This is a genomic window from Streptomyces sp. H39-C1 (assembly GCF_027158125.1).
In the GTDB taxonomy this organism is placed as follows: domain Bacteria; phylum Actinomycetota; class Actinomycetes; order Streptomycetales; family Streptomycetaceae; genus Actinacidiphila; species Actinacidiphila fildesensis.
This window is the reverse complement of record NZ_JAPVLS010000026.1, coordinates 57,672-106,286: the sequence shown is the minus strand read 5'-3', so window position 1 is coordinate 106,286 and position 48,615 is coordinate 57,672. Positions and strand designations below refer to the sequence as shown.

The 48,615-nt window shown below is 71.5% G+C and carries 38 protein-coding genes, 3 pseudogenes and 2 riboswitches (1 of these 43 cut by a window edge); of the genes and pseudogenes, 29 read left to right on the top strand and 12 right to left on the bottom strand.

Features of this window, described 5'->3' with window-relative positions; all coding sequences use genetic code 11:
• Positions 1-44 precede the first annotated feature (44 nt).
• Positions 45-1,250, top strand: a complete 1,206-nt coding sequence (locus O3W51_RS19285) for a multidrug effflux MFS transporter (RefSeq protein ID WP_269287042.1) — start codon at positions 45-47, stop codon at positions 1,248-1,250.
• Positions 1,251-1,285: 35 nt separating this feature from the next.
• On the opposite strand, the pseudogene O3W51_RS19280 reads toward O3W51_RS19285, so the two are convergent.
• From O3W51_RS19280 to gcvT, 5 genes and pseudogenes are all read right to left on the bottom strand, one after another.
• A pseudogene (locus O3W51_RS19280) lies at positions 1,286-1,462 on the bottom strand (VapC toxin family PIN domain ribonuclease); the annotation flags it as partial.
• Positions 1,463-1,509: 47 nt separating this feature from the next.
• Positions 1,510-2,877: an L-serine ammonia-lyase gene (locus tag O3W51_RS19275; RefSeq protein WP_269287040.1), complete on the bottom strand. Its 1,368-nt coding sequence runs from the start codon at positions 2,875-2,877 to the stop codon at positions 1,510-1,512.
• A gap of 137 nt (positions 2,878-3,014) precedes the next feature.
• On the bottom strand, positions 3,015-4,283 hold the full coding sequence (gene glyA / locus O3W51_RS19270; protein WP_138354912.1) for a serine hydroxymethyltransferase: 1,269 nt from the start codon (positions 4,281-4,283) through the stop codon (positions 3,015-3,017).
• Between the two features lie 68 nt (positions 4,284-4,351).
• Positions 4,352-4,729: a glycine cleavage system protein GcvH gene (gene gcvH, locus O3W51_RS19265; RefSeq protein ID WP_138354913.1), complete on the bottom strand. Its 378-nt coding sequence runs from the start codon at positions 4,727-4,729 to the stop codon at positions 4,352-4,354.
• Between the two features lie 53 nt (positions 4,730-4,782).
• Positions 4,783-5,913, bottom strand: coding sequence for a glycine cleavage system aminomethyltransferase GcvT (gene gcvT, locus O3W51_RS19260; RefSeq protein ID WP_269287039.1), 1,131 nt, complete (start codon positions 5,911-5,913; stop codon positions 4,783-4,785).
• Positions 5,914-5,988: 75 nt separating this feature from the next.
• A riboswitch (glycine riboswitch) is annotated at positions 5,989-6,100 on the bottom strand.
• Positions 6,101-6,196, bottom strand: a riboswitch (glycine riboswitch).
• A gap of 170 nt (positions 6,197-6,366) precedes the next feature.
• Here gcvT and O3W51_RS19255 point away from each other — a divergent pair.
• From O3W51_RS19255 to O3W51_RS19245, 3 genes and pseudogenes are all read left to right on the top strand, one after another.
• Complete coding sequence (locus tag O3W51_RS19255) at positions 6,367-7,029, top strand: AAA family ATPase (protein ID WP_187145029.1); 663 nt, start codon at positions 6,367-6,369, stop codon at positions 7,027-7,029.
• A 151-nt stretch (positions 7,030-7,180) separates the two neighbouring features.
• Positions 7,181-7,894, top strand: a pseudogene (locus tag O3W51_RS19250) (enhanced serine sensitivity protein SseB); the annotation flags it as partial.
• 158 nt (positions 7,895-8,052) lie between these two features.
• Positions 8,053-8,814 (top strand): enhanced serine sensitivity protein SseB C-terminal domain-containing protein, encoded by a 762-nt coding sequence (locus O3W51_RS19245; RefSeq protein WP_138354947.1) that lies wholly within the window; start codon positions 8,053-8,055, stop codon positions 8,812-8,814.
• 18 nt (positions 8,815-8,832) lie between these two features.
• Here the strand turns inward: O3W51_RS19245 and O3W51_RS19240 are convergent, their stop codons facing one another.
• Both O3W51_RS19240 and O3W51_RS19235 read right to left on the bottom strand, forming a co-directional pair.
• Positions 8,833-10,362 (bottom strand): DUF885 family protein, encoded by a 1,530-nt coding sequence (locus O3W51_RS19240; protein WP_269287038.1) that lies wholly within the window; start codon positions 10,360-10,362, stop codon positions 8,833-8,835.
• 9 nt (positions 10,363-10,371) lie between these two features.
• A complete protein-coding gene (locus O3W51_RS19235; protein ID WP_138354917.1) occupies positions 10,372-10,587 on the bottom strand; it encodes a hypothetical protein in 216 nt (71 codons plus the stop codon).
• 79 nt (positions 10,588-10,666) lie between these two features.
• On the opposite strand from O3W51_RS19235, the gene O3W51_RS19230 reads away from it, so the two are divergent.
• The 7 genes from O3W51_RS19230 to O3W51_RS19200 all read left to right on the top strand — a co-directional run bounded on the left by O3W51_RS19230 (position 10,667) and on the right by O3W51_RS19200 (position 19,033).
• Positions 10,667-11,665: an ABC transporter permease gene (locus O3W51_RS19230; RefSeq protein WP_138354918.1), complete on the top strand. Its 999-nt coding sequence runs from the start codon at positions 10,667-10,669 to the stop codon at positions 11,663-11,665.
• Positions 11,666-11,729: 64 nt separating this feature from the next.
• Positions 11,730-13,484 carry an ABC transporter substrate-binding protein gene (locus O3W51_RS19225; protein ID WP_138354919.1) on the top strand — a complete coding sequence of 585 codons (1,755 nt, stop codon included), beginning with the start codon at positions 11,730-11,732 and terminating at the stop codon, positions 13,482-13,484.
• Positions 13,485-13,560: 76 nt separating this feature from the next.
• On the top strand, positions 13,561-14,571 hold the full coding sequence (locus O3W51_RS19220; RefSeq protein WP_269287037.1) for an ABC transporter permease: 1,011 nt from the start codon (positions 13,561-13,563) through the stop codon (positions 14,569-14,571).
• A gap of 101 nt (positions 14,572-14,672) precedes the next feature.
• The gene (locus O3W51_RS19215) at positions 14,673-15,716 is read left to right on the top strand and encodes an ABC transporter ATP-binding protein (protein WP_138354949.1); all 1,044 of its coding nucleotides are present in this window, start codon (positions 14,673-14,675) and stop codon (positions 15,714-15,716) included.
• A gap of 11 nt (positions 15,717-15,727) precedes the next feature.
• Complete coding sequence (locus tag O3W51_RS19210; protein ID WP_244809441.1) at positions 15,728-16,831, top strand: ABC transporter ATP-binding protein; 1,104 nt, start codon at positions 15,728-15,730, stop codon at positions 16,829-16,831.
• A 92-nt stretch (positions 16,832-16,923) separates the two neighbouring features.
• Complete coding sequence (locus tag O3W51_RS19205; RefSeq protein WP_269287036.1) at positions 16,924-18,342, top strand: M1 family metallopeptidase; 1,419 nt, start codon at positions 16,924-16,926, stop codon at positions 18,340-18,342.
• Positions 18,343-18,355: 13 nt separating this feature from the next.
• Positions 18,356-19,033 carry a trimeric intracellular cation channel family protein gene (locus O3W51_RS19200; RefSeq protein ID WP_138354922.1) on the top strand — a complete coding sequence of 226 codons (678 nt, stop codon included), beginning with the start codon at positions 18,356-18,358 and terminating at the stop codon, positions 19,031-19,033.
• Positions 19,034-19,054: 21 nt separating this feature from the next.
• Here the strand turns inward: O3W51_RS19200 and O3W51_RS19195 are convergent, their stop codons facing one another.
• The gene (locus O3W51_RS19195) at positions 19,055-19,798 is read right to left on the bottom strand and encodes an SDR family NAD(P)-dependent oxidoreductase (protein WP_269287035.1); all 744 of its coding nucleotides are present in this window, start codon (positions 19,796-19,798) and stop codon (positions 19,055-19,057) included.
• 148 nt (positions 19,799-19,946) lie between these two features.
• Between O3W51_RS19195 and O3W51_RS19190 the strand changes: the two genes are divergently transcribed.
• From O3W51_RS19190 to O3W51_RS19130, 13 genes and pseudogenes are all read left to right on the top strand, one after another.
• Positions 19,947-20,810 (top strand): thioesterase family protein, encoded by an 864-nt coding sequence (locus tag O3W51_RS19190; protein ID WP_138354924.1) that lies wholly within the window; start codon positions 19,947-19,949, stop codon positions 20,808-20,810.
• A 56-nt stretch (positions 20,811-20,866) separates the two neighbouring features.
• Entirely contained in the window at positions 20,867-22,033 is a 1,167-nt protein-coding gene (locus tag O3W51_RS19185) for a cysteine desulfurase family protein (protein ID WP_138354925.1), read from the top strand.
• Between the two features lie 356 nt (positions 22,034-22,389).
• Positions 22,390-23,556 carry a tRNA 2-thiouridine(34) synthase MnmA gene (gene mnmA / locus O3W51_RS19180; protein WP_138354926.1) on the top strand — a complete coding sequence of 389 codons (1,167 nt, stop codon included), beginning with the start codon at positions 22,390-22,392 and terminating at the stop codon, positions 23,554-23,556.
• A 32-nt stretch (positions 23,557-23,588) separates the two neighbouring features.
• Positions 23,589-24,119 (top strand): TIGR00730 family Rossman fold protein, encoded by a 531-nt coding sequence (locus tag O3W51_RS19175; protein ID WP_138354927.1) that lies wholly within the window; start codon positions 23,589-23,591, stop codon positions 24,117-24,119.
• Positions 24,116-24,805, top strand: coding sequence for an SDR family oxidoreductase (locus tag O3W51_RS19170; RefSeq protein ID WP_138354928.1), 690 nt, complete (start codon positions 24,116-24,118; stop codon positions 24,803-24,805). The genes O3W51_RS19175 and O3W51_RS19170 overlap by 4 nt, the downstream gene beginning before the upstream one ends.
• Positions 24,806-25,051: 246 nt before the next feature.
• Complete coding sequence (locus tag O3W51_RS19165; protein WP_269287033.1) at positions 25,052-26,062, top strand: methionine synthase; 1,011 nt, start codon at positions 25,052-25,054, stop codon at positions 26,060-26,062.
• A gap of 17 nt (positions 26,063-26,079) precedes the next feature.
• Positions 26,080-28,242: an NAD-dependent DNA ligase LigA gene (gene ligA / locus O3W51_RS19160; protein ID WP_269287032.1), complete on the top strand. Its 2,163-nt coding sequence runs from the start codon at positions 26,080-26,082 to the stop codon at positions 28,240-28,242.
• 219 nt (positions 28,243-28,461) lie between these two features.
• Positions 28,462-30,600: a putative bifunctional diguanylate cyclase/phosphodiesterase gene (locus O3W51_RS19155; RefSeq protein WP_138354931.1), complete on the top strand. Its 2,139-nt coding sequence runs from the start codon at positions 28,462-28,464 to the stop codon at positions 30,598-30,600.
• Positions 30,601-30,729: 129 nt separating this feature from the next.
• A complete protein-coding gene (gene gatC / locus O3W51_RS19150; RefSeq protein ID WP_138354932.1) occupies positions 30,730-31,026 on the top strand; it encodes an Asp-tRNA(Asn)/Glu-tRNA(Gln) amidotransferase subunit GatC in 297 nt (98 codons plus the stop codon).
• A gap of 5 nt (positions 31,027-31,031) precedes the next feature.
• Entirely contained in the window at positions 31,032-32,525 is a 1,494-nt protein-coding gene (gene gatA / locus O3W51_RS19145) for an Asp-tRNA(Asn)/Glu-tRNA(Gln) amidotransferase subunit GatA (RefSeq protein ID WP_138354933.1), read from the top strand.
• Positions 32,522-32,761 carry a hypothetical protein gene (locus tag O3W51_RS19140; protein ID WP_138354934.1) on the top strand — a complete coding sequence of 80 codons (240 nt, stop codon included), beginning with the start codon at positions 32,522-32,524 and terminating at the stop codon, positions 32,759-32,761. The genes gatA and O3W51_RS19140 overlap by 4 nt, the downstream gene beginning before the upstream one ends.
• 11 nt (positions 32,762-32,772) lie before the next feature.
• A complete protein-coding gene (gene gatB / locus O3W51_RS19135) occupies positions 32,773-34,281 on the top strand; it encodes an Asp-tRNA(Asn)/Glu-tRNA(Gln) amidotransferase subunit GatB (RefSeq protein ID WP_138354935.1) in 1,509 nt (502 codons plus the stop codon).
• A gap of 189 nt (positions 34,282-34,470) precedes the next feature.
• A pseudogene (locus tag O3W51_RS19130) lies at positions 34,471-36,695 on the top strand (MMPL family transporter).
• On the opposite strand, the gene O3W51_RS19125 reads toward O3W51_RS19130, so the two are convergent.
• Positions 36,685-38,607: a serine/threonine-protein kinase gene (locus O3W51_RS19125; protein ID WP_269287031.1), complete on the bottom strand. Its 1,923-nt coding sequence runs from the start codon at positions 38,605-38,607 to the stop codon at positions 36,685-36,687. The pseudogene O3W51_RS19130 and the gene O3W51_RS19125 overlap by 11 nt on opposite strands.
• 181 nt (positions 38,608-38,788) lie before the next feature.
• Here O3W51_RS19125 and O3W51_RS19120 point away from each other — a divergent pair, with 181 nt between their 5' ends.
• The 3 genes from O3W51_RS19120 to O3W51_RS19110 all read left to right on the top strand — a co-directional run bounded on the left by O3W51_RS19120 (position 38,789) and on the right by O3W51_RS19110 (position 42,937).
• The gene (locus O3W51_RS19120; protein WP_138354938.1) at positions 38,789-39,397 is read left to right on the top strand and encodes a hypothetical protein; all 609 of its coding nucleotides are present in this window, start codon (positions 38,789-38,791) and stop codon (positions 39,395-39,397) included.
• Between the two features lie 203 nt (positions 39,398-39,600).
• Positions 39,601-39,804 carry a hypothetical protein gene (locus O3W51_RS19115; protein WP_138354939.1) on the top strand — a complete coding sequence of 68 codons (204 nt, stop codon included), beginning with the start codon at positions 39,601-39,603 and terminating at the stop codon, positions 39,802-39,804.
• A gap of 37 nt (positions 39,805-39,841) precedes the next feature.
• A complete protein-coding gene (locus O3W51_RS19110) occupies positions 39,842-42,937 on the top strand; it encodes a helix-turn-helix transcriptional regulator (protein WP_138354940.1) in 3,096 nt (1,031 codons plus the stop codon).
• Here the strand turns inward: O3W51_RS19110 and O3W51_RS19105 are convergent.
• The 3 genes from O3W51_RS19105 to O3W51_RS19095 all read right to left on the bottom strand — a co-directional run bounded on the left by O3W51_RS19105 (position 42,918) and on the right by O3W51_RS19095 (position 45,585).
• Positions 42,918-43,079, bottom strand: a complete 162-nt coding sequence (locus O3W51_RS19105; protein WP_187145031.1) for a DUF6191 domain-containing protein — start codon at positions 43,077-43,079, stop codon at positions 42,918-42,920. The genes O3W51_RS19110 and O3W51_RS19105 overlap by 20 nt on opposite strands.
• A gap of 17 nt (positions 43,080-43,096) precedes the next feature.
• Entirely contained in the window at positions 43,097-44,293 is a 1,197-nt protein-coding gene (locus O3W51_RS19100; RefSeq protein ID WP_269287030.1) for a PQQ-dependent sugar dehydrogenase, read from the bottom strand.
• A gap of 248 nt (positions 44,294-44,541) precedes the next feature.
• On the bottom strand, positions 44,542-45,585 hold the full coding sequence (locus O3W51_RS19095) for an aldo/keto reductase (RefSeq protein WP_269287029.1): 1,044 nt from the start codon (positions 45,583-45,585) through the stop codon (positions 44,542-44,544).
• A gap of 87 nt (positions 45,586-45,672) precedes the next feature.
• Here O3W51_RS19095 and O3W51_RS19090 point away from each other — a divergent pair, with 87 nt between their 5' ends.
• Together O3W51_RS19090 and O3W51_RS19085 are read left to right on the top strand one after the other, a co-directional pair.
• Positions 45,673-46,626 (top strand): 2-hydroxyacid dehydrogenase, encoded by a 954-nt coding sequence (locus O3W51_RS19090; RefSeq protein ID WP_138358730.1) that lies wholly within the window; start codon positions 45,673-45,675, stop codon positions 46,624-46,626.
• A 267-nt stretch (positions 46,627-46,893) separates the two neighbouring features.
• Positions 46,894-48,615: the 5' portion of a putative bifunctional diguanylate cyclase/phosphodiesterase gene (locus O3W51_RS19085; protein WP_244809871.1), read on the top strand. 1,119 nt of this gene lie beyond the right edge of the window; only the first 1,722 of its 2,841 coding nucleotides appear in the window; the start codon lies at positions 46,894-46,896; the stop codon falls past the right edge of the window.

The window sequence follows — 48,615 nt, the reverse complement described above, 5'->3', positions numbered from 1 at the left end:
GCCCCCACCCGCCCGCCCCCCCCGTCCCCCCGGAAGGGAACAGCGTGACGAAGACCGCACAAGTCCGTGCCGAGGCACCTCCGTTCACTCTCGTGGCGACCCTGGCCGGGCTGTCCGCGCTCGGCCCGCTGTCGATCGACATGTACCTCCCCGCGCTGCCCGAGCTCGGCAGGGACCTCGGCGGCGGCGCATCCCTGATCCAGCTCACCCTCACCGCCTGCCTCGTCGGGCTCGCGCTCGGCCAGGCGGTGGCAGGCCCCGCCAGCGACCTGCTGGGACGGCGCCGGCTGCTGCTCGGCGGCGTCATCGGCTACACCGTGGCGTCGCTGCTGTGCGTCATCGCGCCGAACGTCTGGTTCCTGATCGCGTTCCGGCTGCTCCAGGGCGCCTCGGGCGGCACCGCGATCGTGATCGCCCGCGCCGTGGTCCGGGACCGCAACGAAGGGGCCGCGGCGGCCCGCTTCTTCGCCAGCCTCGTCCAGGTCAGCGCGCTCGCGCCGATCGTGGCGCCCCTGGCCGGCGGGGCGCTGCTCCAGATCATGCCCTGGCGCGGGCTGTTCGCCGTCATCACCGGGCTCGGCGCGGTGCTGGTCGTCGTCGTGTACCGCGGCATGCCCGAGACGCTGGCCCCCGAGGACCGGCGCGGCGACGGGCCCAAGGCCGTGCTCGTGACGTTCGGCAAGCTGGCCGCCGACCGGGCCTTCGCCGGCTACATGCTCACCGGCGGGCTGGCCTTCGCCGCGATGTTCACGTACATCTCCGGATCGCCGTTCGTGATCCAGGAGGTCTACGACCTGCCCCAGCTGGCGTTCGCCGGCATCTTCGCGGCGAACGGCGCGGGCATCGTCATCGCCGGCCGCGTCGGCGCCCGGCTGCTGGACCGGCACGGCTCCCGCCGGCTGCTCGGCATCGGTCTGACCATCGCCGCCGTCGGCAGTCTGACCGTGGTGAGCTCCCTGGCGGCCGGGCTCTGGACGCTGCTGCCCGGCCTCTTCCTGGTGGTCGCGCCGATCGGGCTCATCCTGCCGAACTCGATGGCCCTCGCACTGTCCGGCCGCCCCCCGCGGATGGCGGGCACCGCCTCCGCCCTCATGGGGCTGGCCCAGTTCGCCCTCGGCGGCCTCGCCGCCCCGATGGCCGGCCTCGGCGGTTCCGACACCTCGGTCCCGATGGCCCTGGTCATCGCCGGCCTGAGCCTGTCCGCCCTCGCCGCCTTCCGGCTGACCCCGCGGCCGCCGGTGACGGCCTGAACCCCTGGCCCGGTGAGCCTCGCCGACCGTTGCCAGAGATCGTCCGGCAACAAGCGGAACGCGTGGTGCGGAGTCAAGGGCCGCACTGCGCGGAAATCACGGCGGTCCAGGGTGAGTACGGCATCGCTGCGGTACTCGGCGGCCAGAGCCACGTTCACCGCGTCCGCGAGGTCCAGGTCCAGGTCGGCGTAGCGCCGTTGGACGGCTTGCGCCGTGCGCTAACGCATGTACTTTTCGTCCGATACGGAGTGTGAGCGGGTCAGCACTCGATGACGTTGACCGCGAGGCCGCCGCGGGCGGTCTCCTTGTACTTCACCTTCATGTCGGCGCCGGTCTCCTTCATGGTCTTGATGACCTTGTCGAGAGACACGTGGTGCCGGCCGTCGCCGCGCATGGCCATTTTGGCGGCCGTGATGGCCTTCACCGCGGCCATGCCGTTGCGCTCGATGCACGGGATCTGGACGAGGCCGCCGACCGGGTCGCAGGTGAGGCCGAGGTTGTGCTCCATGCCGATCTCGGCCGCGTTCTCGACCTGCTCGGGGGAGCCGCCCAGCACCTCGGCGAGGGCGCCGGCCGCCATCGAGCAGGCGGAGCCGACCTCGCCCTGGCAGCCGACCTCGGCGCCGGAGATGGAGGCGTTCTCCTTGAAGAGCATGCCGATCGCGCCGGCGGCGAGCAGGAAGCGGACGACGCCCTCCTCGTCCGCGCCGGGCACGAAGTTCATGTAGTAGTGCAGAACGGCCGGGATGATGCCGGCCGCGCCGTTGGTGGGCGCGGTGACGACGCGGCCGCCCGCGGCGTTCTCCTCGTTCACGGCCATCGCGTAGAGGGTGACCCACTCCATCGCGAGAGCGGCCGGGTTGCCCTCGGCGCGCAGCTGGCGGGCCGAGTTGGCGGCGCGGCGGCGGACCTTGAGGCCGCCGGGGAGTATGCCCTCGCGGGACATGCCGCGCGAGACGCACGCCTGCATGACGCCCCAGATCTCCAGCAGCCCGGTACGGATCTCGGCCTCGCTGCGCCAGGCCTTCTCGTTCTCCAGCATCAGGGCGGCGATCGACAGGCCGGTGTCGCGGGAGAGCCGCAGCAGTTCGTCGCCGGTGCGGAAGGGGTGGCGCAGCACGGTGTCGTCGAGCTTGATCCGGTCCTGGCCGACCGCGTCCTCGTCGACGACGAAGCCGCCGCCGACCGAGTAGTACGTCTTCTCCAGGAGGGGCGCGGCGTCCGCGTCGTAGGCGAAGAGCGTCATGCCGTTGGCGTGGTACGGCAGCGAGCGGCGGCGGTGCAGGATCAGCTGGGACGAGGCGTCGAAGGGGATCTCGTGGGCGCCGAGCAGGTTGAGGCGGCCGCTGGTGCGGATCCGCTCCACCTCGGCGTCGGCGGTCTCGACGTCGACCGTGCGGGGCGAGTGGCCCTCCAGGCCCAGCAGGACCGCCTTCGGGGTGCCGTGGCCGTGGCCGGTGGCGCCCAGCGAGCCGAAGAGCTCGGCGCGGACGGCGGAGGTGTGGGCGAGCAGGCCCTCGTTCTTGAGCCGGTGGGCGAAGATCCCGGCGGCACGCATGGGTCCGACGGTGTGCGAGCTGGACGGGCCGATACCGATCGAGAACAGGTCGAAGACCGAGATGGCCACGAGAAACTCCTTGGTTGCGCAGACGCCGTTGTCTGCCGGGTGGTGCGCGGGACAGGTGGTGCGGGAGGCATGGTGCGGGGCACCGGCTCACCTTCCAGTGTGCGCGGTGCCCCGACCTGACGCGTACGACGGTCCGATTACAGTCCGGGGTACAGCGGGTGCTTCGCCGCCAGTGCGGAGACGCGGGCGGACAGGCTCTTGGCCAGGTCCTCGTCGAAGTCCGGCTTCAGGACCTCGGCGATGATGTCGGCGACCTCGGTGAAGTCCTCGGTGCCGAAGCCGCGGGTGGCCAGCGCCGGGGTGCCGATCCGCAGCCCCGAGGTGACCATCGGGGGACGCGGGTCGTTCGGGATGGCGTTGCGGTTGACCGTGATGCCGACCTGGTGGAGCCGGTCCTCGGCCTGCTGCCCGTCGAGCTCGCTGCTGCGCAGGTCGACCAGGACCAGGTGCACGTCGGTGCCGCCGGACAGCACCGAGACGCCGACCTCGGTCAGGTCCGGCTGGACCAGCCGGTCGGCGAGGATCTTGGCGCCTTCGAGGGTACGGACCTGGCGGTCCTTGAACTCGTCGGTGGCCGCGGCCTTGAAGGCCACCGCCTTGGCCGCGATCACGTGCTCCAGCGGGCCGCCCTGCTGGCCGGGGAAGACCGCGGAGTTGATCTTCTTGGCGTACTCGGCCTTGGAGAGGATCACGCCACCGCGCGGGCCGCCCAGGGTCTTGTGGGTCGTGGTGGTGACCACGTCCGCGTACGGCACGGGCGAGGGGTGCAGCCCGGCCGCGACGAGGCCCGCGAAGTGGGCCATGTCGACCATCAGGAGGGCGCCGACCTCGTCCGCGATCCGGCGGAACTCGGCGAAGTCGAGCTGGCGGGGGTAGGCCGACCAGCCCGCGATGATCAGCTGCGGACGGTGCTCCCTGGCGAGGCGCTCGACCTCCTCCATGTCCACGAGGCTGGTCTTCTCGTCGACGTGGTAGGCCGCGACCTTGTAGAGCTTGCCGGAGAAGTTGATCTTCATGCCGTGGGTGAGGTGCCCACCGTGCGCCAGATCCAGGCCGAGGATGGTGTCGCCCGGCTTGATCAGGGCGAACATCGCGGCGGCGTTGGCCTGGGCGCCGGAGTGCGGCTGCACGTTCGCGGCCTCGGCGCCGAACAGCGCCTTGACCCGCTCGATGGCGAGCGTCTCGATGACGTCGACGTGCTCGCAGCCGCCGTAGTAGCGGCGGCCGGGGTAGCCCTCGGCGTACTTGTTGGTGAGGACCGAGCCCTGGGCCTCCAGGACGGCGACCGGCGCGAAGTTCTCCGACGCGATCATTTCGAGGGTGGACTGCTGACGGTGCAGCTCGGCGTCGACGGCGGCGGCGACGTCCGGGTCGAACTCATGAAGGGAGCTGTTCAGGAGCGACATGGGATCTTCCTGGTCGAGGTCGGTTTCGAGCTCCGGACCCGGGGGCCCGGATCGAGGTCCGGGAGGGATCAGCCGCCGGTGAAGGCGGAGTACTCCTCGGCGGAGAGCAGGTCCGAGGGCTCCTCCGTCGTCTTCACCTTGAACAGCCAGCCGCCCTCGAAGGGGGCCGAGTTGACGAGGGAGGGATCGTCGACGACGTCCTGGTTGACGTCCGTGACCTCGCCGGTTACCGGGGAGTACAGGTCGCTGACCGACTTGGTCGACTCCAGTTCGCCGCAGGTCTCGCCGGCGGTGACGACGGCTCCGACCTCCGGGAGCTGGACGAAGACGACGTCGCCGAGCGCGTCGGCGGCGTGTGAGGTGATGCCCACGGCGGACACTCCGGCCTCAGAGGCGGAGAGCCACTCGTGCTCCTTGCTGTAGCGCAGCTGCTGGGGGTTGCTCATAACGGAATTCTCCCGGATGTGAAGGGGTGCTCGCGCAGGGGTGGGCGGGTCGGTCAGCGCTGGCGCTTGTAGAAGGGCAGCGCAACCACCTTGTGCGGCTCTTGAGCGCCACGGATGTCGACGGCCACGCCCTCGGTGCCGGGCGTGGCGTGGGCCGCGTCGACGTAGGCGATGGCGATCGGCTGTCCGAGGGTCGGGGAGGGCGCACCGGAGGTGACCTCGCCGATCACGGCGCCGCCGGCGGCGGTGACCGCGAACCCGGCGCGCGGGACCCGGCGGCCCTCGGCGACCAGGCCGACCAGCTTGCGCGGCGGCTGCGCGGCGGCCCGCTCGGCGGCGGCGGTGAGCGCGGTGCGCCCGACGAAGTCGCCCGGCTTGTCGAACTTCACGACACGGCCGAGCCCGGCGTCGAACGGCGTGGTGGCGGTGGTCAGCTCATGCCCGTAGAGCGGCATGCCGGCCTCCAGGCGCAGCGTGTCGCGGCAGGACAGGCCGCACGGGATGAGGCCGACGCCGGCACCCGCCTCGGTGATCGCCTTCCACAGCGCCTCGGCGTGCTCGGGCGCCACGAAGAGCTCGAAGCCGTCCTCGCCGGTGTAGCCGGTACGGGCGATCAGCGCGGGGACGCCCGCGACGGTGCCGGGCAGGCCCGCGTAGTACTTGAGCCCGTCCAGGTCGGCGTCGGTCAGGCCCTTCATGATGCCGGGGGACTCGGGGCCCTGGACGGCGATCAGCGCGTACGCGTCGCGGTCGTCGCGGACCGTGGCGTCGAACGCCGCGGCGCGCTCGGTGACGGCGTCCAGGACGACCTGGGCGTTGCCGGCGTTCGCGACGACCATGTACTCGTCCTCGCCGAGGCGGTAGACGATCAGGTCGTCCACGATCCCGCCGTCCTCGGCGCAGATCATCGTGTAGCGGGCCCGGCCGACCGCGAGGGCCGAGATGTGGCCGACGAGCGCGTAGTCCAGCGCTTCGCCCGCCTGGGGACCGGTGACGGTGATCTCGCCCATGTGCGAGAGGTCGAACAGCCCGGCGCGCGTGCGGACGGCGGTGTGCTCGTCGCGCTCGCTGGCGTAGCGCAGCGGCATGTCCCAGCCGGCGAAGTCGGTCATCGTCGCGCCGAGCGCACGATGCAGGGCGTCGAGCGCGGTACGGCGCGGGGCGTCGGTGGGCGGCTGGCTCATCAGTCGGGCTCCCGGTGCAGGCGTGGCGAGACTCTCATGGCAATGACAAAGAATGACGAAACCCCGAAGGAAGGGGCCTCCCCATCTGTCATCGGAACCTGAGAGGTTCACCGCGGCCTGGTGGGGCCCCGGCTTGCACCTTGGGTGGGTCGGACCGTGAACGGGCCCGACCGCTTTTCAGATGTGCCTCGCCCGCGCGGTGACTGTGCCTGAGAGATTCAAGGGAGGACTTGCTCCTTCGGCGCCCTGCTCATGATGGCAGGGACTCTCCCGCGCGGCCTCGAACGGCCAGTATGCAAGTTGTGGCGCTCATCATTGCATGCGGCGGAAGCCACCGGGCCTCTGGGGAAACCCTTTGCTTGCCATTACCCTCTCTTTACTGACAGTGGCCGGGTTCCACCGGGGCCCGGTCGAGGCCGAGGCCGGCAGGCCGGCCTCGGGGAGGCGGGGGCTGTGCAGGGGGACGAGCGGTGGGCCGGGACGACGCTGCGCTACCCGGCGGGGGACGTGCTGGTCGTGTCGGGACTGCCGGGCAGCGGCAAGAGCACGCTCATGCGGCGCGCGGTCGACGAACGGGACGGCGCAGGGGATCCCGGAGGAGCGGTCCGCCGGATCGACTCGCAGGACGTACGGCTGCACTGGGAGGCGCTGATGCCGGCCCTGCTCCCGTACGCGGCGTACCGCCCGCTGGTACGGCTCGACCACTACGCGAGGCTGCGCCGGGCGCTGCGCACCGGCGCCAGCCTCGTCGTCCACGACTGCGGCTCGCTGGCCTGGGTACGGCGCTGGCTGGCCCGGGACGCCCGGCGCCGCGGCCGGGGGCTGCACCTGCTGGTGCTGGACGTCCCGGAGGACGCCGCCCGCGCCGGCCAGCTCGCGCGCGGGCGGATGGTGTCCGGGTACGCCATGGCCCGGCACCGCAGGGCCGCCCGGCGGCTGGTGGCGCTGGCCGGGCCCGGCGGACGGCCCGACGGCTGTGTCTCCGCGCTGCTTCTGGACCGGCCCGCGGCGGGTGCGGTGCGGCGGATAGTCTTCGGCGGCGGCCGGGCCGGATCCGAGGCGTCACCGGTGGCCGTTACCGCGGATCAGGGCAGTTGCCAACCGGGTTACCGCTAGGGTTCCGGCAGGGCGGCAGACGTCGGGAACGGCGGTCGCCGGCCGCACGCAGCAGACACTCAGGCCCTATCCCGCGAGGCACAGCGCAGGGAACACGCAGCTTCCGCCGCCCCCGGCCACCGCTGGAGGCGCCCCCGGCCCGGCCGACGCATGGCCGGCCAACGAACTCGAAGCCGTCCTCGCAGCGAGCGTCGGCACTCCGGGTGTGAACGCCCGGCTCCTCGAAGTGCTCGGCCGCTCCCAGCTGTGGGTTCCGCTGCCCAACGGCGGCGGGCCCGGCAGCCGGGACCTGGACCTGCCGTCCTTCGAGATCGACGGCACCCTGTACATACCGGTGTTCAGTTCCGAGCACCAGTTCCTGCGGGCCGCCCAGGGGATGGCCTGCACCGTCGCACCGGCCCGCGAGTTCGCCCGCGGGCTGCCCCCGGAGGTCGGCATCGCCGTCAATCCGGGCGGGACGGCCGGGATCCCGCTGCCGCCCCCCGCCGTCCAGGACCTCTGCCGGTCCGACCGCGACCCGCGGTCGGCGACCGGCGGCCGGGTCCGGCTGTGGGAGCCCGAGCCGGACGACGAGCCGGTCGACTTCCTCGCCGCCGCCGCGGGCGAGTTCGCGGTCACCCCGGTGGTGCTCTCCGCGCGGCGCGCGGTGGCCAGCGTCGAGGGCGCGCCCCCGCAGCTGTTCGTCGGCGTCGAGCTGGACCGCTGGCAGGACGAGGACCGGGCCGCCGCGATGGACGCGCTGGGCCGCGCACTCGGCGCCGTACCGCTGCCGCTGCCGGTGCAGCTGGTATTGCTGGACATCGCCCAGGACCCCGTCGGCGACTGGATGCTGGAGCGGGTCCGGCCCTTCTTCGGACGGGACTGAGCCCGTGCGCTGTCTGCGGGGGCGCACAACCTGGTTTGATGGCGGGCGGTGCACAGGCGTGCGCCGGACCCGGTGACACCGGTGACGGAGAGAAGGGGCGGACCCACGTGATCGCGGGCGCGCAAGGCGGTGCGGCGGCAGCCGGCCACGTCGAGCAGATGCTTCGACAGGTGGCGCCCGGACGATTCGACGCCTACGAGGATCTGCTCGTGTCGCTGGCCGGCGGCCAGGTCTGGATGCTGCTGTGGCACGGCTCACCCGGATCACCGGACGCCCAGTACGGGAACATGGAGATCGACGGCTACGGCTACGCGCCGGCCGTCACCTCCCCCCAGGAGCTCGCCACCAGCGGCTGGAACCGGGCCCATGAGATCGTCCAGGGCCGCGACATCGCGACCGCCCTGTTCCCCGAGCGCTGGGGACTGTGGCTGAATCCGCACGCCCCCGGCGGCGGCGTCGGCATCCCCTGGCTCGACCTGCGCCGGATCGCCACCGGCCTCGAACGGCTGCCCGCCGGACCGCTGCAGATCGGCGAGCCCGCCCTGCAGATCCCGCAGTTCTACGCCCTGCTCTCGCAGCACGCCCACCGGACGCCGGCCGTACGGTCGCTGCGCCGCGCCTGGGTGCAGCCCGCGCTGGGCGAGCCGTATCTCGCCATCGGCCTGGACATGTACGACTCCTCGCCACAGGCGGTGGAAGCGGTACGCCTGATGATGCAGCAGTCGATCAGCGGAGTGCCGGACGGGCTGGCCGTCTCCACGGTCGCCATGGCGGACGAGTACGACCCCGTCGCCATGTGGATGCGGATGAACGGCCAGCCCTTCTTCGACCGTGAGGCGCACGCCGCCTCGGGCCCGGCCCCCGCGGCCGCCTGGGGCTGGCCGCAGCAGGGCTGGCCGCAGGGCCAGGCGCCCCGCTAGGGGCCGGTCGAGGGTTCGCTACGCGCCGCTGAGCGCCGCGCCGATGAGGCCGAGCGGCGGGCTGCCGAGGTCCAGCAGCGCGCCGTGGAAGCGTTCCAGCGAGAAACCGGACCCCCAGTCGCGGCGGGCCCGCTCGCGTAGTCGCATGATCTCCAGCTTGCCCCAGGTGTAGCGCCCGTAGGCGGCGTCGAAGGTGCCGCGGCGGGCCTCGGAGGCGGCGCCGGCGCGGGCCAGGTGGGCATCGCGCATGAAGAGCTCGGTGGCCTCGTCGACCGTCATCGCGCCGGTGTGCAGACCGATGGCGCAGGACAGCCGGGTGACGCGTACCAGCGCCTCCAGGGCCACCCCGATGGCGAACCGCGGGTCGCGGGCCCGGAAGCCCTCTTCGAGGCAGACCTCCTCGACGTAGTGCGCCCAGCCCTCGCAGAAGGACAGCGAGTGCAGGACCCGCCGGACGGGCGTGGGCGCGCGGCGCAGTGAGCGCCCGTGCGCGAAGTGGCCGGGGGCGACCTCGTGCACGGTGATCGAGGGGAGGCTGGTGCGGCTGAAGACGGTCAGCCACTCCTCACGCTCGGAATCCGGCCAGTCCGGCTCCGGCGGGGTGACGTGGTACCAGGAGGCGGCGTCGGGTTCGCAGGGCGCGGCCCAGGACATCATCGCCATCGCCCAGCGGCGGGAGGGCGGTGCGGGGCCGACCAGGCAGTCGCCGTCGAGATGCGGCACCAGCCGCTTGGCCCGGGTGAACTCGATGACCTCCTCGGTCAGCCGGGCGGCCTCCGGGATGACGCCGTCGGCCGCCGGGTGGTCGGCGAGGAGCTCCGCGATCAGTTCGTCGACGTCGCGGTCCGGGTCGAGCGCGCGACAGGACTCGGTCAGCAGCTCCGTCAGCCGGTCCCGTTCGCGGGCCGCCTCGTCCGCCAGCGCCGTCAGGTCGACGGGCAGGCCCTCCTGACTGCCCATCAGGGCGGCCAGTGCGGCGCCGCCGAGCCGAGGGTCGGGATCGCCCGTCTTCGCCGCCCGGGCCACATGCGCCACCAGCCGCTCGTGCGCGGGGAGCGCCGCGGCGGCCTCGGGGCCCTGGTCCGGGTGGAGTCCCGCGGCCAGCCCGCGTACGGCGCCGAGGAGCGCGCCCGCGACCGGGGCGCTCACCCGGTCGAGCGAGCTGATCGCGGCGTCCACCGCCTCCGGCCACTGCGCCAGGTGCTTGAGCCGGGCGGCGGCGCGCTCCTGCCGGGGGGCGTACTCGCGGTCGTAGGAGGCCAGTTCCAGGTTGGACAGATGGGGGTACGGGTCGCGGCGGTGCAGCTCCAGCTCGCCGTACTGCACCTTCAGCGCGTTCTCGAAGACGGACAGGTGCGCGTCGTCATGGCGCTCGCGCGCGCCGTGCGGGGCCGGGCGCCCGCGCCGCGCGTGCGCGAGGGCGGACAGTCCGCGCCGGACGCCGGCGGGTGACAAATCCTGCACCCGCCCGTCGTACTCGTGCAGACCGGCCATTTCCCGGACAGTGGGGATCATCAGGTCGCACACCGCATGCAGCCGATCATTCATGTGCCGACGTTACATCCGGCGCGAGCCCCATAACGGACGATGATTCACCAGATCACAGTTGCGCATCCATTCGTTGTGAGGTCTGGCGGGTGATCGCGGACTGGATGAAGACTCTCGCCGCAAGGGGCTCGCGGCCCCGGCGAACACCTGCTCCGCCTGCACCAACAGCACCGCCTGCACCGCCTGTTTTCCCTGCAATTGAGCATGGCACAGCACCAGCAGCACGACTGATGAGTGAAGAGTAAAGCCGCTACAGCGGCGGGCGCGCGCCGGTTATCCGCCGGCGAGAGGGGTCAGTTTCACCATGACCGCACCGATCGAGACCACTGCCGCACAGGCCGGGGCGCAGCCCGAAGCCATTCTCAGTGGGGTCAAGAAGAGTCAGATCGAGGGACGTTCCCTCGGCCAGATCGCCTGGCTGCGCTTCCGGCGCGACAAGGTGGCCGTGGCCGGCGGCATCGTCGTGATCCTCCTGGTGCTGCTGGCCGTGCTGGCGAAGCCGATCGAGTCGATCTTCGGCCTGGACCCCAACGCGTTCCATCAGGACCTCGTGGACCCGGTGCTTCTCGCGCCCAAGGGCGCCTGGGGCGGCATGAGTTGGGAACATCCGCTCGGGGTCGATCCACAGTTCGGCCGCGATCTGCTGGCCCGGGTGATCGAGGGATCATGGGTGTCGCTGCTCGTGGCGACCGGCGCGACGATCCTGTCCAACGTCATCGGTACGGTGCTCGGCGTCATCGCCGGCTACTACGGCGGCTGGGTCGACAGCGTGATCAGCCGCATGATGGACACCTTCCTGGCCTTTCCGCTGCTGCTCTTCGCGATCTCCATTTCGGCTTCGCTGCAGGACGGCGCGTTCGGACTGGACGGACTTCCGCTCCGCATCTGCGTACTGATCTTCGTCATCGGATTCTTCAACTGGCCCTACATGGGTCGAATTGTGCGCGGGCAGACCCTCAGCCTGCGTGAACGTGAGTTCGTGGAAGCCGCCCGCAGCCTGGGTGCCCGCGGTCCGTTCATTCTTTTCCGTGAGCTGCTCCCCAACCTTGTGGCGCCGATCCTCGTGTATTCGACGCTGCTGATTCCGACCAACATCATTTTCGAGGCCGCACTGAGCTTCCTCGGGGTCGGAATCGCCCCGCCGCAATCGTCCTGGGGCGGCATGCTCACCAGCGCGATCGATCTCTACGAGGCCGATCCGCAATACATGATCGTGCCCGGCCTGGCGATCTTCGTCACGGTCCTGGCATTCAACCTGCTGGGCGACGGGCTGCGCGACGCCCTCGATCCCCGCAGCAAGTGACCCCGCGGCGCGACCTTCCGCGCGCGGCTGTGTATCTCCACCGAACGAGGGGGCTTTCCTCGGCATGAACAGCAGAAAAGCGACAGCGGTGCTGGCGCTTGCCACGGCTCTGGCCTTGGGAGCGTCCGCTTGCAGCAGCAGCGACAAGACCACCGACAAGGGAACGGGGACGAGCGCGGGTACCGACGCCGCCCTCACCCAGGTCGTCAACAAGAGTGACAAGGCCGGTGGGACGGTCTCGTACGAGCACTCCGACGTGCCCGACTCGCTCGACCCGGGGAACACCTACTACGGCTGGGTGCAGAACTTCTCCCGGCTGTACGGCCGCACGCTGGTCACCTTCAAGCCCGCCGCGGGCGCCGAGGGCCTGCAGATCGTCCCGGACCTCGCCACCGGTCTCGGCAAGGCCAGCGCCGACGCCAAGACCTGGACCTACACGATCCGCAAGGACGTGAAGTACGAGGACGGCACCCTCGTCACCTCCAAGGACGTCAAGTACGCGATCGAGCGCAGCAACTTCGCGCCCGAGGCGCTGTCCAACGGCCCGACGTACTTCAAGGCGTACCTGGTCGGCGGCGACGCGTACAAGGGTCCGTACAAGGACAAGAGCCCCGGCGGGCTCGCGTCCATCGAGACCCCGGACGACTCGACGATCGTCTTCCACCTGAGCAAGCCCTTCGCGGACTTCGACTACCTGGCGACGTTCTCGCAGACCGCACCCGTGCCGCAGGCCAAGGACACCGGCGCCCAGTACGTGAAGCACATCATGTCGACGGGCCCGTACAAGTTCGAGTCCTACGACGACGGCAAGAGCGCCGTCCTGGTGCGCAACCCGATGTGGTCGAAGGCGATCGACCCGCTGCGTCCCGCGCTCCCGGACAAGATCACGATGAAGTTCAAGGTGAACGGCGTCACGATCGACAAGGACCTGCTGGCCGGCACCATCACGGTCGACGCGGCCGGCGCGGGTGTGCAGCCCGCGAGCCAGCCGTCGGTGCTGAGCGCGGCGAACAAGAAGAACACGGACAACTCGTACGCGGGAGCCACGTCCTACGTGGCGCTGAACGTGAACGTGAAGCCGTTCGACAACCCGGACTGCCGTAAGGCGGTCCAGTGGGCGATCGACAAGACCTCGGTGCAGACCGCCGCGGGCGGCAATGTGAAGGGCGACGTCGCCACCACGCTGCTGCCGCCGTCGGTCAACGGCTACAGCAAGTTCGACCTGTACCCGACCCCGGGCAACAAGGGCGACACCACGAAGGCCAAGGCCGCGTTGACCGCCTGCGGCCAGCCCGGCGGCTTCACCACCAACCTGTCGGCGCGTTCCGACCGGGCCTCCGAGATGGCGGCGGCGACGGCGATCCAGAACTCGCTGAAGGCTGTCGGCATCACGGTCAACATCAAGAGCTTCCCGGCCGGTAAGTACTTCTCCAACTTCGCGGGTGTCCCGGACTACGTCCACTCGCACGGCCTCGGCATGATGATGATGGCCTGGGGCGCCGACTGGCCGACCGGCTACGGCTTCCTCGACCAGATCATCGACGGCAGCGCCATCAAGCCCTCGGGCGGCAACAACCTGATGGAGCTGAACGACCCGACGATCAACAAGGCCCTGTCGGACGCCATCGCGAACACGGACAGCGCCGCCCGCACCAAGGCGTGGGGCGACATCGACAAGCTGACCATGGAGAACGCGTCCGTGGTGCCGCTGCTGTACCGCAAGAACCTGCTCTACCGGCCGCCGTCCGCGACCAATGTCACGGTCACGCAGGCCTTCCTGGGCATGTACGACTACCTGCTGATCAGCTCCTCCAAGTAATCGGAAGGCAGGTGAAGGCATCGGTGTCCGCCGGGCCGGGTGACCCCCGGCCCGGCGGGCCCGGCGCCGCACGGCTGTGACTGCGTACATCATTCGACGCGTGATCGCCGCTTTGCTGCTGCTGCTGGTCGTCAGCGCGGTCACATTCGCGATCTTCTTCCTTCTGCCGCGCCTCGGCGGGCAAACCACCACCCAGTTGGCCACCCAGTACGTCGGCAAGGACGCCAACCCCGAGAGCATCGCGGCGGTCAAGAAGAACCTCGGCTTCGACCTGCCGCTCTACGAGCAGTACTGGCACTTCATCAAGGCCATCGCCGTCGGGGCGAACTACAAGTTCGGCCCGGACGCGTCGGTCTGCCACGCGCCTTGCTTCGGCTACTCCTTCAAGAGCCACATCGAGGTGTGGCCCGAGCTGAAGTCCCGTATTCCGGTCACGTTGTCACTGGCCATCGGTGCCGCCGTGATCTGGGTGATCTCCGGGGTGGCCATCGGTGTGCTGTCGGCGCTCAAGCGCGGCTCGGTCTTCGACCGGCTGTCGATGGGTGTCGCGCTGGCCGGCGTCTCGCTGCCGACCTTCTTCACCGGAATGCTCGCGCTGGGCTTCTTCCAGTACAACTGGCACATCTGGGACAACGTCCAGTTCGTGCCCATCTCCGACGATCCGTTCCAGTGGGCCTGGAACCTGGTCCTGCCCTGGTGCAGCCTGGCCTTCCTCTACTCCGCCCTCTACGCGCGGCTCACCCGCGCCGGGATGCTGGAGACGATGGGCGAGGACTACATCCGCACCGCGCGGGCCAAGGGGCTGCGGGAGAGCAGGGTCGTCGCCAAACACGGGCTGCGGGCCGCGCTCACCCCGATCGTCACGATCTTCGGCATGGACTTCGGTCTGCTGATCGGCGGCGCCGTCATCACCGAGAACGTCTTCTCCTTCAAGGGGATCGGCGCCTACGCTGTCGACGGGATCAGGGACAACGACCTGCCCATCGTGCTCGGCGTGACCATGGTCGCGGCCTTCTTCATCATCATGTGCAGTCTCCTGGTGGACCTGCTGTACGCCGCTATCGACCCCAGGGTGAGGTACTCGTGAGCACCGCCGGCAGCGATCCGCTGCGGAAGGACAGCGACCGCGACCCGTTGCGCAAGGAGGACGGGCCGGCTCCGAGTGCGGGGGCCACGGTCGGCGAGCCGGTGCTCACCGCCCGGCCGGACACCGCGGAGGCCTTCCTGGCGGTACGCGATCTGAAGATCCACTTCAATACCGACGACGGCCTCGTCCGGTCGGTCGACGGGATCAGCTTCGATCTCCAGCGCGGCCGGACGCTCGGCATCGTCGGGGAGTCCGGCTCCGGCAAGTCCGTGACCTCGCTGGGCATCATGGGCCTGCACCGCACCGCCAAGGCCAGGATCTCCGGCGAGGTGTGGCTGGACGGCGAGGAGCTGATCGGCGCAGACCCCGACCGGGTACGGCGGCTGCGCGGCATGAAGATGGCGATGATCTTCCAGGACCCGCTCTCGGCGATGCACCCCTACTACACGGTGGGCGCGCAGATCGTCGAGGCCTGCCGGGTGCACCAGGACGTCAGCAAGCAGGTCGCCCGCAAGCGGGCGATCGAGATGCTGGACCGGGTCGGCATCCCCGAGCCGCACCAGCGGGTCGCCGACTATCCGCACCAGTTCTCCGGCGGTATGCGCCAGCGCGCGATGATCGCGATGGCGCTGGTCAACAACCCGGAACTGCTGATCGCCGACGAGCCGACGACCGCCCTGGACGTCACCGTGCAGGCGCAGATCCTGGACCTGATCCGGGACCTGCAGAAGGAGTTCGGCTCCGCGGTCATCATGATCACGCACGACCTGGGCGTGGTGGCGGAGCTCGCCGACGACCTGCTGGTGATGTACGCCGGCCGGTGCGTCGAGCGCGGTACGGCCGAGAAGGTCTTCACCGAACCGCAGCACCCGTACACCTGGGGCCTGCTGGGCTCCATGCCGCGCATGGACCGCGAGCGGACCGAACGGCTCAACCCGGTCAAGGGCGCCCCGCCCAGCCTGATCAACGTGCCGTCCGGCTGCGCCTTCCACCCGCGCTGCCCGTACGTCGGGCTCAACGGCGGTTCCAGCGAGACGATCGTGCCGGAGCTGCGGGAGACCGCGGCCGGGCACTGGTCGGCCTGCCACCTCGGCGAGCAGGACCGGGACCGGATCTGGACCGAAGAGATTGCGCCCAAGCTGTGAAGGACCAGGCCGTGCCTCAAGAAGACGTGAAGATCCCCCAGCAGTCCACCGCGGGGGCGGAGCCCCTGCTCAGGGTCACCGGCCTGGTCAAGCACTTCCCGATCACCAAGGGAATGCTGCGCCGGCAGGTCGGCGCGGTGCAGGCGGTCGACGGGATCGACCTGCAGGTGGCGGCGGGCCAGACGCTCGGCGTGGTGGGGGAGTCGGGCTGCGGCAAGTCCACCATGGGCCGGCTGATCACCCGGCTGCTCGAACCCACCGGCGGGAAGATCGAGTTCCAGGGCCGTGACATCACCCATCTGAGCGTGGGGGAGATGCGACCGCTGCGCCGCGATGTGCAGATGATCTTCCAGGACCCCTACTCCTCGCTCAATCCGCGGCACACCATCGGCACCATCGTCGGAGCGCCGTTCAAGCTCCAGAAGGTGGCGACGGAGTCGGGTGTGAAGAAGGAGGTGCAGAACCTCCTGGAGCTGGTCGGCCTCAACCCCGAGCACTACAACCGCTATCCGCACGAGTTCTCCGGCGGGCAGCGGCAGCGCATCGGGATCGCGCGGGCGCTCGCGCTCAAGCCGAAGCTGGTCGTCGCGGACGAGCCGGTCTCGGCGCTGGACGTCTCCATCCAGGCGCAGGTGGTCAACCTGCTGGACGACCTGCAGAGCGAGCTCGGGCTGACGTACGTGATCATCGCGCACGACCTGTCCGTCATCCGGCACGTCTCGGACCGGATCGCGGTGATGTACCTCGGCAAGGTCGTCGAGGTGGCGGACCGCGAGGCGCTCTACGGGCAGCCGATGCATCCGTACACCAACGCGCTGCTGTCGGCGGTGCCGGTGCCGGACCCGAAGCGGCGTACCGCGCGGCAGCGGATCCTGCTGACCGGCGATGTGCCGTCGCCGATCAACCCGCCGTCCGGCTGCCGCTTCCACACCCGGTGCTGGAAGGCGACCGAGGTGTGCTCCACGCAGGAGCCGCCGCTGATCGCGCTCGCCACGGGACACGAGGTGGCGTGCCACCACCCGGAGAACGCTCCGGCGAAGGCCCAGGAGAAGAACGCCCAGGGGAAGGGCGCGGAGAACGGCCCGGCGATCGGTAATCAGCCAACTGACCTTTAGTGCATGACCACTTAGCGAAAAGTCATGGTCATGACGAGGGGGGAGGGTGCAGAGTCGGCGCGTCACTGTTCGCGTCCGAAGGGCAGACCCCCATGGCACCCTCCCGTCCGGCCCGACTCCTCGGCACCGCACTCGCTGTCATCAGCGTCTCGGCCTGTCTGATCTCCGGCGCCCCCGCGTCGGCAGCCGCCTCGCACAGCCCCAAGCCCGGCGCCCCCGGCATCGGGGACCCGTACTTCCCCCAACTCGGCAACGGCGGCTACGACGTCGCGCACTACGGGCTCGACGTCTCCTACGACCCGGCCAGTGACCGGCTCGACGGCCGGGCGGCCGTCACCGCCCGCGCCAACCAGAACCTCTCCTCCTTCGACCTCGACCTGCAGCAGCTCACCGTCACCTCGGTCAGCGTGGACGGCAAGCCGGCGCGCTTCACCCGCAGCGGCGACGAGATCGTCATCACCCCGCGGCACGCGCTGCGCAAGGGGCAGGAGTTCACCACCACCGTCGTCTACGGCGGAGTTCCGGAGCCGCTGAGCGGCCCCATCGTCTTCGGTTCCAACTACGGGTGGATGAAGACCACCGACGGTGTCTTCGTCGCCTGTGAGCCGAACGCCGCCTCGACCTGGTTCCCCGGCAGCGACCATCCGGCCGACAAGGCCACCTTCGACATCCGGATCAGCGCCCCCAAGGGCCTCAAGGGCGTCTCGAACGGCGTGCTCACCTCCCAGTACGACAAGGGCTCGCGCACCGTCTCCACCTGGCGTGAGTCCCGGCCGATGGCCACCTACCTCGCGACCGCCACCATCGGGAAGTTCGACGTCAAGACCGGAACCACGCCGGGCGGCATACCGATCTACGTCGCCACCGACCCGGTCCTCGCCAACGGCCCGGTGGACGTCTACGCCGTCACCGCCGAGGCCACCGACTACTGGTCCCAGGTCTTCGGCCGCTACCCCTTCGAGGAGACCGGCGCGATCGTCGACGACATGCCGGAGGCCGGGTTCTCGCTGGAGGTGCAGTCCAAGCCCGCCTACTCCGCGGTCCGCAGCGAGTCCACGATCGTCCATGAACTGGCCCACCAGTGGTTCGGCGACTCGGTGAGCGTCGAGCAGTGGAAGGACATCTGGCTCAACGAGGGCTTCGCGACCTATGCCCAGTGGCTGTGGACCGAGCACCGGGGCACCCGCTCCGCCCACGACGCGTTCCTCGCCGCGTACAACGGCCGCCCCGCCACGGCCGCCTTCTGGCAGATCGACGTCGCCGACCCGCAGCGCGACACGATGTTCGCCGACGCCGTCTACACCCGCGGCGCGATGACGCTCCAGATGCTCCGCGAGAAGATCGGCGACGCCGCCTTCTTCAAGCTGCTCAAGACCTGGACCGCGCAGCACCGCTACGGCAACGCGAACACGGCCCAGTTCACCGCGCTCGCCGAGAAGGTGTCCGGACAGCAGCTGGACTATCTGTTCGGTACCTGGCTCTCCACGAAGGGCAAGCCGGCCCTGTCGTAGGAGACCATATGGCGTGATCTCGGAACTCTTCTCCCCCTCCGTCCAGCACACGCTCGATATCGTCGGCATCTTCGTCTTCGCGATCTCGGGCGCGCTGGCCGCCGTCCGCAAGAACTACGACGTGTTCGGCATGGCCGTGCTCGCCGAGGTGACCGCGCTGGGCGGGGGGATCTTCCGGGACCTGATGATCGGGGCGGTGCCGCCCGCCGCCTTCAGCGACCTCGGCTACTTCAGCACCCCGCTCTTCGCCACGGTGCTGGTGTTCTTCCTGCACCCCGAGGTCGAGCGGATCAACACCACCGTGAACGTCTTCGACGCCGCCGGCCTCGGCCTCTTCTGCGTGGCCGGCACCGTCAAGGCGCACGACTACGGCCTCGGCCTGGTGCCGTCCGCCGCCCTGGGGCTCGCCACGGCGGCGGGCGGCGGCGTGCTGCGCGACCTGCTCGCCAACGAGGTGCCGTCGCTGCTCCGCTGGGACCGCGACCTGTACGCGGTCCCCGCCATGGTCGGCTCGATCATGGCGGCGCTGCTGATCAAGTTCGACGCGCTCACCGGGTTCACCAGCGGCGCCGCGGTCGTCAGTGCCTTCCTGCTGCGGCTGTGCGCCATGTACTTCGGCTGGCGCGCGCCCCGCGCCTGGCACCGCAGGAGCAGGGCGACGAGCGAGGAGGAGGCGCGGCAGGCGATGTAGGGCGCCCGCCCGGGCTCCGGGCTACCGTCCCAGCGCCGCACCGCCGTTGATGTGCAGGATCTGGCCGGTGACGTACGCCGCCTCGGGGGAGGCCAGATACCGGATGGCCGCCGCGATCTCGCTGGGCGCGCCGGGCCGGCCGGTCAGGGTCTGGGAGACCCGCGACGCGACGAAGCCGGGCGTCGCACGGTCGCCGAAGAACTCGGTGTCGCCGACGAAGCCCGGCGCGACCGCGTTGGCCGTCACCCCGTCGGTGCCCAGCCGCTGCGCCAGCTCGAACGTGTAGGCGTGCAGGGCCGCCTTGGCGCCGCCGTAGGAGCCGGGGCCGCGGAGCGCGGCGATCGAGGACAGATGCACGATGCGCCCGCCGGGCCGCCGGATCTGCGGCAGCAGCGCCTCGGTCAGCAGCACCGCGGTGAGCACGTTGGCCTCGAAGTTCCTCCGGTAGCCGGCCGCGATCCCCTCCAGCGTCCCGTCCGAGGACGAGGCGACGTTGCCGCCCGCGTTGGTGACGATCACGTCGACCGGGCCGTCTCCTTCGACGAACCGCGCCGCGTCCCGTACCTGCTCCGGGTCGCTGAGGTCGGCGGCGGTCCAGCTGACCAGCCCGTCGCCGTGCGTGGCGTTGAGCTTGTCCGCCGTCTCCCGCAGCAGCTCGGCGCGCCGGCCGATGATGACGACCCGGTCGCCGTCGGCCGCGAACGCCTCCGCGGTCGCGAGCCCGATGCCTGTGCCCCCGCCGGACACCACTACCCGTCGTCCCACTGTGTACTCCGTCAGGTATATGAACTCGAGTCATGTCCTTGGTTGGAAACTAGGGAGCGGGCTCATCTGTGTCAAGGGTGTTCCGGTCGGTCGAATGAGGTCCAAGGAGCTGGACAAGACGGTGCTACTGGCGGGTAACATTCACGCCATGGCATATGCGGCAGCTCAGGCGACCATCGGGGACAGCGAATTCGACCGGGACACGGCGGTCGTCCCGCGACCCGGTGAACCCGGTGTCTACGACGCCGACCTCTCGGCGGGCTGGACCATCATCCAGGCCGTCAACGGCGGCTATCTGCTCGGCGTGATCGGCCGCGCCCTCCAGCAGGCGCTGCCGCACCCCGACCCCTTCACCGTCACCGCGCACTACCTCACCGCCTCCCAGCCAGGCCCCGCGACGATCCGCACCGAGACCGTCCGCGCCGGCCGCACCCTGTCCACCGGCCAGGCGTCGCTCTTCCAGACCGACGCGGAGGGCCGCGAGGTCGAGCGGATGCGGGTCATGGCGGCCTACGGCGACCTCGACGCACTGCCGGACGACGTGCGCACCGCCGCCGCCGTTCCGCCGATACCGCCCTACGAGGAGTGCTTCGGCGCCGACGCGGCGCCCGCGGGCGGCGGCGCCATCGCCGGCTCGACCGCCATCATCCAGCGCCTCGACCTGCGGCTCGACCCCGCCACCGCCGGCTGGGCGATCGGCGCCCCCTCCGGCAAGGGCGACATGCGCGGCTGGCTCGGCCTGGCCGACGGCCGCGACCACGACCCGCTCTCGCTGCTGCTCACGGTCGACGCCCTGCCGCCGACCGCCTTCGACCTCGGCATCAAGGGCTGGGTCCCGACCGTCGAGCTGACGGCGCACATCCGCTGCCGCCCCGCGCCCGGTCCGCTGCGCGTCTCCATCACCACCCGCAACCTGGCCGGCGGCTTCCTCGAGGAGGACGCCCAGGTCTGGGACAGCGCGGACCGCCTGGTCGCGCAGTCCCGTCAGCTCGCGCGGGCCCTTCTGTCCTGACCGTCGCCCGGGTCGGTCCCGACAGCCGGCCGGGCGACCGTAGAATCGGCGTCATCATGGCCTACCTCGACCACGCCGCCACCACGCCGATGCTGCCGGAAGCGGTGCGGACGATGACCGCGCACCTCACGGTCACCGGCAACGCCTCCTCGCTGCACGCACCCGGGCGGCGGGCCCGGAGAACCGTCGAGGAGTCCCGGGAATCGCTCGCCGAGGCACTCGGCGCCCGCCCCAGTGAGATCGTCTTCACCGGCGGCGGAACCGAGTCCGACAACCTCGCCGTCAAGGGCCTGTACTGGGCCCGCCGGGCCGAGGACCCGCGCCGGGTCCGGGTGCTGGCCAGCCCCGTCGAGCACCACGCCGTCCTGGACGCCGTCGACTGGCTCGTGGAGCACGAGGGCGCGCGCGTCGAGTGGCTGCCGGTCGACGCGTACGGCCGGGTGCATCCCGACGCGCTGCGCGAGGCGATCGAACGCGACCCCGGGACGGTCGCCCTCGCGACCGTGATGTGGGCCAACAACGAGGTCGGCACGATCATGCCGGTCCGCGAGCTGGCCGCGGTCGCCCGCGAGCACGGCGTCCCGCTGCACGCGGACGCGGTCCAGGCGTTCGGCCAGGTCGAGGTCGACTTCGCGGCCTCCGGACTCGACGCCATGACCGTGACCGGCCACAAGATCGGCGGCCCCTACGGCGTCGGCGCGCTCGTCCTGCGCCGCGAGCACACGCCCGTCCCGCTGCTGCACGGCGGCGGCCAGGAGCGCAGCCGCTCCGGCACCCTCGACGTCCCGGCCATCGCCGCCTTCGCGACGGCCGGGACGCTGGCCGCCGAGCGGCGTGAGCAGTTCGCCCGCGAGGTCGGCGCCCTGCGCGACGAGCTGGTGGCGAAGGTGCTCGCCGCCGTCCCGGAGGCCGTACTCAACGGCGACCCGGCCCCGGAGGGCCGGCTGCCGGCCAACGCGCACTTCACGTTCCCCGGCTGCGAGGGCGACTCACTGCTGCTCCTCCTCGACGCCCAGGGCATCGCCTGCTCCACCGGCTCCGCCTGCACGGCCGGCGTCGCGCAGCCCAGCCACGTCCTGATCGCGATGGGCCAGCCCGCCGACCGCGCCCGCGGCTCCCTCCGCTTCTCCCTCGGCCACACCACCACCCAGCCCGAGATCGACGCCCTGGCCGCGGCGATCGGCCCGGTGGTGGAACGCGCCCGCAAGGCCGGCCTCAGCTGACGTCCTGCGGACGGCTTCGGGAGGAAAGCGGCCGGGCTGATCCCGGCACGTTCAGCCGGCCCGGCGGAGCGGTTCCGGCTGGGCGCAGCCGCATCAGTCCCTGGGTCCAGTGACGTCAGCCTCTGCGGGCACCCCCGGACGAAGTCCGGGGGAGGACACCGATCGGCTCGGGGACGGCCCCAGCCACAACCAGCCCGCCCGGCGTTTGAGGGCGCCCTCCGCAGGCGCAGGAGACCCGCCGGGCTTCGGGTCGGACCCAGCCACGAAAGCCCGCCCGGCGTCTGAGGGCGCCCTTCCGGCCCGCGCCGGTAATCCCGTCGAACCGCGCCGGAGCCGCAACGTACTCTGGAGGGGTTATGACTGACTCCCCCCGCGACGCTCGTCGCCTGCGCGTCCTGGCCGCCATGAGCGGCGGCGTCGACTCCGCGGTCGCCGCGGCCCGCGCCGCCGAGGCCGGCCACGACGTCACCGGTGTCCATCTGGCCCTCTCGGCGAACCCGAAGTCCTTCAGGACCGGCGCCCGCGGCTGCTGCACGGTCGAGGACTCCCGTGACGCCCGGCGCGCGGCCGACGTCATCGGCATCCCGTTCTACGTGTGGGACCTGGCGGACCGCTTCCGTGAGGACGTCGTCGACGACTTCGTCGCGGAGTACGCGGCCGGCCGCACGCCCAACCCGTGCCTGCGCTGCAACGAGAAGATCAAGTTCGCGGCGCTGCTGGACAAGGCGATCGCGCTGGGCTTCGACGCCGTCTGCACCGGCCATTACGCGACCGTCGTGATCAACGACGACGGCACCCGTGAGCTGCACCGCGCCTCGGACGCCGCGAAGGACCAGAGCTATGTGCTCGGCGTGCTCGACGAGCGCCAGCTCGCGCACGCGATGTTCCCGCTCGGGGACACCCTCACCACCAAGGACGAGATCCGCGCCGAGGCCGAGCGCCGCGACCTGGCCGTCGCGAAGAAGCCGGACAGCCACGACATCTGCTTCATCGCCGACGGCGACACCCAGGGCTTCCTCGCGAAGCACCTCGGCAGCGCAGAGGGCGAGATCCTGGACGAGGACGGCACCAGTCTCGGCACCCACAGCGGAGCGTTCGGCTTCACCATCGGGCAGCGCAAAGGGCTGCGCATCGGCACCCCCGCCGACGACGGCAAGCCGCGCTACGTGCTCGACATCTCGCCGGTGAACAACACCGTCACCGTCGGCCCGGTCGAGGCGCTGGACGTCACCGCACTGACCGCCATCAAGCCCCGCTGGTGCGGCACCCCGCCCACCGGCCGTGCCACGTACACCGCGCAGCTGCGCGCCCACGGCGAGGACGTTCCCGTCACCGCCGAACTGGTCGACGGCGAACTGCTGGTGGAGTTCGACGGCGAGCCGGTGCGCGGCATCGCGCCGGGGCAGGCCGTGGTGCTCTACGACGGCACCCGCGTCGTGGGCTCCGCGACCATCGCCACCACGCAGCGGGCCCGCGCGGGCGTCGGTGCGGGTGCCGGTGCCGGCTCCGGTGGTCAGGCTTAGGACCCGCCGCGCCGCCTCGTAGGGTGGCGGGCATGAACATCTGTGTCTTCATGTCCGCCGCCGATCTCGACGAGCGCTACACCGTCCCGGCCCGCGAGTTCGCCGGGCTGATCGGCCGTGGCGGCCACACCCTCGTGTGGGGAGGCTCGGAGTCGGGCCTCATGAAGGTGGTGGCGGACGGCGTGCAGGAAGCGGGCGGCCGGCTGGTCGGCGTGTCCGTGGAGTTCCTGCACACCAAGGCGCGCAAGAACGCCGACGAGATGCTGATCACCGCGGACCTCGCGGAGCGCAAGGCGCAGCTGCTGCTGCGGTCGGACGCGATCGTCATCATGGTCGGCGGTACGGGCACCCTGGACGAGGCGACCGAGATCCTCGAGCTGAAGAAGCACGGCCTGCACACCAAGCCGGTCGTGCTGCTGAACGCGGCGGGGTTCTACGACGGCCTGAAACTGCAGTTCCAGCGGATGGACGCCGAAGGCTTCCTGCCGCTGCCCCTGAGCGACCTGGTCTTCTTCGCCGAGGACGGCGCCGAGGCCATGGCATACCTGGAGGAGAACGCGTGAGCACGCATCTGATCACCGGCGCCGGTTCCGGCATCGGCGCCGCTGTCGCCCGGCGGCTGCTGGACCGCGGCGACGAGGTGCTGCTCCTGGCGCGCGACGCCGGCCGGGCCAAGGAGCTGGCGTCGCGCTTCGCCGGCGCCCGCACCCTCGTCGGCGACCTGGCGGAACCGGCCCGGCTGTCGTGGGCCTTCGCCCACCAGCCGATGCCGGACCGGCTCGACTCGCTGCTGCACATCGCGGGCATCGTCGAGCTCGGCGGCATCGGCGAGCTCACCGCGAAGGTCTGGCAGCAGACCCTCGCCGTCAACCTGATCGCGCCGGCCGAGCTGACGCGGCTGCTCCTGCCGCAGCTGCGGATGTCGCAGGGCCACGTGGTCTTCGTGAACTCCGGGGCAGGGCTCAACGCCCATGCGAACTGGGGGGTGTACGCGGCGAGCAAGCACGGCCTGAAGGCGGTGGCGGACTCGCTGCGGCAGGAGGAGCACGGGAACGGGGTGCGGGTGACGAGCGTGTACCCGGGCCGGACGGCGACCCCGATGCAGGAGAAGGTGCACCATCAGGAGGGGGCGGAGTACGACGCTTCGCGCTGGATCGACCCGGAGTCGGTGGCGACGGCGATGCTGGCGGCGATCGATCTGCCGCGGGATGCGGAGATCAACGATCTGACGATCCGGCCGGGTCGCTGAGGCGGGTTGGTCGGTCGGGGGCCGGGCCCTCCGGGGTGGGGCTTCGAAATCGACTATTTACGAGCCTGGCGGCTCACAAATAGCTCGGCAGCATTTCGAAACCCCACCCCTGCGGGCCCGGCCCCCTCACGTTCGTGCCTCGGACGTGCCGGTCTCTTCGGGGTGCGGGCCCGGCCCCCTCACGTCACCGCACTGCTGCGGGTTGGGGTGGGAGTCCGCGACCTGTGGGTCTCGTACGCTTCGTGCGTGAGTACGGATGCGAAGTTCACGCTGCCCGCTGGTGCCGCTACCGGTGTCGGGTCGATGCCCGGAGGTGATGCGCGGGAGGCCGCGCGGACCGCTACTGGGGCGGTGGAGGCGCTGCCGTTCCTGCCGGAGCTGCCTGCGAGGGGGCCCGGGGCGGACATGATCGGGCGTTCGCTCGGGATGCTGGTCGATCTGTACGCCCGGGTGGAGCCCAGCGGATGGCGGTTCGGGGACCGGCCGGGGCGGGACAGCCGCCGGGCGGTGGCCTGGCTGGGGGAGGACCTGGATGCCCTGGAGGAGTTCACCCAGGGGTTCCAGGGTCCGCTGAAGGTGCAGGCCGTCGGGCCGTGGACGCTGTCCGCGTCGGTGGAGCGGCCCAACGGCGAGGCCGCGCTCGGCGACCCCGGCGCCGTCCGGGACCTGGCCGGGTCGCTCACCGAGGGGCTGCGGCTGCATCTGGCCGACCTGCGCCGGCGGGTGCCCGGTGCCGAGCTGGTGCTGCAGCTGGACGAGCCGTCGCTGACCGCCGTGCTGCGCGGGCACGTGCGGACGGCGAGCGGGTACCGGACGTACCGGGTGGTGGACCGGCAGGTGGCCGAGGACATGATCCGCGGCCTGGTCGAGGCCGTGGACGTGCCGGTGGTCGTCCACTCGTGCGCGCCGGACGTCCCGTTCCGGATGCTGCGGCGGGCCGGTGTCTCGGGCATCTCGTTCGATTTCGCGTTGCTGACGGAGAGTGACTGGGACGCGTTCGGTGAGGCGGTCGAGGGCGGTACGGCGCTGTTCGCCGGTGTCGTGCCGGGCAGGGACACCGGATTGTCGGACCCTGCCGGTAGCGTGAGTGGTGTTCGGGCGCTGTGGCGCAGGCTGGGGCTGGATCCGGGGGCGTTGGGCACCTCCCTGGCGGTCACCCCTTCCTGCGGTCTGGCGGGGGCCTCGCCGGCCTATGCCCGTGCCGCGCTGGTGCACTGTGCCAAGGCGGCACGATCGCTCGTCGACAACCCTGAGTGAGGAAGGACAGGACCGCCGTGGAGATTCCTGCCGAAGTGCGCGAACAGCACGCTCAGTTGGCCGAGCAGGTCGAGGAGCACCGCTTCCGCTACTACGTCAACGACGCGCCGGTCGTCAGCGACGCCGAGTTCGACCGGCTGCTGCGGCAGCTGGAGGCGATCGAGGACGAGCACCCCGGCCTGCGCACTCCGGACTCGCCCACGCAGAAGGTCGCGGGGGCGTACCAGACGGATTTCACCTCGGTCGTGCACCGCGAGCGGCTGCAGTCGCTGGACAACGCGTTCGACGACGAGGAGCTGTCCGGCTGGGCGGACCGGGTCGCCGCCGAGCTCGAGGGCATCCCGTACCACTTCCTGTGCGAGTTGAAGGTGGACGGCCTCGCCGTCAACCTCACCTATGAGTACGGGCGGCTGACCCGCGCCGCGACCCGCGGCGACGGCCGCACCGGCGAGGACATCACGCCGAACGTCCGCACCATCTCCGACATCCCGGACCGGCTCTCCGGGAGCCGGATCCCGGAGCTCGTCGAGATCCGCGGCGAGGTGTACTTCCCCGGCGAGGAGTTCGAGGCGCTCAACGCCCGGCTGGTGGAGGCCGGTGACAAGCCGTTCGCCAATCCGCGCAACGCCGCGGCCGGCAGCCTGCGGCAGAAGGACCCGCGGGTCACGGCCTCCCGGCCGCTGCACATGGTGGTGCACGGCATCGGCGCCCGCGAGGGCTTCGACATCGACTGCCAGTCGCACGCCTACGAGCTGCTGCACGAATGGGGTCTGCCCACCGCGACGCACAACAAGGTCGTCGGCTCCCTCGACGAGGTGCGGGAGTTCATCGCCTACTTCGGCGAGCACCGGCACGACGCGGTGGAGCACGAGATCGACGGCGTCGTCGTCAAGGTGGACGAGATCCCGCTGCAGGGCCGGCTCGGGTCGACGTCCCGGGCGCCGCGCTGGGCGATCGCGTGGAAGTACGCGCCCGAGGAGGTCAACACCAAGCTCCTGGACATCCGGGTGGGCGTGGGCCGCACCGGCAGGGTCACTCCCTACGCGGTCGTCGAGCCGGTCACCGTCGCCGGCTCCGAGGTCGAGTTCGCGACCCTGCACAACCAGGAGGTCGTCAAGGCCAAGGGCGTCTTCATCGGCGACACCGTGGTGCTGCGCAAGGCCGGTGACGTCATCCCGGAGATCCTCGGCCCGGTGGTCGATCTGCGGGACGGCAGCGAGCGCGAGTTCGTGATGCCGGCCGAGTGCCCGGACTGCGGTACGGCGCTGCAGCCGATGAAGGAGGGGGACATCGATCTGCGGTGCCCCAACGCCCGGTACTGCCCGGCGCAGTTGCGCGAGCGGATCTTCTACCTGGTGGGCCGCAAGTGCCTCGACATCGAGAACTTCGGGTACGTGGCGTCCACCGCGCTCACCCAGCCGCTGGAGCCCTCCGAGCCGCCGCTCAAGGACGAGGGCGATCTGTTCGACATGAACATCGAGCAGTTGCTGCCGATCCGGTCGTACGTCCTCGACCAGGACACCGGGCTGCCCAAGCGGGACGCCAAGACCGGCGACGAGAAGATCGTCACCTTCTTCGCCAACCAGCAGGGCGAGCCGAAGAAGAACGCGCTGGCCATGCTGGAGAACATCGCCGCGGCCAAGGACCGGCCGCTGGCGCGGATCATCACCGGGCTGTCGATCCGGCATGTCGGGCCCGTCGCCGCTGAGGCGCTGGCCAGGGAGTTCCGGGACCTCGACCGGATCAGGGACGCCGAGGAGGCCGAGCTGGCCGCGGTGGACGGGGTCGGCGGGACCATCGCCGCCTCGGTCAAGCAGTGGTTCGCCGAGGACTGGCATCTGGAGATCATCGAGAAGTGGCGTGCCGCCGGGGTGAAGTTCACCGAGGAGGGCTCGGACGAGGGCCCGCGGCCGCTCGAAGGACTCACCGCCGTCGTGACCGGCACGCTCACCGGCCACACTCGGGACGGGGCGAAGGAGGCGCTGACCTCGCTCGGGGCGAAGGTCACCGGATCGGTCTCCAAGAAGACGGACTTCGTGGTGGTGGGGGACAACCCCGGCTCGAAGTACGACAAGGCCGTCCAGCTGAAGGTGCCCATCCTCGACGAGCCGGGCTTCGCGGTGCTGCTGTCCGAGGGTCCGGAAGCCGCCCGGGAGGCGGCGGTCAACCCGGCCGAATAACCCGGCGCCAATCACCCGTTCGGCCTATATCCGAACGTTCCGGGTGCGGGGATCCCATTCGGGCAACCACGGTCGATCGGTGCCCGAGGCAGCCTTCTGCGGCCTACTGTTGAGAGGCGCGCCGGAAGGGCATGAACCTTCCAGCAGCCTTTGCGGGTATCCGCTGCGGGCACGGCGCGGTGGACCCGGGTGTCGCACCAGGCTGTGAGAGGGACAGGAATGGAACCGACGGAGGGCGCCGGACCGGCGCAGCGGCTGCGTTGGCCGGCCGCGCCGGTACTGCCCCCGGCGGTTTTACGCATCGCGGTGGTGGCGGTCGCGGGACTCGCACTGGCGGCCGGCGTCCTGGGCGCCGTCCATGAGGGCCGGGCGCTCTTCCCCGGCGGCACCGTCGGCTGGGCGTTCGCCGTCCTGACCGGCATCATCGTCGGCCATCTGGTGGCGATGGGCCGCGACCGGTGGTGGGGCGGCACCGGCTCCGGCGCGGCCCTCACCCTGGCGATGCTGCTGCTCTACGGCTGGGTGCCGTCGGTGCTGGTCAGCCTGGCCGTCGTGGTGCTGGTCGGCGCCGCCCGCCGGCACCGCTGGCGGCAGGCGCTGCTGCACGGCGCCGTGGACATACTCGGCGTCGGCACGGCCTCGCTGACCCTGGCCTGCTTCGGTGTGCACCCCTCGGTGGCCACGCCCTGGCACCCCGAGGACTGGGGTCTGGCGGCCGGTCCGGCGATCGTCGTCACCGCTCTGGCCTATCTGACCGCCACGCGTGCGCTGCTCTGGTACGCGGTCGCCCCGCGCGGCGGCGGTCTGCCGACGGTGGCCCGCACCGCGCTGATGCGCCAGGGGATGGTGGGCGTCGCCCTGCTGGGGCTCTCCCCGCTGATCCTGGTCGTCGGCTGCGACATGCCGGTCCTGCTGCCGCTGTTCGCCGTCCCGCTCATCGCCCTGGACTCGACGCTGTGGATCGCGCACGCCCGCGCCGAGGAGCAGCTGCGCGACCCGCTGACCGGGCTGCCCAACCGCCAGTGGCTGCTGGAACGCGCCTGGACCGCACTGGACGACGCGGAGCGCAACGGCGAACGCACCGCCCTGATCCTCATCGACCTCGACAAGTTCCGGTCGGTCAACGACACCCTCGGGCACCTGGCCGGCGACCGGCTGCTGCTCCAGGTCGCCGACCGGCTGCGGCTCGCGCTGCCCCGCGGCGCCGAGGCGGCCCGGCTGGGCGGCGACGAGTTCGCCGTCCTGCTGCCCTGCTGCGACTCCCCGACCCGCGCCCAGCGCATCGCCCGCGCCCTGGTGGCGGCCCTCGGCTCACCGCTGAGTCTCGACGGGCTGACCCTGGTGCTGGAGGCCAGCGCCGGTGTGGCGGTCTTCCCCGACCACGCGGTGGACGCCGAAGGGCTGCTGCGCCGCGCGGACGTGGCGATGTACCAGGCCAAGCGCGACCGCAGCGGCGTCGAGGTCTACGAGGCGACCCGGGACGGCAACACCCCGGACCGGCTGGGCCTGTTGGGCGATCTGCGCCGGGCGCTGGACTCGGGCGACGTCGAACTGCACTACCAGCCGAAGGTCTGCTTCGACGGGAAGATCGCCGGCCTGGAGGCGCTGGTGCGCTGGGAGCACCCGCAGCGCGGCCGGGTCAATCCCGAGGAGTTCATCGCCATGGCGGAGACCTCCGGGCTGATGCCCCAGCTGACCGAGTACGTGCTGGAGACGGCGCTGGGCCAGGTCGCCCGCTGGCGCAAGATGGGCCTGGACGTACCGGTCGCGGTGAACGTCTCGCCGCGCGATGTGCACAGCCCCGGCTTCGCGGGCGCGGTCGCCGCGCGGCTCGCCCGGCACGGCGTCCCGCCCGGCTCACTGCAACTGGAGATAACCGAACACGTCCTGCTGGAGGATCCGCAGCGGGCCGCCGACACCATGGCCGGGCTGACCGGGCACGGCGTGAAGATGTCGCTCGACGACTTCGGCACCGGCTACTCCTCCCTGGTCCACCTGCGCAAACTGCCGGTCAGCGAGCTGAAGATCGACCGCTCGTTCGTGGCCCGGCTGGTCCTCGACAACGAGGACGCCGAAATCGTCCGCTGCACCGTCGACCTCGCACACTCGCTCGGCCTGCTCGTCGTCGCCGAGGGCGTGGAGGACGACGAGACCTGGGAGCGGCTGCGGGACCTGGGCTGCGACGCCGTACAGGGCTGGCTGGTCGCCGCCGCGATGCCGCCCGACGAGGCGACCGCCTGGCTGCGCGCCCGCGGTGAGCACGGCTGGCGGCGCCCCAACGCGCTGGAGCGCGAGCCGGAGCCGGAGCACGCACCGGTGGCGGACGCGGACCAGCCGTCCGGGCAGGCCGTGCCGTAGTACGGGCCGGTTCCCGCCACGCTGTGGGCCGCACCGGCGGCCCGCGGCCTTAACCGTTTCGTCGCCAGGGGGTCCGCCCCCATAGGATTGGGCGCGAAACCATCGAACTCACCCCCAGAGGATCGCTGCATGCCTGGCATCACACGCGAGGAGGTCGCCCACCTCGGCCGGCTGTCGCGTCTTGAGCTGAAGGACGAAGAGCTCGACCACTTCGCCGAGCAGCTCGACGTGATCATCGGCGCGGTCGCCCGCGTATCCGAGGTGGCCGGCGAGGACGTACCCCCGACCTCCCACGCGCTGCCGCTGACCAATGTCATGCGCCCGGACGAGGTCCGGCCGTCGCTGACCGCGGCCGAGGCGCTCTCCGGCGCCCCGGCGCAGGAGCAGCAGCGCTTCAAGGTGCCGCAGATCCTGGGGGAGGACTAATCACCATGACTGACCTGACCAGGCTCACCGCGGCCGAGACCGCCGACGTCGTCGCCACCGGCAAGGCCTCCGCCGTCGAGGTCGCCCAGGCGCACCTCGACCGCATCGGCGCCGTCGACGAGAAGGTGCACGCCTTCCTGCACGTCGACACCGAGGGCGCGCTCGACGCCGCCCGCGCCGTCGACGAGCGGCGCGCCAAGGGCGAGAAGCTCGGCCCGCTGGCCGGCGTCCCGCTCGCGCTGAAGGACATCTTCACCACGAAGGGGATCCCGACCACCGTCGGCTCCAAGATCCTCGACGGCTGGATCCCGCCGTACGACGCGACGGTGACCAAGCGCCTCAAGGACGCGGGCATCGTCATCCTCGGCAAGACCAACATGGATGAATTCGCCATGGGGTCCTCGACCGAGAACAGCGCCTACGGCCCGACCGGCAACCCGTGGGACCTCACCCGGATCCCCGGCGGCTCCGGCGGCGGCTCGTCCGCGGCGCTCGCCAGCTACCAGGCGCCGCTCGCGATCGGCACCGACACCGGTGGCTCGATCCGCCAGCCCGCGGCCGTCACCGGCACGGTCGGCGTCAAGCCGACCTACGGCGGCGTCTCCCGCTACGGCATGGTCGCCTTCTCGTCCTCCCTCGACCAGGGCGGGCCCTGCGCCCGTACGGTCCTGGACGCGGCGCTGCTGCACGAGGCGATCGCCGGCCATGACCCGCTGGACTCGACGTCCATCGACGCACCGGTCCCGGCCGTCGTCGAGGCGGCCCGCAACGGCAACGTCAAGGGCATGCGGATCGGCGTCGTCAAGGAGTTCGGCGGCGAGGGCTACCAGGCCGGCGTCATGCAGCGGTTCAACGAGTCCGTGGAGCTGCTGCGCGAGCTGGGCGCCGAGATCGTGGAGATCTCCTGCCCCTCGTTCAAGCTGGCGCTGCCCGCGTACTACCTGATCGCGCCGTCCGAGGCCTCGTCCAACCTGGCCCGCTTCGACGCCATGCGCTACGGCCTGCGGGTCGGCGACGACGGCACGAAGTCCGCCGAGGAGGTCACCGCGCTCACCCGCGAGGCCGGCTTCGGCGACGAGGTCAAGCGCCGCATCATCCTCGGCACGTACGCGCTCAGCTCCGGCTACTACGACGCGTACTACGGCTCGGCGCAGAAGGTCCGCACGCTGATCTCGCGCGACTTCGAGGCCGCCTTCGGCACCGTGGACGTGCTGGTCTCGCCGACCACCCCGACCACTGCGTTCCCCATCGGCGAGCGCGTGGACGACCCCATGGCGATGTACCTCGCCGACCTGTGCACCATCCCGTCCAACCTGGCCGGCAACGCGGCGATGTCCGTGCCGTGCGGCCTGGCTCCCGAGGACGGGCTCCCGGTCGGGCTGCAGATCATCGCCCCGGCCATGGCCGACGACCGGCTCTACCGGGTCGGTGCCGCGGTCGAGGCCGCGTTCACCGGACGATGGGGTCACCCGCTGCTTGAGGAGGCACCCGCGCTGTGAGCACCCTGAAGAAGGCCAAGGGCTTCAAGAAGAGCAAGCTCGGCCTGTACATCTCGATCGGCACCACGCTCTTCGGCGCCGTGAGCACCATCAAGCAGGCACGCAACGCTCAGGGCGAGCACGACCGGTTGATGCTGGCCGACGCCGTGATCAGCGCCGCCGCCATCGCCACCGGCCTGGCACTGCTCGTCCGCGAGCTGCGCAGCCTCGCCGACGACGACGTCCTGGCGGACTGAGAGGTAGTGGAATGACCGTCATGGACCTGGAGTCCTACGAGGACGCCCTGTCGGTGTACGACCCGGTGATGGGCCTTGAGGTCCACGTCGAGCTCGGCACGAAGACCAAGATGTTCTGCGGCTGCTCGACCACCCTCGGCGCCGAGCCCAACTCCCAGACCTGCCCGACCTGTCTGGGCCTGCCCGGCTCGCTCCCGGTCGTGAACGCGATCGGCATCGAGTCGGCCATCAAGATCGGTCTCGCGCTGAACTGCGAGATCGCGACCTGGTGCCGCTTCGCGCGGAAGAACTACTTCTACCCGGACATGCCGAAGAACTTCCAGACCTCGCAGTACGACGAGCCGATCGCCTTCAACGGCTATCTGGACGTCGCACTGGAGGACGGCGAGATCTTCCGGGTCGAGATCGAGCGCGCCCACATGGAGGAGGACACCGGCAAGTCCCTCCACGTCGGCGGCGCGACGGGCCGTATCCACGGCGCCTCGCACTCGCTGCTCGACTACAACCGGGCCGGTATCCCGCTCATCGAGATCGTCACCAAGCCGATCGAGGGCGCGGGGGCGCGGGCTCCCGAGGTCGCCAAGGCGTACGTCGCCGAGCTGCGCGAGCTCATCAAGGCGCTGGACGTCTCCGAGGCCCGGATGGAGCAGGGCCAGATGCGCTGCGACGTGAACCTGTCGCTGCGCCCGCACGGCCGTGAGAAGTTCGGCACCCGCTCGGAGACGAAGAACGTCAACTCGCTCCGTTCGGTCGAGCGCGCGGCGCGCTACGAGATCATGCGGCACGCGGCGGTGCTCAACTCCGGCGGCACGATCGTGCAGGAGACCCGGCACTTCCACGAGGAGGACGGCTCCACGACGGCCGGCCGCATCAAGGACAACGCCGAGGACTACCGGTACTTCCCGGAGCCCGACCTCGTCCCGATCGCCCCGGCCCGTGACTGGGTCGAGGAGCTGCGCGCCGGACTTCCGGAGCTGCCGCGGGTGCGGCGGGACCGGCTGAAGACCGAGTGGGGCATCTCCGACCACGAGATGCAGTCGGCGCTCAACGCGGGCGCGATCGATCTGATCACCGCGACGATCGACGCGGGCGCCCCGGCCGACCAGGCCCGTAAGTGGTGGATGGGCGAGCTGGCCCGTGCCTCGAACGAGACCGGCAAGGAGCTGGCCGATCTCGGTATCTCGCCGGCGCAGGTCGCGCGCGTGACGGCGCTGGTCGCCGAGGGCTCGCTCAACGACAAGCTGGCCCGCCAGGTCATCGAGGGTGTCCTCGCCGGCGAGGGCGGTCCTGACGAGGTCGTGGAGAAGCGCGGTCTCAAGGTCGTCTCGGACGAGGGCGCGCTCGGCGCGGCCGTGGACGAGGCGATCGCGGCCAACGCCGCCGTCGCCGACAAGATCCGCGCCGGCAACCTCGCGGCCGCCGGCGCCCTGATCGGCGCGGTCATGAAGCTGACCCGCGGCCAGGCCGACGCCAAGCGCGTTCGGGAGCTCGTCCTGGAGAAGCTCGGGGTTCAGGGCTGACCCGAGCAGTCGAAGACGCGTTCGAACGGTGAAAAGGCGGTCCCCGGTGGGGGCCGCCTTTTCCCTGTGAGGAAGCGCACGAAACCACCAAAGGATCATTTTTCGCTGCAAGAGTGACAGCCGCACCTGAAGTGTTCTTTGAGGGCTATTCCCTGAAAGATCCACCCGAGATACCCAGGGAAGCAGGGAATGGCCGCACTCGCCCGGTGGTGTCTCCGCCGTCGTCTCACCGTCGTTCTGCTGTGGATCGTCGCGCTCGCCGGCCTCGCCGCCGGTGCCGCCCTCGCCGGTTCCGCCTACTCGAACGACTACGGGATACCGGGCACCGAGTCCGGCCGGGCGACCGCCCTGCTGGAGCAGGCCTTCCCGCACCAGGCCGGCGACTCGGACACCATCGTCTGGCACACCGACGGCACCGGCAGCGTCCGCGCCGACGGCGTCGAGCAGCGGATGACCAGGACCCTCGACCGGATCGCGAAACTCCCCGGCGTCGCCTCGGTGACCAACCCGTACAGCCCCGAGGGCGCCGGACGCATCAGCCATGACGGCCGGACCGCCTACGCCGACGTCACCTTCGGCAGCGCCGCCGACGACATCGGCGCCGGCCAGGCCAAGGCCGTCGTGGACACCGCGAAGGCCGCCGAGGGCGGCGGACTGCGGGTCGAGCTGGGCGGCACCGCCGTCGCGGCCACACCGAGAGCGGCAGCGCCCACCTCAGCGAACTGATCGGGATCGGCGTCGCCGCCGTGGTGCTGCTGCTGGCCTTCGGCTCCTTCGCCGCCATGTGCCTGCCGATCGCGACCGCGCTGATGGGCGTCGGCACCGCTTACATGGGCATCGAGCTGCTCGGCCATGTGATGACCGTGGCCGACTTCGCACCGATGCTCGGCATGCTCATCGGCCTCGGCGTGGGCATCGACTACGCGCTGTTCATCGTCACCCGGCACCGCAGAGGTCTCAAACGCGGCCTGTCGGTGCGCGACGCGGCCGAGCAGGCCGTCAGCACCACCGGCCGCGCGGTGGTCTTCGCGGGCGGCACGGTCTGTGTGGCGCTGCTCGGCATGCTCATCCTGCAGCTCAGCTTCCTCAACGGGGTCGCCGTCGCGGCGGCGCTCACCGTCATGCTGACGGTGGCCGCCTCGATCACCCTGCTGCCCGCCCTGCTCTCCATGATCGGCATGAAGGCGCTCAGCCGCCGGGAGCGGCGCCGGCTGACCGAGCACGGCCCGCAGCCCGAGGTGCCCACCGGGCTCGCCGCCCGCTGGTCCGCCTTCGTGGAGCGGCACCCCAAGCTGCTCGGCAGCCTGGCCGCGGCCGTGATGCTCGTCCTCGCGCTGCCCACCCTCTCGCTGCACCTCGGCACCTCCGACCAGGGCAACAATCCGGCCGCCAGCACCACCCGGCAGGCCTACGAGCTGCTCGCGGACGGCTTCGGCCCCGGCACCAACGGGCCGCTGACCCTCGTCGCGGACCTCCAGGGCGCCGATGCCCGGCTCGCCCTCGACCAGCTGCCGCAGACCCTGCGCGACACCCCGGGCGTCGCGTCGGTGACCTCCGCGACCGTCAGCGGCGACACCGGCGTGATCACCGTCGTCCCGGACACCGCACCGCAGTCCCGGGACACCTCCGAGCTGGTGAACCGGCTGCGCGACGACGTGCTGCCGCAGGCCGAGGACGGCTCCTCGCTCCAGGTGTACGTGGGCGGCCCCACCGCGAGCTACGACGACTTCGCGTCCGTCATCATCGGCAAGCTGCCGCTGTTCATCGGGGCGGTCGTCGGCCTCGGCTGTCTGCTGCTGCTCCTGGCGTTCCGGTCCATCGGCATCCCGCTGAAGGCGGCGGCGATGAACGTCGCCGCGGTCGCGTCGTCCTTCGGGATCGTCGTCGCGATCTTCCAGTGGGGCTGGGGGAGCGAGTTCCTGGGCCTGGGTGCGGCCGGCCCGATCGAGCCGTTCCTCCCGGTGATCATGGTCTCGGTGCTCTTCGGACTGTCGATGGACTACCAGGTGTTCCTGGTGAGCCGGATGTACGAGGAGTGGCTGGAGACCAAGGACAACCGGCGCGCGGTACGCGTCGGGCTCGCCGAGACCAGCCGGGTGATCAACTCGGCCGCGGTCATCATGATCGCGGTCTTCCTGGCCTTCGTGCTCAGCGGCGACCGGGTCATCGCGATGTTCGGCATCGGCCTGGCAGCGGCCGTCGCGTTGGACGCGTTCATCCTGCGCACCCTGCTGGTGCCGGCGCTCATGCATATGCTCGGCGGCGCCAACTGGTGGCTGCCGGGGTGGCTGGACCGCCGGCTGCCCAGAATCAGCATCGAACCGCCGGCGGCCCCGGCCCCCGCCCTGGCCCCCGCTCCCGTCCAGCTGCCCGGACCCCGGACAGCCGAACGGGAGCCGACGCCTACTTCTTGAGCATCGGGTTGCCGAGCGCGGCCGTGCCCTGGTCCTCGCAGTACTGAGCGGCCGTCTTCCGGTCGTACTCGATCCGCAGGCGCAGCGCGCCCTTCACATCGACGGTGATCTTCTCCGTCGTGCCGAGCACGAGCTTCTTGAGGGCCAGCCGCTTGCCGTCCGCGGTGATGGTCAGCCCGACCGCCGCGTTCTTCGAGGTGTCGAGCAGCCCGGCGTCGACGGTGAAGGTCGTCCACGCCCGGTTGAGGTTGAACTCCTCGAAACCGGTCTCACAGGCCGTCGTCACCTTGGCGTCCGTGTACTCCTTGGTGTTGACGGTCGCCGGGATCTCGTCGAACGCGTCGTTCCCGGAGGCGTCCACCCAGTTCATGGCCGTCAGGGAGACGTTGTCGCCCTCGGTGATCGAGGTCGGCTTGCCCGAGCCGGAGTCCGAACCGGACGGTTCGGGGGAGGATGCCTCGTCGGACGGCGACGCACTCGTCGGGTCCGCCGTCGTCGTGGGCGGCGAACTGATCTGCTGCTGCGCGGAGGTGCTGGTCTTGGGGTCGGCCGCGTCGTCCTTCTTGTCGTCGCCCATGAACTTGACGGCGACCAGCGCCCCGGACGCCATCAGGACGACCGCGAGGACCGCGGCCAGGATCAGCGGGCCCTTCTTGCCGCGCGTGGGCGGCAGCGGGGTCGCCGCCGTCGCCGGACCGGGGCCGGGACCCGGGCCCTGCGGCGGGGGCTGCTGGTGGAAAGCGGCCACCGGCGGCTGCACCTGCTCCGGTACCTGCGTCGGTGTCGGCGCCTGCGCTCCGAGCACCACCGTGGGCCTGGTGTCCGTCACCGGGTCCCCCTCTGGCGGCGCCGGGATGTACGAGGGCGGCGGCGTGTGCACCGGCGGTGCGTGGACCGGCACGGGGACGGGGGCCGGCCGGTCCGGGAGCGGCGGTACGGCCGGCGCCTGGCCGGGCGGCGGCGGGGCGGCGTCCGCGACCGGGACCGCGTCCTTGGGTCCCGAGGTGCGCGGAGTGCGCGTCGTCGAGATCACCGCCGGGCGCAGCTCACGCACCCACGCGGAGAGCGACTCCGGCCGGTTCGCCGGATCCGTGGCGAAGACCGCCGCGATCCGTGCCGCCCGCTCCGGCTCAAGACCGGCCAGCTCGGGCAGCGCCAGCAGCGCGGCCCTGACCTGCTCCGGCATGGTGGCCGGCGACTCCCCGCTGAGCAGGAAGTACGCGAGGGCGCCGAAGGCGTAGCGGTCGGTGGCCGCGCTGCGCTTGCCCTCGAAGACCTCCGGCGCGGCGAACCCGGGGGTGAACCACACCTCGGCCGTCTGGTGGTCCGCGGTCAGCTTGCTCAGACCGAAGTCGACCAGCGTGGCCTGGCCGTTGGCGTCGATCATGACGTTGCCGGGGGAGAGGTCGCCGTGCACGACCGAGCGGCCGGAAGGAGTGGCGGAGCCCGTGTGCAGCCAGTCCAGGACGTCGGCGAGCTGCTCCAGGCAGCGCACGGCCTCGCGGCGTTCGGCGGGGGTGTCCAGGGCGCGCTCGGCGCGCCAGTCACGCAGGTCGAGGCCCTCCACATGGTTCATGACCAGGTACAGGGCGCGGCCCGCCGCCTCCGGGGCGGCCTCACCCGTACGGTGCGCGGACGGACCCTCGAAGTGCTCGCGGATGCCGACCACACCGAGGCGGTTGACGAACCGCAACAGCTCGGCCTGCTCACGCCATTTGGAGCTGATCCGGTCGAACTGTTCCTGCGACAGCGTCGTTTTCGAATCGAGCACCTTGACGACGACAGGTTCGGTGCCACCGCCGAGTTCGATCTCGGCGAGGTAGAGCACGGCCTCGCCTCCGCGGCCGATGGATCGCAGCAGGCGGTAACGGTCGGGTGCGCCGTCAGGGCCGATGTACAGACCGGTGTCCACTTGGTGTTTCTTCCCTCCCCCTATATCCCTGGAGTCCCGCGGAAAACATTGCGGCCAGGGGGAGTTCAGGTTGCCGCGCACGACTCGGGCAGGTCAAGCGCAGTTGCCGGGCCGTAACACGGGGATCGCACTCAGCGAGCTCTCAGGCTCCTCTCAGAAACGGAACCTACGGTTTCGTCCCATGGACACCACGAAGACCGACGCACTGGACAAGGCCGTCACCGACCCGGAGACCAAGGACAGCACGGAGAGCACGGACTCCACGGCCACCGCGGCGGACGACCGGGACGCGGCCGTCCCGGCGCAGGGCAGCACCGAACCGGACGCACGCGACGAGGACGGCTTCGACGAGGACGACCTCGACGACGAGCCGGCCGGAACGCAGGGCGCGACCGGTGTGCTGGCCGCCGCGGGCTCGGTCGTCGCGGTCGGGCTGGGCATCTCGTCGCTCACCGGCACCTGGATCGGCGACCTCATGAAGGACCGCGAGCAGCTGATCGGCCAGATCAAGACCTCGGGCGGCTCGGTGCACGCCCAGCTCGCCGCCGGCTACGGCACCCCCTGGCACACCGTGGCGCTCTTCAACGGCATCTTCGCCCTGGTCGCCATCCTGGTCGCCGCCGTCGTCCTGTTCCGTCCGGGCCGGCCCGCCGCGGCCGGGAACCACTGGAGCCAGGCGCTCGCGTGGGGCGGTCTGATCCTCGGCGTCCTCGGCCTGCTGATCGCCGGCGTCATGTGGTTCGACGTCTTCACCGACCTGCCGGTGGTCGCCGCCACGCCTCAGCAGTGAACGCCTCAGCAGAGAACTCCTCAGTGGTGAACCCCTCAGCTGTGAACCCCTCAGCAGTGAACTAAGGCCCCCCGTGCTGGTAAGGCACCGGGCCTAAGTACCCCCGGCGACCGGAGTTCGGGCAGCTGCCCGATGTGGCGCACCCCCCTTGGGGACGAGGCTTGTCCCAGCGGAACAAGCCGCACAGCCAAGGGGAACACACCATGTACGAGCTCGAACTCCACAAGGTCCGCGCCACCGAACTCCAGCGCCGGGCGCGGGACGAGAACCAGGCCCGCGCGGTCATCGCCGTCCGCCGGAGCGAGCGCCAGGCGCAGCGCGCGGCACGCCGCGAGGGGCGGGTGAACACGGACGCCGGCCGGGTGGGCCGCGCACTGCGCGGCGTACGGCACCACGCGGCGTCGTGAAGTGATATCCGGTACTGCGCTGTCGGACTGCCGTGCGATGCTCAGCAATGTGCAGACCCAGTCCGTCAGCCCCGTCTTCGTCGGCCGCGACAGCGAAATGACCCGCCTCGCCGATGCGCTCGCCCGCGCCCGAGCGGGCGAGCCGCAGGGCCTGGTCGTCAGCGGTGAGGCCGGCGTCGGCAAGACCCGCCTCACCGAGGAATTCCTCGCGGCCGCCGCCCTGTCGGGCGCGGTCACCGCCGTCGGCGGCTGTGTGGAGATCGGTGCGGACGGCCTGCCCTTCGCACCGGTGTCCACCGCCCTGCGCTCGCTGTACCGGCAGCTCGGGGACGAACTGACGGCCGCGGCCGGCAACCAGGCCGGCGAGCTGTCACGACTGCTGCCCGAGCTGGGCGAGCACCGCGAGATGACGCGCGAGGGGCGCGATTCGCAGGACGACGACGGCCGGGTACGGCTCTTCGAGCTCACCGCCCGGCTGCTGGAGCGGCTGGCCGCGGACCGCACCGTCGTCCTTGTCCTGGAGGACCTGCACTGGGGCGACCGCTCCACCCGCGAGCTGCTCGCCTACCTCTTCCGGTCGCTGCACCGCGGCCGGCTCGTGATCGTGGCCACCTACCGGTCCGACGACATCCACCGCAGGCACCCGCTGCGGCCCTTCCTCGCCGAGCTGGACCGGCTGCGCACCGTCGACCGGATCGAGCTGTCCCGGTTCAGCCGCGCGGAGGTCCGCTGCCAGATCACCGGCATCCTGGCCGCCGAGCCCGAGGGCGGCATGGTGGACCGGGTCTTCGAGCGCTCCGACGGCAACCCGTTCTTCGTGGAGGAACTGGCCGTCAGCATCCAGCAGGGCTGCAGCTCCGGGCTGAGCGACTCGCTGCGCGACCTGTTGCTGGTGCGGCTCGAAACGCTGTCCGAGGATGCCCAGCGCGCCGCGCGGATCGTCGCCGAGGGCGGCACCACCGTGGAGTACCCGCTGCTCGCCGCCGTCGCGGGGCTCTCCGAGGACGACCTCATCGAGGCGCTGCGCGCCTGCGTCGGCGCCAACATCCTGCTGCCCTCCGAGGACGGCGACGGCTACCGCTTCCGGCACTCCCTGGTCCGCGAGGCGGTCAGCGACGATCTGCTGCCCGGTGAGCGCAGCCGGATCAACCGCCGGTACGCCCAGGCCCTGGAGGCCGGCCCCGGCCTGGTCCGCACGGACGAGCGGGCCGCCCGGCTGGCCAGCTACTGGTACTACGCGCACGACCCGGCCAAGGCGCTGCCCGCCGTGCTGCGCGCCTCCGTGGAGGCCCGGCACCGGCACGCCTACGCCGAGCAGCACCGGCTGCTGGAGCGGGCCCTGGAGCTGTGGGAGGACACCCCCGAGGAGATCCGCGGCGAGCTGCGCCCCGCGGACTACGCCGAGGTCTATCCGCCGTGCGGCTGCCACCCCGACACCCCGCTGAGCTTCCTCGACCTGCTGGCCGAGATCACCGTGTCCGCCCGGCTCAGCGGTGAGCCCGAGCGCGCCTTCGCCGTGGCCAAGCGCGCGCTCCGGCTGATCGACGACACGACGGACGCGCTGCGCGCCGCCTGGTTCCGGGCCCAGCGCTCGCGACTGGTCCAGGACCTGGGCCGCGGCGACGGCTGGGAGGACGTGGGCCGCGCCCAGGAGCTCCTGCGCGGCCTGCCGCCGTCCGCCGTGCACGCCGACGTCCTCGCCTTCGCCGCCGCCTGGATGATGATCCACAAGTCCGGTGAGGAGGCCATCGCCACGGCGGAGCGGGCCGTGGACCTGGCCCGCCTGGTCGGCGCCCGCGAGACGGAACTGAACGCCCGGCTGACCCTCGGGCTGCTGCACGCCGACTCCGGGGACGTCGAGGGCGGTCTGGTGCTGGCCGAGGACGTCTGCCGCGAAGCGCGCAAGCTCGGACTGCCCGGGCTCATCGGCCGCTCCCACGGCAACCTCGCCTCGGTCCTGGAGGGCGTCGGCCGGTCCCATGACGCCATCGCGGTCGCCACCGAGGGCATCGAGCTGGTCCGGGAGATCGCCACCCGCAGCGTCCGCGCCTATCTGCGCGGCAACGAGGGCGAGTCGCTGTTCTCGCTCGGGCAGTGGGAGCGCAGCGAGGCGGCGGTCCAGTGGGCCCGCACCAACGGGTCCGGAAGGATGGCGGCCGGCGGACAGACGATGTACCTGGGCTTCCTCGCCCTGCGCCGAGGCCGGACCGGGGCGGCCGACGAGTACGCGAAGTCCGCCCGTGAGAGCTTTCTGCACGACACCCAGCCGCAGCACCTGATCCCGATCCGCACCCTGACGCTGGAGATCGCCGTCCGGCGGGGGCGCTTCGACGAGGCGCGTACGGTCCTGGCCGACGCCCTCGACGAGGGCCTGGTGCCCGGCACGTCCCGCTACTGGTGGCCGCTGCTGGCCGCCGGCGCCGCCGCCGAGGCGGACGCGCCGTGGATGACCGTCGACGACCAGGACCGCGCGGCGCACCTGAGGCGCATCCGCACCACCGCGGCGTCGCTGCCCCGGCTCGCGCCGGTCTGGGAGGCGTACGCGCTGCTCGTCGAGGCCGAGCTGGCCCGCGCCGAGGGGCAGCCCGCGCCCGAACGGTGGGCCGCCGTGGTCCGCGCCTTCGAACCGGTGGGGCGCCCGTACGAACTGGCCCAGAGCCGCTACCGGTGGGCCGAGGCGCTGCTGGCCACCGGGCACGAGACCGGGGAGGCCCGCGAGGCCAGGGAGAGCCGCGAGGAGGCCGGCGCGCTCCTCACGCTCGCCCACACGGCCGCCGGGACGCTCGGCGCGCGCCCGCTGTCCGACGAGGTCGCGCTGCTCGCCCAGCGCGCCCGGCTGTCGCTGCACGAGCCGGACGGCAGGGACGCACGGGACGGCGCGCGGGCGGTCCCCGCAGCGGACGAACCCGCCGACCCGGCCGAGGCGCTGGGGCTGACGGCGCGCGAGCGCGACGTGCTGCGGCTGGTCACCGACGGCCGGACGAACCGTCAGATCGCCGAGGAGCTCTTCATCTCGCCGAAGACGGCGAGCGTGCACGTCTCCAACATCCTGGCCAAGCTCAACGTCTCCGGCCGGGGCGAGGCGGCGGCACTGGCGCACCGGCTGCGGCTGTTCACGGTTCCGTCCGTATGACGACCGTCCCGGACTCGAGGTCTATCGACCCGCGTCCGGGATCGTTGTCGCCGGTGTCCTCGCGGGACAGCGCCAGCCGGTTCCGCTCGTCGTCGGTGTGCTTGCGTCCCGGGGTGAACAACTCATCGAGGGGATTGAACATCGCGCACCTTCCCGCTGTCAGCCGACCTTGAGCCGCAGAATGCGGTCGTCGCCGGGCTTGGGGGTGCCCCGCCCGTCCGTGTTGCTCGTGGTCAGCAGCAGGGTGCCGTCCTCCACGGTGACCACGGTACGCAGCCGCCCGTAGGTTCCTGTGAAGAACGCCTGCGGGGCCGCGGCGGCCTTCGTGCCGTCCAGCGGGATGCGCCACAGCCGCTCGCCCTTCAGCGAGGCCATCCAGATGCAGCCGGCGGCGTAGGCGATGCCGCTGGGGGAGGCATCGTCGGTGTGCCACTGCGCGACGGGGTCGACGTACCCCGCGCGGTGCGCCTGGCCCTCGACGACCGGCCAGCCGTAGTTCTTGCCCGGCTCGATGAGGTTCAGCTCGTCCCAGGTGTTCTGCCCGAACTCCGCCGCCCACAGCCTGCCCTGGGCGTCCCACGCCAGGCCCTGCACATTGCGGTGGCCGTACGAATAGACCACGGAGTCGGCCTCGGGGTTGCCGTGCGCGGGCTGCCCGTCCGGGGTCATCCGCAGGATCTTCCCGCCCAGCGACGTCTTGTCCTGGGCCAGCGGCTGGTTCCCGCTCTCACCGGTCCCGGCGTAGAGCATCTTGTCGGGGCCGAAGGCGATCCGGCCGCCGTTGTGGTTGGTGCCGCTGGGGATGCCGCGCAGGATCGTGTCCGGCGCCCCCAGCTGCTGGCCGACGGGCCGGGACGGGTCGTAGAGCATGCGCGCGATGCGGTTGTCGTCGGCGGTGGTGAAGTACGCGTACACCAGCTTGTCCGCGCCGAACGACGGGGAGATCGCGAGCCCGAGCAGCCCGCCCTCGCTGCCCGGCGTCCCGCCGGCCACCCCCGGCACCGAGCCGACCTCGGTGGTCTTCCCGGTGGCCGGATCGGTCCTGAGGATCTTCCCGGTGTTCCGGGAGGCGACCAGCAGGGCCCCGTCCGGGAGTTCGGCCACTCCCCAGGGCGTGGTGAGGCCGGTGGCGACGGTCCCGGTCACGGTGGCGGTACCGGTCGCGGGAGCGGCGGACTCGGAATCCGCCGGCTCGGCGGTCGCCGTGGGAGCGGCGGCGGTGGAGGTGGCGGGCCGTGACGTGGCCGGCGGCTCCGGCACCGCGCCGTCGGGGGAGGAGCAGCCCGCGAGCAGCGCGGCGGCGAGCACGGACGTCACGGCGGTCACGGTGGTCGCGGTGGTGGTACGGCGGTGCACGGTGGGTCCTCCCTCGTGGTGTCCCGCGGCGGCATCACCGGGCTCCGCCCCGCGATGCCGGCCTGGGACTCGGGGACGACCCCCGGGAAATTGCAGCACACAACGGGCCCACAGCGCCCGGCTCTTCGCGGTTCCCATGGCCCGCCTCCGGTTGTCGTCGGTCCGCCCGCGGCCCCCGCGACCCGGTCGCCCGCCGCCTCTCCCGCCCGTCCGTCCCAGTCTCCCGCCCGCCCGGCGAGCCCGCACCGTCAGTCCCAGGAGCCCCGTACGGCGGGCAGCCCGGCGATCTCCGCGAAGTCCGCCGGCTCCAGGCGCAGCGCCGCCGCCCCCGCGTTCTCCGCCGCCCAGCGCTCGGTCTTGGTGCCCGGCACCGGGACCACCGCGGGCCCCTGGCCCAGCACCCAGGCGAGAGCGACCTGGGCCGGAGTCGCGCCGTGCCGTCCCGCGATCCGCCGCAGCCCCGCCACGATCGGCTGGTTGGCGGCCATCATCTCGGCCGTGAACCGGGGGTGCCGGGCCCGCAGATCGTCCGGCTCGAAGCCCTGTCCCGGGGTGAGGGTGCCGGTGAGGAAGCCGTTGCCGAGCGGCATCGCCGCCATGAACCCGACGCCGCGCGCCGCGCACCACGGCACGAGCGCCTCCAGCGCCTCGGTGGACCACACCGACAGCTCCGCCTGCACACAGCTCACCGGGAAGACCTGCTGCGCGCGCACCAGCTGCCGGATCGTTTCCTCGTGCATCCGCCCGCCCGTCTCCCGCCGCCACCCCTCTGAGGATGCGCTGCGCGCGCCCCCCTTATTGGTACGCCGGTTTCCGCGCGCCCCGACCGCGCACAGCCCCAGCGAACGCACCTTGCCCGCCGCCACCAGCTCCGCCATCGCGCCCCAGGTCTCCTCGACCGGGACCTCCGCGTCGATCCGGTGCAGCTGGTACAGGTCGATGACATCGGTCTGCAGCCGCCGCAGCGACGCGTCGCAGGCCCGTTTGACGTAACCGGGCCGCCCGTTGGCCACGATGTGCTGCTCGCCCACCAGCAGACCGCACTTGGTGGAGACGAACACGTCCTGACGGCGCTCCCGCAGCACCCGCCCGACCAGCAGTTCATTGGTGAAGGGCCCGTACATGTCGGCCGTGTCCAGCAGCGACGTCCCGCTGTCCAGCGCCGTGTGCACCGCCCGCAGGGACCCCTCGCCGTCCTGCCGCGAAGCGCTGTACGCCCAGCTCATGGGCATGCATCCCAGGCCCACGGCGCCCACTTCGAGAGCTGCTGCACCGATTGTCCTGCGCTCCACCTGGCCTGCCCTCCTCACAGCGCCCCAACAGGGGCGTGGACCAAGGTAACGTCCCCCTCGGACAGTGCATCGCATAGCCTCCTGACCATGGCTGACACGTTGCTGAACCACCGGCCCCAGGTCTGGCTGCCCATCGCGGCCGAGGAGATCGGCCCGCTGCCCACCGACCTGGACTACGTCTTCTGGGACGGCGCCGACGCGTACCCGGCGGACCCGTCGACCGCCGCGTTCTACGTCGTCCCGTACATGAAGGGGGCGGAGGTCGCCGCCCGGCCGCTGCCCCGGATGACGGGCCTCCGCGTCGTACAGACCCTGAGCGCCGGCACCGACCAGGTCGCCGGGCATCTCGGGCACCTGCCGCCCGGCGTACGCCTCTGCAACGCCCGCGGGGTGCACGAGGCGAGCACCGCGGAACTCACCCTCGCGCTCACCCTCGCCTCGCTGCGCGGCATCCCGCGCTTCGTCCGCGGCCAGGACGCCGAGGAGTGGCACGACGGCTTCTACCCCGCGCTCGCCGACAAGAGCGTGCTGATCATCGGTTACGGCTCGATCGGCAGTGCGATCGAGGACCGGCTCACCCCGTTCGAGTGCGACGTCGTACGGGTCGCCCGCACCGCGCGCCCCTCCCCGCGCGGCCCGGTGCACGCCCTCGCCGAATTGCCCGAACTGCTGCCGGAGGCCGATGTGGTGGTGCTCAGCACCCCGCTGACCGAGGCGACCAGAGGGCTGGTGGGAGCGGAGTTCCTGTCCCGGATGAAGGACGGCGCACTCCTGGTGAACGTCGCGCGCGGGCCCGTGGTCGACACCAAGGCGCTGCTCGCCGAACTGGAGTCCGGACGACTGCGTGCGGCACTCGATGTCACGGACCCCGAACCGCTGCCCGCCGGACACCCGCTGTGGCACGCTCCGGGCCTTCTCATCAGCCCGCACGTCGGCGGCAGCACCTCCGCGTTCCTCCCGAGGGCCAAGCGGCTGCTGCGCGCACAGTTGTTCCGTTTCGCCACAGGGGAGCCGCTGAGCAACCTGGTCACCACCACCTGACGTCGCAGGTGGAGGGCGTGCGGCACCCGGTGACTGCACTGCGTGGTGGTGATCTCCCTTGCGGTTACGCTGTGTAGAGGAACTATGTCCCTGAGTGACGAGTCTGGTGTATCGTCCCGACCGGGGGACGCGTCACGGATGCCCATGGGTTGACGGCGGCGCGCGAAAGGTCAGCAAGCGAGGGGGGCGACGGGTGATGCACGGCCAATGGCGAGACGACCTGACGCGGTGCAGCGGCGCACCGCGACAGCGATACGGGACCACACGGTGAGCTCGACCGGGGCGGTGATCGCTCAGCCACCCGCCCACACCGGCCGGGCGGCGCTCGTGCCGCAACTCCTGGTCGCCGTGCTCTGCGGAGGCTACGCGACCGGCGCCGCGGTGGGCTGGGGATCGGCCTGGATCGCCGACATCATGGGCGACTTCGGGCTCGCCGCCGCCGCGGCCGCGGCCAGTGTCTCCTCGTTCGTCTACGCCCGGACCCTCGCCGGCCGCCAGCGGCCCACCTGGTTCCTGTTCGCCGGCTCGTCCGCGATGGTGGCGCTCGGCAACGGCACCTGGGGCTGGTACGAGGTGGTGCTGGACGGCACGCTGCCGAAGACCTCGATCGCCGACTTCTTCTTCCTGCTCTTCGCCCCGCCGGCGATCATCGGTCTGCTGATGCTCGCCAAGCGCCCGGTCACCCGGGCCGGCTGGGTGTGCCTGGCGCTGGACGCCTGGCTCGTCGGCGGCTCGCTGCTCACCCTGGCCTGGAGCCTCGCGCTCGCCAACGACGCGAGCCTGAACGGGCTCAGCGCCGCCCAGGCCGCGCTGCGGCTCGCCTACCCGCTGCTCGACATCGCGCTCGCCAGCATGGTGCTGGCGCTGCACTTCCGGCGCTCCCCGGCCAACCGCGTCGCGGTCAACACCGCGATCGCCGCCCTCGCGCTGACCGTGCTGTGCGACGCGCTGTTCCGCTCCCCGCTCTGGCGCGAGCACTACCAGTCCGGCCACATCCTGGACGCCGGGTGGTTCGCCGGCAGCATGCTCCTCGCCTACGCCCCCTGGGCGGGCCGGCGGGACGCCGCCCGGCTGGAGCCGCGCTCCCGCGCGCACTCCAGCCGCAAGGTCGCCGGCTCGCTGGCCGCCCTCGTCCCGTACCTCGCGGCGGGCGTCTGCACCCTCGGCATCCTGTACAACGTGATCAGCGGCCGGAAGACCGACCATGTGGTGCTCTTCACCGGCTGCACCGTCGTCCTCGCGCTCGTCGTCCGCCAGGGCATCATGCTGCTCGACAACATCTCCCTCACCCAGGAACTGGCCCAGAAGGAGAACCACTTCCGGTCCCTGGTGCAGGGCTCCAGTGACGTCATCATGATCGCCGCGCCCACCGGCGTGCTGCGCTACGTGAGTCCGGCGGCCCGGGGCGTGTACGGGCGGGACGCCGAGGACATGGTGGGCACCGAGCTCGCCTCGCACATCCATCCCGAGGACCTGGGGCGGGTGGTGCACGAGGTCCGCAGGTTTCTCGCCGCCTCGCCCGCCGCGGAGCCCGCTACGCGCATCGAATGCCGGATCCGCGCCGGCCGCGGCCGGGACGGCGGCGGCTGGCTCAACGTCGAGTCCAGCGTCAACCGCTACCAGGGCGGGCTGATCTTCAACAGCCGCGATGTGACCGAACGGGTGCGATTGCAGGCCCAGCTCCAGCACAACGCCTCGCACGACCCGCTCACCGATCTGCCCAACCGGGCCCTGTTCACCGAGCGGGTGAGCCGGGCCCTCGGCGGCCGGCGCAGCGGCGACGGCGAGGCGGCGGTGCTCTTCGTCGACCTCGACGGTTTCAAGGCGGTCAACGATACGGTCGGCCACCAGGCCGGCGACGAGCTTCTCGTCCAGGCGGCCCGGCGGCTCCAGGAGTCGGTCCGGTCCGGGGACACGGCGGCACGATTGGGCGGCGATGAATTCGCCGCCCTCATCTGTGGCGGGAGCGCCGACCGGCAGCTCCGGGAG

Bases quoted from the DNA above. Each gene is read 5' to 3' on its own strand.
- glyA (WP_138354912.1), bottom strand. From the start codon at position 4,283: ATGTCGCTCCTGAACAGCTCCCTTCATGAGTTCGACCCGGACGTCGCC.
- gcvH (WP_138354913.1), bottom strand. From the start codon at position 4,729: ATGAGCAACCCCCAGCAGCTGCGCTACAGCAAGGAGCACGAGTGGCTC.
- gcvT (WP_269287039.1), bottom strand. From the start codon at position 5,913: ATGAGCCAGCCGCCCACCGACGCCCCGCGCCGTACCGCGCTCGACGCC.
- O3W51_RS19245 (WP_138354947.1), top strand. From the start codon at position 8,053: ATGCTTCGACAGGTGGCGCCCGGACGATTCGACGCCTACGAGGATCTG.
- O3W51_RS19240 (WP_269287038.1), bottom strand. From the start codon at position 10,362: ATGAATGATCGGCTGCATGCGGTGTGCGACCTGATGATCCCCACTGTC.
- O3W51_RS19230 (WP_138354918.1), top strand. From the start codon at position 10,667: ATGACCGCACCGATCGAGACCACTGCCGCACAGGCCGGGGCGCAGCCC.
- O3W51_RS19225 (WP_138354919.1), top strand. From the start codon at position 11,730: ATGAACAGCAGAAAAGCGACAGCGGTGCTGGCGCTTGCCACGGCTCTG.
- O3W51_RS19205 (WP_269287036.1), top strand. From the start codon at position 16,924: ATGGCACCCTCCCGTCCGGCCCGACTCCTCGGCACCGCACTCGCTGTC.
- O3W51_RS19190 (WP_138354924.1), top strand. From the start codon at position 19,947: ATGGCATATGCGGCAGCTCAGGCGACCATCGGGGACAGCGAATTCGAC.
- O3W51_RS19185 (WP_138354925.1), top strand. From the start codon at position 20,867: ATGGCCTACCTCGACCACGCCGCCACCACGCCGATGCTGCCGGAAGCG.
- mnmA (WP_138354926.1), top strand. From the start codon at position 22,390: ATGACTGACTCCCCCCGCGACGCTCGTCGCCTGCGCGTCCTGGCCGCC.
- O3W51_RS19175 (WP_138354927.1), top strand. From the start codon at position 23,589: ATGAACATCTGTGTCTTCATGTCCGCCGCCGATCTCGACGAGCGCTAC.
- O3W51_RS19155 (WP_138354931.1), top strand. From the start codon at position 28,462: ATGGAACCGACGGAGGGCGCCGGACCGGCGCAGCGGCTGCGTTGGCCG.
- gatC (WP_138354932.1), top strand. From the start codon at position 30,730: ATGCCTGGCATCACACGCGAGGAGGTCGCCCACCTCGGCCGGCTGTCG.
- gatA (WP_138354933.1), top strand. From the start codon at position 31,032: ATGACTGACCTGACCAGGCTCACCGCGGCCGAGACCGCCGACGTCGTC.
- gatB (WP_138354935.1), top strand. From the start codon at position 32,773: ATGACCGTCATGGACCTGGAGTCCTACGAGGACGCCCTGTCGGTGTAC.
- O3W51_RS19120 (WP_138354938.1), top strand. From the start codon at position 38,789: ATGGACACCACGAAGACCGACGCACTGGACAAGGCCGTCACCGACCCG.
- O3W51_RS19115 (WP_138354939.1), top strand. From the start codon at position 39,601: ATGTACGAGCTCGAACTCCACAAGGTCCGCGCCACCGAACTCCAGCGC.
- O3W51_RS19110 (WP_138354940.1), top strand. From the start codon at position 39,842: ATGCTCAGCAATGTGCAGACCCAGTCCGTCAGCCCCGTCTTCGTCGGC.
- O3W51_RS19105 (WP_187145031.1), bottom strand. From the start codon at position 43,079: ATGTTCAATCCCCTCGATGAGTTGTTCACCCCGGGACGCAAGCACACC.
- O3W51_RS19090 (WP_138358730.1), top strand. From the start codon at position 45,673: ATGGCTGACACGTTGCTGAACCACCGGCCCCAGGTCTGGCTGCCCATC.